Source organism: Streptomyces sp. NPDC002588, assembly GCF_040295925.1.
Taxonomy (GTDB): Bacteria; Actinomycetota; Actinomycetes; order Streptomycetales; family Streptomycetaceae; genus Streptomyces.
The window spans coordinates 1-57,671 of record NZ_JBEOWF010000013.1 but is presented as its reverse complement, the minus strand read 5'-3'; the positions used below and the strand labels follow the sequence as shown (position 1 = coordinate 57,671).

The following is a 57,671-nucleotide window of genomic DNA, read 5'->3' as shown; positions in this document are numbered from 1 at the left end:
AGGGCGTTCATCTTCTCCTGCTCCTCCTGCCGGCGCCGCTCGAGCAGCTTCGCCTGGAGGACGTTCATCGCGGTCGCCTTGTTCTGGATCTGGGACCGCTCGTTCTGACAGGACACGACGATGCCGGTGGGCAGGTGGGTGAGCCGCACCGCGGAGTCGGTGGTGTTCACGCCCTGACCGCCGGGGCCGGACGACCGGTACACGTCCACCCGCAGCTCGGACTCGTCGATCTCGATGTGGTCCGTCTGCTCGACCACGGGGAGAATCTCGACGCCCGCGAACGAGGTCTGCCGGCGGCCCTGGTTGTCGAAGGGCGAGATGCGCACGAGCCGGTGCGTGCCCTGCTCGACCGAGAGCGTGCCGTAGGCGTACGGCACCTGCACGGCGAAGGTGGTGGACTTGATGCCCGCCTCTTCCGCGTACGACGTCTCGTAGATCTCGGTCTTGTAGCCCTTCTGCTCCGCCCACCGCAGGTACATCCGCTGGAGCTTCTCTGCGAAGTCGGCGGCGTCGACGCCACCGGCCTCGGCGCGGATGTTGACGAGCGCCTCCCGGGAGTCGTACTCCCCGCTGAGGAGGGTGCGGACCTCCATCTCGTCCAGCGCCTTGCGGACGGCGGTGAGCTCGGACTCGGCCTCGGCGCGGGTGTCCGGGTCGTCCTCCTCCTCGGCCATCTCGAACAGCACGGCGAGATCGTCGATCCGGCCGCGCAGCGCGTCGGCCTTCCTGACCTCGGCCTGGAGGTGGGACAGCTTGCTGGTGATCTTCTGCGCCTCGTCCGGGTTGTCCCACAGGGACGGCGCGGCCGCCTGCTCCTCGAGCACGGCGATGTCTGCCCTCAGCTTGTCGAGGTCCAGAACGGCCTCGATCGACTCCATGGTCGAGGAGAGGGACTTGAGCTCTTCGGAAACATCGACGACTGCCACGCCCTCCAGCGTAACGGTTCCGCCATCCGGCCAACGCCGGTGCGTACGAGCAAGCCCGTCCGGCGCCCTCAGGAGGCCTCAGGGAGACGCCGGCGCGGTGCTCCCCGTGTCCTGCGGCGAGGCCCCCGCGTCGTCCCCCGAGGTCACCGCCCACGTGCCCACGCCGACCGCCGCGACCAGCGCCACCGCCGCCGCCCCCAGCGTGATCCGCCGCCGCCGCGTGGCCGCCCGGTTGCGCGCGGACCCCGGTCGCGGCGCCCCCGCGGCCCGCGGCACCCGCGCCGTCCCGTGCGCCCCGCCGGCCAGCTCGTCGGGCGCCGGCACCCGCATCGACGTGTGCGTGTCCCGGTTGGAGTCCGGCTTCGCGCCCGGGACCAGCGGCACCGACCCCCGCCGTGCCCGCCCGGATGCGGTCGTCGGCGCGGCCGAGGCCGGCCCCGCCTCGGCCGGCTCCGGGCCGCCGTCCTCCTCGGCCGGTTCCGTGTCCGGCTCGTCCACGTCCAGCGGCGGCATCCCCGCGAGGCCCGGCAGCTGCTCGCGCAGCCGCGCCGCCAGCTCGGAGGCCCGCAGCCGTGAGGCCGGCCCCTTGGCGAGGCACTGCACGATCAGCTGCCAGAGCTCGTCCGGGATGCCGGGGAGCGGCGCGACGCTCTCCGTGACGTGCCGGCGCAGCACCGCGCCGGGGTGTCCGCCGCCGAACGGCGTGAAACCGGCCAGCAGCTCGTACAGCACGGTGGCCAGCGCGTAGATGTCGACCGAGGCGCGCGGCGGCAGGCCCTCGACGATCTCGGGGGCGAGGTAGTCCGGGGTTCCGATGATCTTCGTGGCGCGGGTGCGCTTCGGGGTGTCGATGAGTTTCGCGATCCCGAAGTCGGTGAGCAGCGCGCGGTGCGAGCCGCCGGGACCCAGCGGTCCCTGCATGTCCAGCAGGACGTTCTCCGGCTTGACGTCCCGGTGGACGACGCCGGCCGCGTGGGCCGCGGCCAGTCCTTCGGCGATGTCCGCGACGATGGCCACCGCGGCCTCGGGCGCCAGCCGCCGGTCGCGGTCCAGGCGGGTGCGCAGGTCGGTGCCCCGGACCAGGTCCATGACCAGCGCCAGGTCGTTGCCGTCGACCACCAGGTCCCGTACGGAGACCACGTTCGGATGCTCGAGCCCGAGCAGGGCGGTGCGCTCCTGCACGAAGCGGCCCACGAGTTCCTCGTCGGAGGCGAGGTCCTCGCGCAGCAGCTTGATGGCGACGGGCCCCTCCGGTCCCTCGCCCAGCCACACCGTGCCGGCGCTGCCCCGTCCGAGGATCTGGTGGGCGGTGTACCGGCTGCCGATCTTCCGTGCCAAGACTGCTCCTACAGACGCGTGTTGCCGAACAAAGTACGCGCCCGAAGAGCCAACCTTCACCGTGGAGGCGGAAATCACCCGCCAGATGTCGACAAGTCCACAGACTCGGCCGCTCAGGGGGCCTTGGATCCCAGATTGCCGAAGAAGTCGGTGACCTCGTTGAACCAGTAGGTCAGCTCGCCCCACCAGCTGCGGCCGGTGCCGATCCAGCCCTGTAGCGGGCTGAACTCCCAGATCAGCCAGCCGGCCACGAAGAAGATGACGATCGTGAACAGGCAGCCCTTCAGGCAGCCGAGCCCGGGGATCTTCATCGGGTTGGCGCTGCGCTGCCTCGGCTCACGGGGCTCCCGCGGCTGCCGGGGTTCGGGGGCGGGCCGCTGCGGCTGCGGCTGGTGCCGCTGGGGCTGCTGCTGCGGCTGCCGGGGCGGTGCGGAGTACCGCTGGGGCTGCTGCTGCGGGGGCGCGTACTGCTGCTGGGGCTGCGGCTGGTAGCCGTATCCGCCCTGCCCCTGCGCGGGCCGCTCCGGCCGGCGCTGCGGCGGCTGCTGCGGGCGGGCGACCTGCCGCTGGGGGCGGCGGCGCAGCGGGTCCTCGCCGGGGTCGAGGTACTGCTGGACCTGGGTCTGTTCGTTGCGGGCGCGGGCGCCCTGCATCTGGGACTGCCACGGGTGCGGCTGCTCGGGCTGCTGCCCCTGCTGGCCGGGCTGGTGCGGCGGCACCGGCGGCAGCACGGCCGTCGGGTCGGCCGCGCCCTGCGGACCGCCCGTGTGCGGCAGGACGGCGGTGGGGTCGGCCGCGCCCGCGGGGCCGCCCGTGTGCGGCAGCACGGCGGTGGGGTCGGCGGCGCCGACGGGGCCGCCGGTGTGCGGGAGCACGCTGGTCGCCGCGTTCGGGTCGTACGCCCCGTCCGGGGAGCCCGGGACCTGCGCGGGAGCCGGGTCGGGCGCGAGCAGATGGGCGACGCCCTCGGCGGCGGCGATCTGCATCGAGTTGGCGTGCACCCCGATGCCCTCGGCGACGACCCTGAGGGCGCGCGCGAGGTTCTCGGCGCTGGGCCGGTGCTCGGGGTTCTTGCTCAGGCAGCGCTCGATGACCGTCCACAGCGGGTCGGGGACCGTGGAGGGACGGCGCGGCTCGGCGCTCAGGTGCTGGTGGAGGACCTCGAGGGCGGAGCCGCCGGAGAACGGCGGGCGACCGGTGATCAGTTCGTACAGCAGGATGCCGGCGCCGTAGATGTCGACGGCGGAGGTCTGCGGGCGGCCCTCGGCGGACTCCGGCGCCACGTACGCGGGCGTGCCGACGAACTCGCTGGTGCGGGTCAGTCCCGGGGAGTCGGCCAGACGGGCGATGCCGAAGTCGGTGAGCATCGGGTGCATCTGCCCGGCCTCCTGCTGCAGCAGGACGTTGGCCGGCTTCAGGTCGCGGTGCACCACGCCGTCGGTGTGGCTCGCGGCGAGCGCGTCGGCGACCTGGGCGGTGAGCAGCGCGGCTGCGACGGGCGTCAGCGGGCCGTTCTCGCGCAGGTAGCGGTGCAGGTCGGGGCCCTCGATGAGGTCCATGACCAGGGCGAGCAGGTCTCCCTCGACGACCAGGTCGCGGACCCGGACGATGTTCGGGTGGGTCAGCCGGAGCAGCACCGACCGCTCCCGCAGGAAGCGCATCACGATGTCGGGGTCGCTCGCGAGCTCTTCCTTCAGGACCTTGATCGCGACGGTCTCCCCGGGCTGGCCGGGCACGGCCGCCTCGGCGCCCGCGGTCTCGCGCTGGCGGGCTCGCCACACGGTGCCCGTGGCGCCGCGTCCGAGCGGCTCCTCGAGCAGGTACTTGCTGCCGACTGGCCGCACGTCACGCGCTCCCTGCTGCTTGCTTGGCTGCTTGCCTGGCTGTGCCGATCCTTGTTCCGAACCACTGTAGTGCCGGGTTCGCAGGACCGGGCTGTCGTCTTCCTCCCGTTCGTACGGTTCCCGTTCCTCTTTGGTTCGCACGGGTCCCGAGCTGTTTTCCCCCGGTCCCCGGGGTCCTGGGCGGTTCTGGGGCGGTTCTGGGGCGGTCGTGGGGCGGTCCCGGGAGGGGTCCTGGGGAAGACGCCCGTCCCGGCCGCTCCGGTTGCCCGGGCCGGACGTGACCGATCTCAACTGATCGCCGGCGAGGCAATGGTCAGGCACTTTTGCGGGCAGAGCCGACCAATCAAGATCACTTGGTCTCGGGTGGTGGGCACGTTGTCAGTGGCAGGTGCGAGGATGCCTGCAGTACTGGCCGATGTGCTCGTGGGGTGGGGGAAGTCCGCGCCCGCGCAGAAGGGACCACTGACGGCGATGCAGATCCGGCTGACCGTCGTAGACCCGCCGGCCCCGCATGCAGACGCGCGCGGGCCCGCCGCGACCTGCGACGTACTGGTCACGGCGCCCGCCGGCACGGCCCTGGCCTCGGTGGCGTCCGCCCTGGCCTCGGCGGTCTCCGGAGAGGGCGCCGGCGGCGCCTCCGTCGTCCTCTACGCGGGCGCGGAGCGGCTCGACACCCAGCGCTGCACCCTCGGCGAGCCCCCACTGATCGACGGCGCGGTCCTCGCCGTGGGCGCCCCGGCCGACCCCGAGCCGCATCCCGAGGTCGACGACGCCCCGGCCCGCCTCCACGTGGTCGCGGGGCCGGACGCGGGCGGGGTCCATCTGCTGCACGGCGGGCAGGTCCGCGTCGGCCGCTCCGCCGACGCCGACGTCCCGCTGGACGACCCGGACGTCTCGCGCATCCACTGCGCGGTGACGCTCTCCGCCGACGGCCGCGCCACGGTCACCGACCTGGGCTCCACCAACGGCACCACCCTGGACGGCACCCGCATCCAGGACCGTCCCGTCCGCCTCGCCCCCGGCGCGCTGCTCCGGATCGGCGAGTCGGCCCTCCGGCTGGCTCCCCCCGGCGGCCCGGGCGCCCGCGTGCCGACGACCCCGGACGGCGAGGGGCACGTACGCGTGCCGTGCGGCGATCCGGCGGACGGACAGCAGCCGCAGGACGGCACCCCCGGACCCAGGACAGCGCCCCGCGTGCCGCCCACCCCCGCCGAGCCCGCCGGCCCCACGGGCCACGCCTACGGCAAGGTCGACTGGACCGGCGCCGCGGACACGGGCGCCTCGGACACCGCCCCCAGGCCGCATGCCTCCCTGGTCCCGGGCCAGGGCGCCGCCCCCCGCATCGAGAGCCACCCCGGCCCCGCCGCACCCCGCCGCACCCCGCCCCCCGTCGCCGACACGGCCACCCACGCCGGCCGCTCCGGCCTCGGCTCGTTCACCCCGCCGTACGACGACGTCCGCGGCCCGCACACCGCCACCCCCGCTCCGTACGACGAAACCCCGGACCCCCACCGCTCCCCCGACGGCCCCCACCGCAAAGGCACCCCCCTGCGCGGCACCGACATACCCCCCGGCGTGCGCAAACGCGGTGGTCTGTCCGCGTGGGCGCGGCGGCTGGCCGGTGGCCGCGGCGCGCAGGACGGACCGGACACCGGGGTCTACGACGAGGACGCTCCCGGAGCGGAGGCGGAACCCGCCGCGTTCCCGGCCCCCGCGCCGGAGACCTGGCCGGATCCGGCGGCGCTGCTGCTGACGGCCCTGGCCCCGGGCCCCCGCCTGTGGGAGCGCGGCCCCGGTCACCCGGAGGCGCTCACGGTCCGGCTCGGCACGGCCGACCGGGCGGCGCCCGACGGCTCGGGCCTGCTGCCCGCCGTTCCGGTGACGGCGGGACTGCGCGAGGCAGGGGCGCTGGGCCTGGCCGGGCCGCGCCCGCGCCTCATGGGACTGGCACGCGCGGTGCTCGCCCAGCTCGCCGCGCTGCACTCCCCCGACACCCTGGAAATCGTCCTGATCAGCACGGACCGGGCGCGCGGCGAGCGGGAACGGACCGCCGAGTGGTCCTGGCTCGGCTGGCTGCCCCACCTGCGCCCGGGCCACGGCCAGGACTGCCGTCTCCTCGTCGCCTACGACCACGACCAGGCCGCCGCCCGCACCGGTGAACTGCTGCGCCGCCTCGCGGACCAGCTGCCCGACGGCACCGCCCCGGCCCCCCGCACCGCCCACCGCCCGTCCTGGGCCCGGGCCGACGCCACGGACGGCTTCCCCGGCCCCTACACGGTGGTCGTCGTGGACGGCGACCCGGGCGGCGCCGATCTGCGGGAGGCGGTGACCCGGCTGGCGGTGGCCGGCCCGCGGGCCGGGATACATGTGCTGTGCCTGGCCGAGACGTCCGCCGTGCCCTCGGGCTCCCCCGCCGCCCTCCCGGCCGCGGTGGCGAAGACGTACGAGGCGGCCTGCGGGGCGGCCCCCGCGTTCCGCTCGTGCGGGGCGGTCGCGCTGCTCAGCGGTGATGTGGCGACGGCCCTGAGGCTGCTGCGGGTCGCCCCGGAGGGCCCGGTGGGCCCGGGCACGGTCGCCGCGGTGGACGCGGTGTCCCCGGCGTGGGCCGAGCGCTTCGCGCGCGCCCTGGCGCCGCTGCGCCCGGACGGCGGCGGGGAGCGCCACACGCGCGTGTCCGCGCCGCTCCCCCAGTCGGCCCGCCTCCTGGACGAATTGGGCCTGGCCCGTGCCACCCCCGCCTCCCTGATGGCCCGCTGGGCGGACGCGGCCGACGACGCCGAGGCTTTGGGCGGCCGGGCCTGGGCGGTCCTGGGCGCCGGCCCGCGCGGACCGGTCTCCGTGGACCTGGCCGCCGAGGGCCCCCATCTGCTGATCGAGGGTCCGCCCGGCAGCGGGCGCACGGAACTGCTGCGGGCGGTCGTCGCCTCGCTGGCCGCTGCCGAGCGCCCGGACCGGCTGAGCGTCATCCTGCTGGACGGCCGCGACACCGTCGGCAAGGGCGCGGGCGGTCAGGGCGACGGCCTGCGCGTCTGTACGGACGTACCGCATGTGACCACGCATCTCACCGCCAACGACCCGGTCCGTATGCGGGAGTTCGCGCAGTCCCTGAGCGCCGAGCTGAAGCGGCGGGCCGAGCTGCTGGGCCGGGGCGACTTCGCCGAGTGGCACACGCACCGCGAGGTCTCCGGCCGTATCGTCCCGCAGCGCGGCGCCGCGCCCGGATCCGGCAGCGGCGACCTGGACGCCCCGCCCAGCACCACGCTGCGTCTGCGCCCCGCGGCGGCCGCCGCCCGGCAGCAGGCCGATGCGCCTCCCCCGCTGCCGCGGCTCGTCGTGGTCGTGGACGACCTCGACGCCCTGGTCTCCCCCGCGCTGGGCTCCCCGGGCCGGCCCGCCGCGGGTTCCGTCATGCGTGCGCTGGAGGCGGTGGCCCGCGAGGGCGAGCGGCTCGGTGTCCATCTGGTGGCGGCGACCGGCCCTGACGTCCGTACGGCGGAGTCCGAGCCGGCCCGCCGTTCCACCGTTCGGATCAGTCTGGACGCCTCGGGTTCGAACACCGACGAACCGGCCCCGGGCCGGGGCCGCCTCAAGGGCGCGGACGGCCGCGTCACCCCCTTCCAGGGCGGCCGTGTCACGGGCCGCATCCCCCGCACGGCGACCCAGCGCCCCACCGTCGTCCCGCTGGAATGGCACCGCATGGGCGACCCCCCGGCCCGCCGCCCGGTGCGGGAGCTGGGCAACGGCCCCACGGACCTGGCCTTGTTGGCCAGTGCACTCGAACGGGCGGCACGCCAGCTCAGCCCGGGCCACCCCAGCCCGTCCGGCGTTTGAGAACGGGGCCCCTCCAGGGCCGGAGCGGGGGCCTGGGGGTGGCGGCCCCCGGACGCCCGCGCCGACACCCCGTGCCGATCACGACGCGGTCACGATCCCCCGGTTGACAGCGTGGGCGCTCTTGCCGACCTCTCGCACCCGGCGTAGACCAGAGCCCACGGGACAGCGCTCAACGTTCGACGAGGAACGAAGAACGGGGCAGTGATGCGCAGGACGAGCAACACCATCCGGACACGCAGGACCGTGCACGTGGCCGCCGCGCTGCTGGCGGGAGCTCTCACGCTCTCGCTCACCGCGTGCAGCAGTGACGACGACAAGAGCAGCGGAAACGGCAGCGGAACCGGGACCGAGGATTCCGGCAGCTCGCTCACCCTCCCCAAGCTGGACGGCACCACTCTCGAGGTCGCCGCCGTGTGGACCGGAGCTGAACAGGCCAACTTCAAGAAGGTCCTGGCGGAGTTCGAGAAACGCACCGGCGCGAAGGTGACCTTCGTGCCCGCGCAGGACCCGATCATCAACTTCCTCGGGTCGAAGATCGCGGGCGGTCAGCCCCCGGACGTCGCGATGCTGCCGCAGCCGGGCGCGATCAAACAGGCCGTGGACAAGAAGTGGGCGAAGCCGCTCGGCGCCGAAGCCAAGGCCGAACTGGCGAAGAACTACTCCCAGGGCTGGCAGGACATCGGCGCGGTGAACGGCACTCGGTACGGCGTGTATTACAAGGCCGCCAACAAGTCGCTGATCTGGTACAACGCCAAGGTCTTCGAGAACGCGGGGGCAACCGAACCCGCCACCTGGGACGCGCTGCTGAAGACCGCTCAGACGGTCTACGACTCCGGCGTCACCCCGTTCTCGATCCCGGGCGCGGACGGCTGGCCGCTGACAGACTGGTTCGAGAACGTGTATCTCTCCCAGGCCGGCCCGGAGAAGTACGACCAGTTGGCGAAGCACGAGATCAAGTGGACGGACCCGTCCGTAGCCCAGGCCCTCACCACGCTCGCGCAGATCTGGGGCAAGAAGGACTACGTGGCGGGCGGCGCCGACGGAGCCCTCCAGACCCAGTTCCCGAACTCGGTCACCCAGACCTTCACCGGCGGCGACCAGCCCAAGGCCGCGATGGTCTACGAGGGCGACTTCGTGCAGGTCAACATCGCGCAGACGGACGCGAAGATCGGCACGGACGCCAAGGTGTTCCCGTTCCCGAAGGTCGGCGACACCGCGCCGGTCGTCTCCGGCGGTGACGCGGCGGTCATCCTGAAGGACTCCAAGGGCGCCCAGGCCCTGGCCACCTTCCTGGCCTCGCCGGACGCGGCGGAGATCCAGGCGAAGCTCGGCGGCTACCTCTCGCCGAACAAGAACGTCGACATCTCCGTGTATCCGAACGCGGTTCAGCAGAAGATCGCCAAGGCGCTGATCGCGGCGGGCGACGACTTCCGCTTCGACATGTCCGACCAGGCCCCGCAGGCCTTCGGCGGCACTCCCGGCAAGGGCGAGTGGAAGGATCTGCAGGACTTCCTGAAGAACCCGAAGGACGTCTCCGGCATCCAGAAGAAACTGGAGTCGGACGCGGCAGCGGCCTACGGGAACTGACGCATGTCGACGGTCACGGGGGCCGCGAAGGCGGCCCCCGCACGCGAGCGCAAGAGCGTGACCGGTACCCGCAGGACCGTGGCGGCGCTTTTCCTGCTGCCCGCCCTGCTGCTGCTCGGCGCGCTCGTGGTCTACCCGATCGGGTACTCGGTCGTGCGCAGTCTCTACGACCAGTCGGGCGACGGTTTCGCCGGCGCGGACAACTACAAGGCCCTCTTCACGGACGACGGCATCCGCACCGCGCTGAAGAACAACGTGATCTGGGTGGTGTTCGCGCCGACGGTCGCGACGGCGCTCGGTCTGATCTTCGCGGTGCTGACCGAACGGGTGCGCTGGGGCACCGCGTTCAAGCTGGTCGTCTTCATGCCGATGGCGATCTCGATGCTCGCCGCCGGCATCATCTTCCGGCTGGTCTACGACCAGGACCCGGACAAGGGCGTCGCGAACGCGGTGTGGGTGGGCGTGCACGACACGTTCGCCCAGTCGTCCGCGTTCCCCAAGGCGCACCCGGGCCGCGACTCGCCGCTCACCGCGCAGGACGGCGGCTTCGTCACCAAGGCGACCGTCCGCACCGGCGAGGCGGTCACCCTGCCCCTGGTGGGTGTCGCCCCCGACCAGATGCCCGACGACGCGAAGAAGGCCGTGGCCCCGCAGGCCGACCCGGGGAAGATCACCGGCACCACCTGGCAGGACTTCACCCGCGGCAAGGGCGTCGGCACCCTCGGCGCCCTCGACCCCACCGAGCTGGGCTACCCCGGGATGAGGATCGAGGCGGTGAAGGACGGCAAGGTGGTCGCGTCGGCGAAGGCCGCCGACGACGGCACCTTCACCCTCCCCGCCGAGGCCGACGGCGCCCGGCTCCGGCTGCCCGCGAGCAACTTCAAGGAGCCGTACAACGGCCTGGACTGGCTGGGTCCTTCGCTGGTCACGCCGTCGATCATCGGGTCGTACATCTGGATGTGGGCCGGTTTCGCGATGGTGCTGATCGCGGCCGGTCTGGCGGGCGTGCCGCGGGAACTGCTGGAAGCCGCCCGCGTCGACGGCGCGAACGAGTGGCAGGTCTTCCGGAGGGTCACCGTCCCGCTCCTCGCGCCCGTCCTCGCGGTCGTCACCGTCACCCTGATGATCAATGTGCTGAAGGTCTTCGACCTGGTGTTCATCATCGCGCCGGGCTCCTCGCAGGACGACGCGAACGTGCTCGCGCTGGAGCTGTACCGCAAGGGGTTCTCCGAGGACCAGCCGGGCATCGCCAGCGCGATCGCGGTGTTCCTGCTGCTGCTGGTGATCCCGGTGATGTGGTTCAACGTGCGCAGGCTGCGACGGGAGGTGCGGCGATGACGACGACGGCCAAGTGGCTGCTGGAGAAGCTCAACGGCGGTCTGGTCCGCACCTTTCTGATCGTCGTCGGGCTGTTCTGGATGGTCCCGACGATCGGACTGCTCCTGTCCTCCCTCCGCTCCCCGGAGGACATCAGCGCGAGCGGCTGGTGGAAGGTGTTCTCGCAGCCCTCCCAGCTGACCTTCGACAGCTATCAGAAACTGCTCGAGAACAGCGACATCACCAACTCGCTCGTCAACACGGTGCTGATCACCGTCCCGGCGACGGTCCTGGTCGTCGTCATCGGCTCGCTCGCCGGATACGCGTTCGCGTGGATGGAGTTCCCGGGCCGCGACTGGTGGTTCCTGGCCGTCGTGGGGCTGCTGGTGGTGCCGGTGCAGGTGGCGCTGATCCCGATCGCCGAACTCTTCGGCAAGATCGGGCTGTTCGGTTCCGTCCTCGGCGTGATCCTGTTCCACGTCGGCTTCGGGCTGCCCTTCGCGGTGTTCCTGCTGCGGAACTTCTTCGCGGAGATCCCCCGTGAACTGCTGGAGGCTGCCCGGCTGGACGGCGCCGGCGAACTGCGTCTGTTCGTACGGGTCGTGATGCCGCTGGGCGGTCCGGCGATCGCGAGCCTGGCCATCTTCCAGTTCCTGTGGGTGTGGAACGACATGCTGGTGGCGCTGGTGTTCACCGACGCCGACAGCCAGCCGATCACGGTCGCCCTGCAGACGCAGGTACGGCAGTTCGGCAACAACATCGACGTGCTCGCGCCCGGCGCGTTCATCTCGATGGTGATCCCGCTGGCCGTGTTCTTCGCGTTCCAGCGGCAGTTCGTGTCCGGGGTGATGGCGGGCGCCGTCAAGTAAGCGGCTCGAACAAGCGGCTGAGCAAGCGGCCAAGCAAGCAGCAACGACGACAGGGGCGGGCCGGACACCGGTCCGCCCCTTGTTGTTCACCCAGCATCCCCCGTATGCCACACGAACCGTAACCAAGTCACTCCATCGGCCGTTTCCGGGCAAGGCCCTGCTCGCGCCGACCCATGGATGTCCCTTGCCCAGGTTCAGTGTCATCGTCCCCGTGTACAAGGTTCAGGCGTACCTGCACGAGTGCCTCGAATCGGTGCTGTCCCAGTCGTGGACGGATCTCGAACTGATCGCCGTCGACGACCGTTCGCCGGACGCCTGCGGCGAGATCATCGACGAGTTCGCCGTCCGTGACCCGCGGGTGCGGGCGGTCCACCTGCCGCGGAACGGGGGCCTCGGGCGGGCCCGCAACGCGGGGATGGCGGTGGCGGCCGGCGACTACCTGCTGTTCCTGGACTCGGACGACACCCTCGCCCCGGGCGCGCTGCGCGCCATCGCCGGCCGGCTGAAGGACACCGGCGAGCCGGACGTCCTGGTCTACGACCACGAGCTCACCTTCTGGGACGGCCGGGCCGAACGCAACAAGTTCGCCGCCCAGTTGGCCGAGCAGGGCCCGGTGCCCTTCCGCCTCGAGGACCGCCCCGGTCTGCTGCGGGTCCTGATGGTGGCCTGGAACAAGGCGTGCAGGCGGGAGTTCGTCCAGCGCACCGGCCTGACCTTCCCGCCCGGCTTCTACGAGGACACACCGTGGACGTATCCGCTGCTGATGGCGGCGGACTCGATCGCGACGCTCGACCGGGTCTGTGTCCGCTACCGCCAGCGCCGCCGCGGCAACATCCTCTCCACCACCGGCCGGGGCCACTTCGACGTCTTCGAGCAGTACGACCGGGTCTTCGCGTTCGTCGAGCAGCGGCCCGAACTTGCCCGGTGGCGGCCGGTGTTGTTCCGCCGCATGATCGACCACTTCTCGACGATCTTCACGAAGGGCGACCGGCTCCCGCGCGGCACGCACGCCGAGTTCCTGCACACGGCCCGCGCCCACTACCGCCGTCACCGGGCCCCGGGCAGTCCCGTCCCGCTGCGCTCCCGGCTGCGGCACACCCTCGTCCATCTGGGCCTGCACCGCACGTACCGGGCGCTCCAGGCGGCCATGACCCTGCGCCGCCGCACTCTCAAGACCGGTGTGAAACTGGCGCGTTCCCTCAGGGCCGCCCTGCTCCAGGCGCACTACCGCGTCCAGCTCCGGCTTCCGTTGCGCGCCGACCGCGCGGTGTTCGGCGCGTACTGGGGGCGCGGGCACAGCTGCAATCCGGGTGCGCTGGAGACCGCGTTCCGCGCCCTCGCCCCGCAGGTGCGCACGGCGTGGATCGCCCGCCCGGAGCACCGGCAGGCGATCCCGCCCGGCCCCATGCACGTCGCCCCCGGCACGGCCGCGTACTGGACGGCACTGGCCCGCTCCAAGTACCTCGTCAACAACGTCAACTTCGACCGCAGGCTGGTCAAACGCCGCGGCCAGGTCTTCGTCCAGACCCAGCACGGCACCCCGCTCAAGCACATGGGCCTCGACCTCGTGGAACACCCGGCGGCCGCCCGGGACACGGACTTCGACGAGCTGCTGCGCGGCGTCGACAAGTGGGACTACGTCCTGTCCGCCAACCGCCACACCACCCTGACCTGGGAACGCGTCTACCCCGGCGGCTACGAGACCCTCGAGTACGGCTATCCCCGCAACGACGTCCTGCAGCGGGCGACCGTGGCCGACGTGGCCCGGCTGCGCGAGTCCCTCGGCATCCCCCGCGACACGGTCGCGATCCTCTACGCCCCCACCCACCGCGACTACCGCCGCACCCAGCGCCCCCTCCTCGACCTGGAGCACGTCCTGCGCCGGCTGGGCCCGCGCTTCGTGATCCTGGCCCGCGCCCACTACTGGCAGAGCCCCCTCCTCACGCGCCCCGTCCCCGGCGTCATCGACGTCTCCGGCCACCCTTGCGTCGAGTCGCTCTGTCTGGCCTCGGACGCCCTGGTCACCGACTACTCGTCGATCATGTTCGACTACGCCAACCTGGACCGCCCGATCGTCGTCCACACCGCCGACTGGGACGCGTACGAGGCGGCCCGCGGCACCTACTTCGACGTGCGCGCCTTCCCGCCGGGCGCGGTCGCGCGCAGCGAGGACGAGCTGATCGACATCTTCACGACCGGTCACTGGCGCGGCTCCCGCTCGGCCCAGCTGCGCGCCGCGTTCCGCGAACGGTTCTGCCCGTACGACGACGGGTGCGCGGCCGAGCGGGTCGTACGGCATGTCGTCCTGGGCGAGCGGGGCCGGCCGCCGGTCGTGCCGCTCGCCGACCGCCGGCCGGTGCCGTCGGCGGCGGCGCACCCCGCGTCCGCCGTACCGCAGCCTTCCGGTGCGCTGCCCGTCACCGACGGCAGCTGACCGGCACAGTCCGCACAAGAAGTGATCAAGGAAAGAGCAGTATGCCCCGCTTCAGCATCATCGTCCCGTCCCATGGGGTCGCGGGCCGGCTGTCCCTGGCGCTGGACTCCGTCCTCGCCCAGTCCTTCGGAGACTTCGAGCTGATCCCGGTCTGCGACGGGCCCGGCTCGTCGGCCGCCGCCGTCGCCGCCGGGTACGCGGAGCGGGACTCGCGGGTGACGCCGGTGCACTCGCCGCCGTCGGCGGGCCTGGCCGGGGCGCGCAACTCCGGGGCCCGGGTGGCGGACGGCGGGTACCTGCTGTTCCTCGACGGCGACGACACGCTGGTCCCGGGCGCGCTGGCGGCGCTGGACGCCCGCCTCACCGCGACCGGCGACGTGGACGTCCTGTACTTCGAGCACGAGCGCGCCCCCTGGTGGGAGGGCGAGCCGGGCAACCCGGCGGCCGCGCTGCTGGCGGACACCCCGCAGGGCGCCTTCGCCCCCGCCGAGGCACCCCGGCTGACCGGTGTGCGGCTGCCCGCGTGGAGCGCGGCCTACCGCCGTTCCTTTCTCGCCGAACACCGGCTCGCGTTCCCCGACGGCCACTTCACGGACGTCGCCTTCGGCGGCCTGGTCACCCTGCACGCCGACCGGATCGCCGCCCTGCGCCGGGTCGTCGTACGGCATCTGCTGCGCCGCCAGGGCAGCCGGCTCGATCTGCCGGGCGCGCACCACACCGAACTCCTGGACCGGACCGCGGAGGTGCTGGCGCGGGCGGCCGAACTCGGACTGTCCGCGGACCGGGCGGGGCCGCTCTTCGAGCAGCTGTTCTCCCTCGTCCTGAAGACGGCCGCGCATCCGGCACGGCTGACGGGCGGTCCGCGCCGGGAGTTCTTCCGCCGGGCGGCCGGACTGTACCGCCGCCACCGTCCGGCGGGGTTCCGCATGCCGGGCGGGAGTGTGGGGGTGCAGCACCGGCTGCTGGCGGCGGGGGCGTACACCGCGTTCCACGCGCTGCGGGGCGCCAACCGGAAGGTGTCGGCCGCCGCCCGCCGCGTTCCGCGACCCCGGGGGCTGCGCACCCGCCTGTACTACCGGCGCCAGCTGCGCCGCCGTATCGACCCCGACCTGGCGGTGTTCTGCGCCTACTGGGGCCGCGGGTACGCGTGCAGCCCGGCCGCGATCCACGCCAAGGCCGCCGAACTCGCCCCGCACATCCGGTCGGTGTTCCTCGTCGAGGCCGGCCAGGCGCACACGATGCCGGCGGGCGTCGACCACGCGGTGATCGGCAGCCGCCGAGGCTGGCGAGTGCTGGCCCGCGCCAAGTACCTGGTCAACAACGCCAACTTCGCGGACGGCGTGGTCAAGCGGGAGGGGAGTGTGCACGTGCAGACGCAGCACGGCACCCCGCTGAAGAAGATGGGCGTCGACCAGTCGACGTACCCGGTGGTGGCGGCGACGACCGGGTCCTTCACCAAGCTGCTCGGCCGTGTCGACCGCTGGGACTACAACCTGTCCTCCAACCCGCACTCCACCCAGATGTGGGAGCGCGCCTTCCCGGGCCGCTACGAGCACCTCGAGTACGGCTATCCGCGCAACGACGTCTTCTACACGACACCGGCGGAGGACGTGGCGCGCATCCGGCGGGAGCTGGGTGTGCCGGAGGGCGCGAGGGCCGTGCTGTACGCGCCCACCCACCGCGACTACCGGAGCGGTTTCGAGCCCGGGCTCGACCTCGAGGCGTTCTGCGAGGCGGCCGGCGAGGACGTCGTCGTCCTGCTGCGGGCGCACTACTTCTACGACCGGGGCCCGGCCAGGGGATCCGGCCGGATCATCGACGTCACCGGACACCGCTCGTCCGAGGACGTCTGCCTGGCCGCCGACGCGCTGGTCACCGACTACTCGTCGATCATGTTCGACTACGCCAACCTGGACCGCCCGATCGTGGTGTACGCCGACGACTGGGACGTCTACCGCGAGACGCGGGGCGTGTACTTCGACCTGATGGCGGCGCCGCCGGGACCGGTCGCGCGGACGCCTCAGGAACTGGCGCGGGTGTTCCGCGACGGCTCGTACGACTCCCCCAGGTCGACGGCGCTGCGGGCCGGGTTCCGGTCCCGTTTCTGCCGGTTCGACGACGGCCGGGCGGCCGAGCGCGTGGTGCGCCGGGTGCTGCTCGGCGAGTCCCCGGAGACCATCCCGCCCGTGAGACCCCTGGCGGAGCGCGTGCCCGCCCCCGCGACCCTCGTGAGGAGCTGACCGTGCCCCGCTTCAGCGTCATCGTGCCGTGTTTCAAGGTGCAGGGCTTCCTGCGCGAGTGCCTCGACTCGCTCCTCACCCAGTCGTACCGGGACTTCGAGGTGATCGCCGTCGACGACCGCTCCCCGGACGGCTGCGGCGCGATCCTCGACGAGTACGCCGCCCGTGACGAGCGCGTCCGGGCGCTGCACCTGCCGGAGAACGTGGGCCTCGGCCGCGCCCGCAACGCGGGGATGCCGCACGCCACCGGCGACTACCTGTTCTTCCTGGACAGCGACGACGCCCTCACGCCGGGCGCGCTGCGCGCGATCGCCGACCGGCTCGCGGAGTCCGGCGACCCGGACGTGCTGGTCTTCGACTACGCGCGCACCTACTGGTGGGGCGGCACCCGCCGCAACGCCCTCGCCCGCGTCCTCGCCGACATCGGCTCCGGCACCTTCACGGCCGCCGAACACCCGGAGATCCTCGACCTGTTGATGGTCGTGTGGAACAAGGTGTACCGCCACGACTTCGTGGAGAAGAACGGCTTCGCCTTCCCGCCCGGCTACTACGAGGACACCCCCTGGACGTTCCCGGTCATGCTCAGCGCGGAGCGGATCGCCACGCTGGACCGGATCTGCCTGAACTACCGCCAGCGCCGCCAGGGCAACATCCTGTCCACCACCAGCCGCAGGCACTTCGACATCCACGACCAGTACGAGCGGGTCTTCGACTTCGTCGACTCCCGTCCGGAGCTCACCGGCTGGCGGCCGTACCTGCACCGCAAGATGGGCGAGCACTGTCTGGACATCCTGGCCAAGCCGGACCGGCTGCCGCCCTCGGACAAGGCCGAGTTCTTCCGCCGTACGGCCGAGATGTCGGCCCGGTACCGGCCGGCCGGCGAACCGCTTCCCGCCGGACTGCGCGTCCTGGAAGGCGGTTACACGGCCTACCGGATCGGACGGCAGGCCGGGCGCGCGGGCCGGGAGCTGGCGCGGCGCGGGCGGCAGACGCGCGGGGCGGTCGCGGGGCGCGTACGGCGGATGGCGGAGGACGTGCAGGCCCGCCGCCCCCTCGACCCGCGGCTCGTCGTGTACTCGGCGTTCTCGCACCGGGGTGTGCTCGGCGACCCCGGCGCGGTCTACCGCAAGGCCCTGGAGATCGCTCCGCAACTGCGCGGGGTGTGGGTCGTGCGCGACGAGGAGACGGCCGCGCGGCTGCCCGAGGGCGTCGAGCACGTGCTTGTGGACTCCCCCGAGTACCGCAGGGTGACCGCACGGGCCGGATTCTTCGTCAACAACGTCAACTGGCCCGGCGCGCTGGTCAAACGCCCCGGCAGTGTGCACATCCACACCCACCAGGGCACCCCGCTGAAGTACATGGCCGCCGATCTGCTCGACCGGCCCGGCGGCCGGTTCGGCGTGGACGTGCCGCAGATGCTGCGCCGCGCCGACCGCTGGGACCACAGCCTGGTCGCCAACCGGCACTCGGAGCTGGTGTGGGAGCGGGCCTACCCGTGCCACTTCGCCTCGGCACGGACCGGCAGCCCGCGCAACGACGTGCTGGTGGGCGCGGGCGCGCAGGCGGGGGCGGCGGTCCGGGAGCGGCTGGGCATCCCGGCCGGGCACACCGTCGTGCTGTACGCGCCGACCCGGCGCGAGTACGTGCGCGGCGGGCACGTCGACCGGATCGACCTGGCCCGGTTCGCCGCCGACCTCGGCGCGGAGCACACCCTCGTGGTGCGTCTGCATCCGTCGCTGGCGGCCGGGCCCGCACGCGGGACGGGTCTGTCGGACCTGCACCGGCGGGGGCTGCTGATCGACGCGACCGACGAGCCGCACGTCGAGGACGTCATGCTCGCCTCCGACGTCCTGGTCACCGACTACTCGGCCCTGATGTTCGACTACGCCAACCTGGACCGTCCGATCGTCGTCCACGCCGACGACCTCGGCGCGTACACGGCCAGCCGCGGCACCTACTTCGACATCACCGCCGAACCCCCGGGGCACGTCTCGCGCACCTACCGCGAACTGGCCTGGCTGCTGGCCTCCGGAAGTTGGCGCGACGAGGACTCCACGGCGCTGCGGGCCGGCTTCCGGGCCCGGTTCTGCGCGTACGACGACGGCCGCGCCGCCGAGCGGGTCGTCCGGCGGCTGCTGCTGGGCGAGGAGTTCCCGGACGCGGCGGAGGCCGAGTCGGACCGGCAGCAGGGAGTTCCGGTGCAGGAGCGGTGCGCCCCCTCCGATCGGGCTCACTCGATGGGGTGACGATCGGCAAGGCCGTTGAACCGGGCGGGAACGTACAACCAATGCCCCTCATGTGCGACTCCTCTCCCGCCTGCCGTTTTCCGGTCTCCGCCCGGTGAGCGCCGGTGTCCTGATCCGGCGCCCGGTGCGCGGTGCCACGGCGCTGCGCGGCGGCCGGGTGTGGCGGCCGAGCCCGTACCAGGTCTTCGGTTTCCTGTTCTGGCTGGTGATGTCGCTGGCGTACTGGCGGGTGCCGCTGTGCTGCGACGCGGGGGTGCACGCGGCGGTGGTCGAACGGCTCAAGGACAACCTGTCGCACCCGCGGCACCCGATGGCCGACCTGCCGGGCGCGGGCAGCCCGTACTACTCGCCGTACGCGCTGGCCGAGGGCGTGTTCGCCCGGCGGACGGGCCTCACGGGGTGGGACGTGCTGCGGGTGGCCGGGCCGGTGAACCTGCTGGTGCTGCTGACCGGCATCGGCCGTTTCGTACGGCTGCTGACGCCGAGGCCCTGGGCGCCGGTGCTGGCGCTGACCGCGATGACCCTGCTGTGGGGCACGGAACGCGCGTGGTGGAGCGGCTATCTGGGCCTGATGTCGATGACCGGCAACCTCGGCTATCCGTCCACCTTCGCGATCGGCCTCGCCTTCTGGGCGTGGGCCGCGGCGGGCGCACGCGCGCGTGACGAGCGCCGGGTGCGGTACGTCGGCCCTCGGGGGCTGCGCGGCTTCACCGGGTACGCGGGGACCGGTGTGCTGTTCGGGGTGATCCTGCTGGTGCATCCGATCACCGCGGTGGCGGCGGTGACGGGGGCCGTCGCCGTGGTCCTGGGCCGGCAGCGCGGCTGGTGTCCCGCGGTCGCGGCCCGGTGGGCGCTGACGGGGGCGGTGGCGCTGCTGGTCGCGGGGGGCTGGCCGTACTTCGACGTGTTCGCGCTGGCCGGGGACGGCAGCGTGGACGGGATGCACCGGCGGCTGTACGCCGGTCTGCCCGGTCACTTCTGGCTGGTGTTGCCGGGGCTGCCGGTGCTGTGGGGGCGGGCGCGGCGCTCGGCGCGCGACCCGCTGGTGCTGATGTTCGCCCTGGACTGCCTGGTGGTGGCGTACGGGTGGGTCAGCGGCCACTACACCTACGGGCGGATCCTCGGACTCGCCCTGGTCCCGCCGCAGTTCGCGCTGGCGGTGGAGCTGGCGGCGCCCGGGCCGTGGGGCGTGCGCCGGCGGCTGCTCGGCGCGGTCGCGGCCGCCGCGGCCTGTACCGGGCTGCTGACCGTGCAGGCGGGGGCGGTGGTGCCGCGCTCACTGGATCCGGTGGGGTTCGACCAGCCGCCCCGCTGGGAGTCGTACGCATGGGCCGCGCGGCACATCGGGCGGGGCGAGGTGGTCATCACCGACGGGTACTTCGCGGCCCACGCGATCGCCGGGTACGGGCCGAACCTCGTCGCGCCGCCCTGGCCGGACGCGGCTCTGGACGAGCGGGCGCGGCTGCGGCGGGAGGCCGACGTGCGCGCCTTCCTCGCCCCCGGGGCGAGCCGTGCCGCGCGCGCGGCGATCGTCCGCCGCTACCACGTCCGCTGGCTGCTGCTGACGCGCTGGCACCCGGTGCCGGCGGAGGCGGTGGTGGTGACGTGGAGCCGGCGGACCGGGGAGGTGCTGGCGCGGGTGGGACACCCCTGAAAGCGGCCTGTTGGGGGAGCGACCGCTCTCAGGGGCAGTTCGGGGGACCGGGGAGACGGGGACCGGGGGACTACTCGATGACGAGGTCGACCTCGATGTTGCCGCGGGTGGCGTTGGAGTACGGGCAGACCTGGTGGGCGGTCTCGACCAGCTTGCGGCCGGTCGCCTCGTCCAGGGTGTCGGGGAGCTCGACGCGCAGCGTCACCTTCAGGCCGAAGCCCTCGCCCTGCTTGCCTATGCCGACCTCGGCGGTCACGGCGGCGTCGGAGACGTCGACCTTGGCCTGACGGCCGACCAGACCGAGCGCGCTGCCGAAACAGGCCGCGTAGCCGGCGGCGAACAGCTGCTCCGGGTTGGTGCCCTGACCGTTGCCGCCCATCTCCACCGGCAGGGCGAGCGCGAGGTCGATCTTTCCGTCGTTGGAGACGGCGCGGCCCTCGCGGCCGTGGGTGGCGGTGGCGACTGCGGTGTAGAGCGCGTCCATGGATGAACCATCCCTCTCAGAAGTCTGTCTCCGTGACGGTCTGTCCCGGTGACGTAAGTAGAGCACACAATTCAATTGTGCACAACTAAATGGCTCGCTGGAGCTACTCTGGAGTCATGAGCTCGACGTCGACCCCCGCCGCCACCCCAGCCCCTTCGGAGAACTGGCTGCTTCTGGACCGCCAGATCTGCTTCTCCCTGCACGCCGCGTCGCGTGCGTTCAACGGCGTCTACCGCGTGATCCTCAAGGAACTCGGACTGACCTACCCCCAGTACCTGGTGATGCTGGTCCTGTGGGAGCACGGCGAACTGCCCGTGAAGAAGCTCGGCGAACATCTGCGCCTGGACTCCGGCACACTCTCCCCGCTGCTCAAGCGGCTGGAGGGGGCGGGCCTGGTACGCCGTGAGCGCAGCGCGCGCGACGAGCGCTCGGTGGAGGTCCGGCTCACCGACGAGGGCGCCGAACTGCGGGAGCGGGCGCTCCAGGTGCCCCGCCGGATCGTGTCGGCGACCGGGTTCGACCTGGCGGAGATCGGCGAGCTGCGAGATCGGCTCGACCAGCTCACCGGTGCGCTGGACGCGGCCGCCCTGCAGGAGGAGCCGGGAAGCCGGTAGAGGCGGGCGGGAAGCGGGCCGGGGCGGCCGGGCGGCGGGTGTAGAGGCGCAGCGAGACGCCGTCCCGCACGAACTCCCGCCGGGGCTCGCTCGGCACGAACTCCTCCGTCACGACGGTCAGCTTGACCCGCTCGGTCGGGTTGCGCGGGTACCAGGCGGACTCCAGGGCGTACGGCTCGGCGGCCACCCAGAGCCGGTCCAGCGCGAGCAGGTCACGGCGCAGTTCAGCGGCGCCCCGCTCCCGGCCGTACAGCGTCCCGGAGACCGGACCGGGGGCCTTCAACGCCACGTCCCGCACCCCCCGGAAGCTCCGCGGGTAGGTCACCGCGGCCCGCCGCCCGATGGTCGGCAGGAACACCACGGCGTCTCCCGGCCGCAGCTCGCGGGCGGCGAACGCGGAGACGGCGGCCAGGGTGGCGGGCCGGGCGAGGGTGCGGTCCCGGCGGTGGAGGGGCAGCTGATGGACGAACGCGAGAGCGACGACGAGAGTTCCCGCGAGCGGGACGAGGACACCCGCCCGCCTCACCCCGGGCGCCGGCCGCGCGACGCCCCCCAGCACCCGGTCCGCGCCCGCCGCCACCAGCAGGGGCGCGCCCGCCAGGGCGTACAGCACGTACCGGTCGTCATACATCGGCCGGAACTGGGAGACGGCCAGCAGGATCAGCGGGGGCACCACCGCCCACGGGAGGGCGACCGCGGCGGGCGTCAGCCGGCGCGGACCGGGCAGGGCCAGGAGCGCGAGGACCAGACAGGTCCAGAAGACCGGCGCGGTGGGCCCGAGGAACGCGTGCAGCAGCCGCTCCGCACTGTCCGCCCCCGGCCGCGGCAGCCACGCCACCTGCCCGGCCTGGCCCTTGGACACCACCGCGAGCGGCATCAGGGCGAGCACGGCCCCGCCCGCCGAAGCGGCCCAGCGCGGCCACGCGCTCCGCTCCACGCGCGCGTACAGGAGCGTCAGCGCGTGGGCGAGGACCAGCAGCACCGCCAGTTCGTGCAGCAGACAGGTGAGGGCGAGCGTGACGCCGTACGGCCACCAGGAGCGCCCCCGGAGCGCCCGCAGGAGCAGCAGGGTCGCCCCGGCCGTGCCCGCGGCGACCATGGCGTACGAGCGGCCCTCCTGGGCGTAGTGGCCCACGAGCGGGGTCACCGCGTACAGCAGCCCCGCCCACAGGCCGACGCGCGGCCGGACCAGCCGCGCCCCCAGGGCCGCGACCAGGCCCGCCGCGACGGCCGCCGCGCACACCGACGGCAGCCGCAGCACGGCCTCGCCCGGCCGGAGCGCGAGGACGGCGTGCATGAGGAAGTAGTACAGGCCGTGCACGGCGTCCACCCTGTGCAGCAACAGCCAGATCTGCGGCACCGAGCGCCGCGCGACCTGGAAGGTGACCGCCTCGTCGCGCCACATGCCGCCGCGGTCGAGCCCCCAGAGCCCGAGCAGGAGCATGACCCCGGCGGGGACGGCGACCGCCACGGCCGTCCGCCACGGCGTTCCGAGCCCCGCGCTCCCCCTGCCCCCACACTTATTCATGTGCACCATTTTGTGCGAATAAGCGCCGTTTCTTGGCTATTGACGGAGTATCTGAACTAAAGAGGCATTCGGGCGGCTTACGATCCGCCGTCATGGAACGTCGTCGCCTTCTCCTCGTCCTCGCCGCCGCCTGGCTGGCCACCCGCGTCCTGATGCTGTGGCTGCTCGCCCACGACTCCCTGGGCATCCTGGGCGGCCGGGTGGGCCGCGAGGTCTGGCGCCTCTACCACCACTGGTACGGCGTCCTGGCGCACGGCGCCTTCCCCGCGCACGACACGCTGTGGCAGTACCCGCCGGGCGCCGGCCTCGTCCTGCTGTCACCGGGAGTCCTGCCGTGGTGGACGTACTTCGAGTCGTTCGTCGCCCTCACGGTCCTCTCGGACTCCGTGATCGCGTACGTGCTGGCCCGCGCGGGCACCCGCCCCGGCCGCACCCTGGCCGGGGCGGCGGTCTGGGTGGGCGGCCTGCCCCTGCTGGTCCGCGTGCCGTTCGCGCGCTACGACGTCCAGGTCACGGCGCTGGCCGTGGTCTCCTTGCTCGCGCTGTCGCGCTCCACACGCGCGTGCGGGGCGTTCGCGGCCCTGGGGGCGCTGGTGAAGGTGTGGCCCGCCCTGGTGCTGGTGGGCGTGCCCAGAGGGCGCGACAGCCGGTCGGTGTGGGCGTCGGCGGCGCTGGGCGGGACCTCGCTGCTGCTGCTCCTGGTTTTCGCGTTCCGCAATCCGCTCGCCTTCCTGCGCCAGCAGGGCGGCAGAGGCGTGCAGATCGAGTCCCTGGGCGGCACCCTGCTCTCCCTCGCGAGACACGTCGGATGGCGGGGCAGGGTCCGCTACCAGTACGGCGCGATGGAGTTCACCGGCCCGTACGTCCCGAGCGTCGCGCACGCCTCGCTCGCCCTGACCGTCGTCGCCTTCGGCGTGCTGCTGCTGTGGCGGATCCGCGCCCGCCGCTGGACCGAGGCCGTGCCCTACGACGCCGCGCTGAGCGCCGTCCTGCTGTTCACCGTGACCAGCCGGGTGATCAGCCCGCAGTACATGATCTGGCTGCTGGGCCTGGTGGCCGTCTGCCTGACCTCCCGGCACACCACCCAGCGCCCGGTGGCCGCGCTGATCCTGGCGTCGACCGCGCTCAGCGCCGTCATCTACCCGGTCCTGTACGCCGAGGTCATCGCGTGCACCTGGACCGGCACCGGTCTGATGGTCCTGCGCAACGGCATGCTGCTCGCGGCCGCCGCGCTGTCCTTCGTGCGCCTGTGGCGCGCGAGCACGGTGCGTGCGCCGGAGAGCGCGGGGAGTTGTCCACAGACTCTGCGGGAGAGTCCGACGCCTGCTTCACTGTGAGACGACTTCCGAGTGACCGAGAGACGAGGGGGAAGGCCGAGCGATGACCTGGCTGATCACCGGCGGTGCCGGCTACATCGGGGCGCACGTGGTGCGGGCGATGACGGAGGCGGGCGAGCGGGCGGTGGTGTACGACGACCTGTCGACCGGCGTCGCCGCGCGCGTGCCGGACGGCGTGCCCCTGGTGGAGGGCTCGACGCTGGACGGCGAGCTGCTGGCCCGTACCCTGACCGGACACGCGGTCACCGGTGTCGTCCATCTCGCGGCGAAGAAGCAGGTCGGCGAGTCGGTGGAGCGGCCCCTGCACTACTACCGGGAGAACGTGGAAGGGCTCCGCGTCCTCCTCGACGCGGTCACCGCGGCCGGGGTGGCGTCCTTCGTGTTCTCCTCCTCGGCGGCCGTGTACGGCATGCCCGACGTCGGCCTGGTCACCGAGGACACCCCCTGCGTGCCGATGTCGCCCTACGGCGAGACGAAACTGGCCGGCGAGTGGCTGGTCCGCGCGACCGGCCGGGCCACGGGACTGTCCACGGCCTGTCTGCGCTACTTCAACGTGGCGGGCGCGGCCACCCCGGAGCTCGCCGACACCGGTGTCTCCAACCTGATCCCCATGGTCTTCGAGAAGCTCACGGAGGGCGCGCCGCCGCGCGTCTTCGGCGACGACTACCCGACCCCGGACGGCACCTGCGTACGGGACTACATCCACGTGGCCGACCTGGCCGAGGCCCATGTGGCCGCAGCGCACGCCCTGACGGCGTCCCCCGGCCGCGACCTCACCCTCAACATCGGCCGCGGGGAGGGCGTCTCGGTCCGCGAGATGATCGACCGCATCAACACCGTCACCGGCCACGACCGCCCGCCCGCCGTCGCCCCCCGCCGCCCCGGCGACCCCGCCCGGGTCGTCGCCTCCGCCGACCGCGTCACCGCGGAACTGGGCTGGAAGGCCCGACACGACGTCCAGGACATGATCACTTCCGCCTGGGCGGGCTGGATCCGCCTGCATCCGGAGGCGGCCCGGAGCCGGTCCAGCTAGTGCCCTTCTGCTGCGACATCCCGCGCCCGCTAGGCGTTGGCATTGTTCAGGTACGCCAGTACCGCCAGGACCCTGCGGTGGCCGCTGTCGCTCGGGGGCAGGCCCAGCTTCAGGAACACGTTGCCGATGTGCTTGCTGACCGACCGTTCGGTGATGACGAGCGTCGTGGCGATGGTGGCGTTGTCGCGGCCCTCGGCCATGAGCCCCAGCACCTCGCGTTCGCGCGCCGTGAGCAGATCCAGCGGGGAGTCCCTGCGGCGCGTCATCAGCTCGGTGACGACCTCGGGATCCAGCGCCGTACCACCGCCGGCGACCCGTTCGAGGGCGTCGAGGAACTCGTCGACCCGGCCGACGCGGTCCTTCAGCAGATAGCCGACGCCGCTCGCGCCCCCGCCGAGCAGTTCGGCCGCGTAGGACTCCTCGACGTACTGGGAGAGCACCAGCACCGGCAGACCGGGGATCTTCTCCCGGGCCTCCAGCGCCGCCCGCAGCCCCTCGTCGCGAAAGCCCGGCGGCATCCGCACGTCGAGCACGGCCACGTCGGGGCGGTGCTCCAGCAGCGCCGGCAGGATCTCGGGACCGGTGGCGACGACGGACACCACCTCGTGCCCCGCCGACGTCAGCAACAGGACGAGCCCCTCTCTGAGCAGGGCGTTGTCCTCGGCCATCACGACTCTCATGACACCTCGACTCCCGTCGGCACCGCGGATTCCCGTCCGGCACCGGCACCCGGAGCCTCGTGCTCAGAGTGCCTTGATCGCCTCGGCGGTCGCCCGCGCCAGTGCGCCCAGGTATCCCTTGGGCAGCTTCGGGCTGCGGATCACCACCGCACGCCAGTAAAGCGGACCCGAGATCAGATCGAGCACCAGCTCCGTGTCCAGCCCCGCCCGGACCTCGCCGCGCCGCTCCGCCGCCGCCACGATCTTCAGCGAGACCCCCTCCTGGCCCTCCCGCAGCGCCTTCTGCATGGCCTCGGCGATCTCCGGGTTGCGGGCCGCCTCCGCCTGGAGGTCCGGGATGACCTGCGAGGCGACGGGGTGCCTGAGCGCCCGGGACGTCACCTCGTACAGCATCCGCAGATCGCCCTCCAGGCTGCCCGTCTCCGGGACCGGCAGGCCCTGCACGGCGAGCGCCGAGACCAGGTCGAGGACGAGGTGCAGCTTGGAGCGCCAGCGCCGGTACACCGCGGTCTTGCCGACGCCGGCGCGCCGGGCGATGCCCTCGATGGACATCCGCGCGTAGCCGACGGTCGCGAGCTCCTCGAACACGGCCGCGCGAATGGCTTCCGTCACATCCTCGCGGAGCACGGCCGCGCCCGCGGGAGCCCGGCGGCGCGGCTTCGCCCTGGATGCGTCGGCGTTCGTCGCGTTCGTCGTCATGCGAACCAGCATAGGGCGTTACGACGAAACGGTTGCGTTCCGACGTCGAGAAGGCCTACGCTCACGTTGCGACGATACGGTCCCGTTCCGACGTAAGAAAACGTGAAGAGAAGCGTAAGAGAACACAGGGTGACGGGAGCGAGGCCGGACGCGCGCACCCCCACCCCCCGAGTGAAAGCAGCGGATGTGAGCCAGGTACTCCACACACCGCCCACGACAGAGGCCGGACCCCCCGACGACCTCGCGGCTCTCGCGGCCCGCCACGGCCTCTCCGTCAGCGGCGCCCGCCCCTCCCTGCCCGAGTACGTCCGCCAGCTGTGGGCACGCCGCCACTTCATCACCGCGTTCGCCACCGCCAAGCTCACCTCGCAGTACAGCCAGGCGAAGCTCGGCCAGGTCTGGCAGGTGATGACCCCCCTGCTCAACGCGGCGGTCTACTACTTCATCTTCGGCGTGCTGCTGCAGACCAAGAAGGGCGTGCCGGACTACATCCCCTTCCTCGTCACGGGCGTGTTCGTGTGGACGTTCACGCAGAGCTCGATCATGTCGGGCACCCGCGCCATCGCCGGCAACCTCGGCCTGGTGCGCGCCCTGCACTTCCCGCGGGCCGCGCTGCCGATCTCGTACTGCCTCCAGCAGCTCCAGCAGCTGCTGTTCTCGATGGCCGCGCTGCTGATCATCCTGTTCATCATGGGCGTGCCGCCGGCGCTCTCCTGGGTGCTGGTGATCCCGGCGCTGACCCTGCAGTTCCTCTTCAACGCGGGCGTGTCGATGATCCTGGCCCGGGCGGGCGCGAAGACCCCGGACATCGCCCAGCTGATGCCGTTCGTCCTGCGCACCTGGATGTACATCTCGGGCGTGATGTGGAGCATCGACAACCTGCTCAGCAAGCACAGCGACCTGCCGGCCTGGGTGGCCGACGTACTGCGCGCCAACCCGGCCGCCGTCTACATCGACCTGATGCGCTTCGCACTGATCGACACCTTCCACGCCGGCCAGCTGCCGCCCCACGTGTGGGCGTGGGCGGCCGGCTGGGCGCTGGCCGCGGGCGTCGGCGGTTTCATCTACTTCTGGAAGGCTGAGGAGACGTACGGCCGTGGCTGACATCGCACCCCGCACCACCCCCTTCGACCTCGCCGACGAGCGGGCCCCCACCGTCATCTGCGACAACGTCGACATCGTCTACCGCGTCAACGGCACCGGCGGCGGCCGCGGCTCCGCGACCGCCGCCCTCAACCGCATCCTGCGCCGCAAGGCGGCCGAGAAAGCGGCCGGCACCCGGCTGGTGCACGCGGTGAAGAAGGTCTCCTTCATCGCCTACAAGGGCGAGGCCATCGGTCTGATCGGCACCAACGGCTCCGGCAAGTCCACCCTGCTCAAGGCGGTCGCGGGCCTGCTGCCGGTGGAGAGCGGCCGGATCTACACCGACGGCCAGCCCTCCCTCCTCGGCGTCAACGCGGCCCTCATGGGCGATCTGACCGGCGAGCGCAACGTCTACCTCGGCGGCCTCGCCATGGGCATGTCCCGCGAGCAGATCAAGGAGCGCTACCAGCAGATCGTCGACTTCTCCGGCATCAACGACAAGGGCGACTTCATCTCCCTGCCGATGCGCACCTACTCCTCCGGCATGGGCTCCCGGCTGCGCTTCTCCATCGCCGCCGCCAAGGACCACGACGTCCTCCTCATCGACGAGGCCCTGGCCACCGGTGACGCGCTGTTCCGCAAGCGTTCGGCGGACCGCATCCGCGAGATGCGCGAGCACGCCGGAACCGTCTTCCTGGTCAGCCACAGCAACAGCTCGATCCGCGAGACCTGCGAACGGGTGCTGTGGCTGGAGCGCGGCGAGCTGCGCATGGACGGTCCGACGGAGGAGGTCATGGACGCCTACGAGGCGTTCAGCGGCGACGGCAAGGCCAGGAAGAAGCCGCCGGCCAAGCCGAAGCCGGTCGCGACGGTCACCGCCTGACCAGCGCACCCACACGACGAGGGCGCCCCCCGAGGACCGGGAGGCGCCCTTGTCGTCACTGCGTCACGAGTGCGTCCGCAGCAGCGTCCGCATGGTGCGCATCGCCACCGACAGGTTCGCCAGGTCGAACGTCTCCGACCCCTGGATCTCCTCCAGCGTCGTCCGCGCCCGGCCCAGGATCGCCGCGTTCTTCTCCTCCCACGCCTTGAACCGCTGCTCGGGCGTCGAGGTGCCGTTGCCCACGCTCAGGATGTCCGAGGTCAGCGCCGCATGGGCCGCGTACAGGTCCTCACGGATGGAGGCGCGGGCCATGGACTGCCAGCGGTCGGCGCGCGGCAGCTCGATGATGCGGTCCATGAGCTGGGTGATGTGCAGCCGGTCCGCGAGGTCGTAGTACACCTCGGCGACGGCCAGCGGATCCTTGCCCGTGCGGTCGGCCACCGAGACGATGTCCAGCGCCGGGAACGCCGAGGAGAACCCGGCGACCCTCGTCGCGACCTCGTCCGGAACACCGGCGCCGGTCAGCTCGTCGTAGATCTTCTGCCACCACTCCAGGTCGGCGCCGCGCAGCAGCTTCGTCAGCTGCGACCAGACCTGCTCGACCCGCTCGGCGAAGAAGTCCACCGTCTCGGCGAGCTGGAGCGGCTGCGGACGGTTGTTGAGCAGCCAGCGCGTACCGCGCTCGACGAGCCGCCGCGAGTGCAGCCGGATCCGGGTCTGCACGGCCGCCTCGACCGTGTTGTCGAGTTCCTCCACCGCGTCCCACACGGGCGCCGACCTGAAGATCGCCCGGGCCGCGGTCTGCGCCCGCACGATCTCCTCAAGGGAGGCGCCGGTCTCCTCGCGCAGCCGGTGCAGATACGTCGTACCGCCGGTGTTGACCGTGTCGTTGACCAGCACCGTCGTGGTGATCTCACGGCGCAGCGGATGCTTGTCGATGTACTCGGGGAACTGCTCGCGCAGCGCCGTCGGGAAGTACGCGTACAGCAGGCCGCGCAGGTAGGGGTCGTCGGGCAGCGAGGTGTGCAGCAGTTCGTCCGACACGGTGATCTTCGTGTACGCCAGCAGGACGGCCGTCTCCGGACTGGTCAGACCATGGCCGGCGCCGAGCCGCTCGCGGATCTGCCGGTCGGTGGGCAGGAACTCCAGGGCCCGGTCCAGGTGGCCTTCCCTGACCAGGTGGCGCATGAAGCGCTGCTGGGCGTGCAGCATGTCCTGGGACTGGAACAGGGCGTTGGCGATGGCCGTGTTCTGCGCGTAGTTGTTGCGCAGGACGAGCCGGCCGACCTCGTCGGTCATCTCCGCGAGCAGCTTGTTGCGCTGCTTGACGGTCATGTCGCCGTCCGTGACCAGCCCGTTGAGCAGGATCTTGATGTTCACCTCGTGGTCGGAGGTGTCCACGCCGGCGCTGTTGTCGATGGCGTCCGTGTTGATCTTGCCGCCGCCGCGGGCGAACTCGATCCGGCCGAGCTGGGTCAGCCCCAGGTTGCCGCCCTCGCCGACGACCCTGACCCGCAGGTCCTGGCCGTCGACGCGGATCGGGTCGTTGGCCTTGTCACCGACGTCGGCGTTCGACTCCGTGCTCGCCTTGACGTAGGTGCCGATGCCGCCGTTCCACAGCAGGTCCACCGGAGCCGACAGGATCGCCTTCATCAGGTCGGCCGGGGTCATCTTGGTGACGCCGGACTCGATGCCGAGGGCCTCGCGAACGTGCGCGCCCACCGGGATGGCCTTGGCGGTGCGCGGGAAGATCCCGCCGCCCGCCGAGAGCAGCGCGGTGTCGTAGTCGGCCCAGCTGGAGCGGGGCAGCTCGAACAGGCGGCGGCGCTCGGCGTACGAGGTCGCGGCGTCCGGCTTGGGGTCGATGAAGATGTGTCGGTGGTCGAAGGCGGCGACCAGCCGGATGTGCTCGCTGAGCAGCATGCCGTTGCCGAACACGTCACCGGACATGTCACCGATGCCGACCACCGTGAAGTCCTCGGCCTGCGTGTCCACACCCAGCTCGCGGAAGTGCCGCTTCACGGACTCCCAGGCGCCGCGGGCGGTGATGCCCATGCCCTTGTGGTCGTAGCCGGCCGAGCCGCCGGAGGCGAAGGCGTCCCCGAGCCAGAAGTCGTACGACTGCGCGACCTCGTTGGCGATGTCGGAGAACGTCGCCGTGCCCTTGTCGGCCGCGACCACCAGATAGGTGTCGTCCTCGTCGTGCCGTACGACGTCGGCCGGCGGCACGACCTCCCCGGCCACCATGTTGTCGGTGATGTCGAGCAGCGCCGAGATGAACGTCTTGTAGCTGGCGATGCCCTCGGCGAGCCAGGCGTCCCGGTCCACGCCCGGGTCCGGCAGCTGCTTGGCGACGAACCCGCCCTTCGCGCCGACCGGCACGATCACGGTGTTCTTCACCATCTGCGCCTTGACCAGGCCGAGGATCTCGGTCCGGAAGTCCTCCCTGCGGTCCGACCACCTCAGGCCGCCGCGGGCGACCTTCCCGAACCGCAGATGGACACCCTCCACCCGGGGCGAGTACACCCAGATCTCGAAGGCCGGCCGGGGCGCGGGCAGATCCGGGATCGCCTGCGGGTCGAACTTCATCGACACGTACGTGTGCGGTGTGCCGGCCTCGGTCTTCTGGAAGAAGTTGGTCCGCAGGGTCGCCTTGATGACGGTGAGGAAGGACCGCAGGATCCGGTCCTCGTCGAGCGAGGCCACCTGGTCGAGCGCGGCGTCCAGCTCCTCCAGCAACGCGTCCACGATCTCGTGTCCGGCACGCTGCCGGTCCGGCGACATCCGCGCCTCGAACAGGGAGACGAGCAGCCGCGTGGTGTGCACGTTCGTCCGGAGGGTGTCCTCCATGTAGTCCTGGCTGAACGTGGCCCCGGCCTGCCGCAGGTACTTGGCGTACGCGCGCAGCACCATCGCCTGCCGCCAGTTCAGCCCGGCACCCAGCACCAGCGCGTTGAACCCGTCGTTCTCCGCCTTGCCGGTCCAGGACGCCGCGAACGCCTGCTGGAACCGCTCGCGCCCGTCGTCCCCGAGCAGGTCGGCGCCCGCGGCACCGCCCAGCGCCCGCGGGATCCGCAGCCCGAAGTCATAGATCCAGGCCACCGACCGGTCCGCGCAGCGCAGCTCGTACGGCCGCTCGTCGATCACCTCGACACCCAGCCGGTTCAGCACCGGCAGCACCGCCGACAGGGAGATCGCGTCACCCTTGCGGTAGATCTTGAAACGGCGCTCGTCGGGCGCGGCGCCCACCGGCTCGTACAGGCTGAGCGAGAAGCTCTGCTCCTCGGTCAGCCGCTCCAGATGCACGAGGTCGGCGACCGCGGCCCGCGGCGTGTGGTCGGCCTTGTAGCCCTCGGTGAACGCGTTGTTGTAGCTGCGCAGCAGCTCGGAGGCCCGCTCCTCGCCGAGTTCCGCGTTGAGTGCCTCACCGAAGGCGTCGGCCCAGGACCGCGCCGCCTCCACGAGCCGCGCCTCGATGCGGTCCTTGTCCGCCTCGGACAACTCGGACAGCTCGGTGCCCTGCGGCACCCGCACGACGAAGTGCAGCCGGGACAGGATCGACTCGGTGTTCCAGGCGGTGAAGTCGACACTGATGCCGCCGAGCTCCTCCTTCAGGATGTCGATGATCCGCAGCCGCACCCCGGTGGTGTAGCGGTCACGGGGCAGGTAGACGAGCGCGGAGTAGTAGCGCCCGTACTCGTCCTGCCGCAGGTAGAGCCGGAGCCGCCGCCGCTCCTGCAGATACAGCACCGAGGTGACGATGGACCGCAGCTCGTCCTCGGGGGTCTGGAACAGCTCGTCCCGCGGGTACGTCTCCATGATCTGGAGCAGATCGCGCCCGTCGTGGCTGTGGGGCGAGAACCCGGCGCCCTTCAGTACGGCGTCGACCTTGCGCCGCACGACGGGAACCCGCAGCACGGACTCGGTGTAGGCGGCCGACGAGAACAGCCCGAGGAACCGCCGCTCCCCGACGACGTTCCCCTCGGCGTCGAACTTCTTGACGCCCACATAGTCGAGATACGACGGCCGGTGCACGGTGGCCCGGCTGTTGGCCTTGGTGAGGACGAGCAGCTTGTGCTCACGGGCCTTGGCGCGGGCGTCGGCGGGCAGCCGCTCGAACGAAGGGCTGACGGGATGCGCGTCGCCCTCGGCGTGATGCGGATCGGCCCGCAGGATCCCGAGCCCGGTCCCCGCGACGGCGCCGAGGGAGTCGTCGCCCCGCAGCTCGTACTCCCGGTACCCCAGGAACGTGAAGTGATCGGCGGCGAGCCAGCGCAGCAGCTCACGGGCCTCCTCGACCTCCGGCGAGGGCAGATCACCGGGCATGGCCTCCTGGGGCAGTCCGTCGGCGATCCGCAGCGCCGCGTCCCGCATCTTCTCCCAGTCCTCGACGGCCTCCCGCACATCGGACAGCACCCGCAGCAGCTCGCCCGTGACCTGCTTCAGGTCCGCGCGGTCGGTCTCCCGGTCCATCTCCACATGGATCCAGGACTCGATGTGCGCGTCATGCGGCAGGTCACCGGCGGCGGGCGGCGCCCCGAGCACCTCGATGAGCTGCCCGGCGACATCGCGCCGCACCGCGATCTGCGGATGGACGACGAGATGGATGCCCCGCCCCTGCCGGCTCAGCTCGTTGGTGACCGAGTCGACGAGGAAGGGCATGTCGTCGGTGACGACCTCGACGACGGAGTGACTGCAGGTCCACCCGTTCTCCTCGACGGTCGGGGTGTGGACCCGGACATTCGCGGTCCCCTGCGGCCTGCTCTGGGCGAGCCGGTAGTGGGACAGCGCGGCTCCGAAGACATCGACCGGATCGCGGTCGGTGAGGTCCTCCGCGGCGGTGTGCAGGTAGTAGCGCTGGAGGAACGCGAGGAGGGCGTCATGGTCCGGGGTTCCCGACGTGCCCGGCGTGCCCGACGTGCCCTCGCCCGTCGTCCCAGTCGGTAGGTGCCCCCCGACCGGGCTGTTCTCAGCGACCCGGGCCGCCCTCTCGAGCAGCTCGGCCTTGGCTTCGTCCAGCTTGGTCTGCATTGTCCTCTGGCTCCTGTCGCGCGCCGTTGCGTGACGTAGAAGGAAGTACGGTCTCTTCCCCTGCGGCTCGACGCCACGGCCCGGGTTCTCCGGTCTGCTCCGACGCTATGCCGCAAGGTGAGATGAGCGGGGGGTAATCGGCCATTCTCGACACCGCTCCGGGGTGTGACGCTGCTCTCCGAGCCACGCGCTCCCCGGGTGTGTACGACGCCCAGGGGCCCCTTGCGCCCCGGTCCCGCCCGCGAAGACCAGCGGCCGCCGCCCGGTAGCGGGGTCGATCCGCACACACCGGGCGCAGGGCAGGGGCGACAGTGCCCCCGCGACATATCGCGCTGATCACGCCACCAGGCTATCGCCACTCACCCGGGGCCCGTCATGAGCCGTATGTGTACAAAACAGGGGCCGGAACTTTGACGTTCTGCACAGAGCCAACCGCCCCGGCCCGGCCCGGGAGCCCGAGGGCGGCAGCCCCTGGGGACGGGACAGGCAAGTGCGGCGGGGGAGACAAGTCGACGCCGACCCCCACCCGGAGGGACCCTGAAATCACCCCACCTCTTGGCAAGGCCACCCCCGAGAGGCACGTTGCCAAGGAAGGCGCCCATCCGAGAGGAGCCCGAGCGGAGCCCGAGAGGAGCCCCCCATGCCCGCCAAGATCCTCGTCGTCACCGGCGACGCGGCAGAATCCCTGGAAGTCCTCTACCCCTACCAGCGCCTCCGCGAGGAAGGCTACGAGGTCCACATCGCCGCCCCCACCCGCAAGAAGCTCCAGTTCGTCGTCCACGACTTCGAACCCGGCTTCGACACCTACACCGAGAAGCCCGGCTACACCTGGCCCGCCGACCTCGCCTTCTCCGAGGTCGATCCCGGCCAGTACGCCGCCGTCGTCGTCCCCGGCGGCCGCGCCCCCGAGTACCTCCGCAACGACCCCGAACTCCGCAAGATCCTCAAGTCGTTCTTCGACGCGGACAAACCCGTCGCCCAGATCTGCCACGGCCCTCTGCTCGCCGCCGCCGCGGACGCCCTCCGCGGCCGCCGCGTCACGGCGTACCCCGCCCTGGAGCCGGACATGCAGTCCGCCGGCGCCACTTTCCAGGACACCGAGGCGGTGGTGGACGGCACCCTGGTCTCCTCCCGGGCCTGGCCCGACCATCCCGCCTGGATGCGCGAGTTCCTCACGGTGCTGCGCGCCAAGGCCCCGGCCACCTGACCGCTCCCGCCCCCGACCCCTGTCAGGCGGCCAGCTGCCCCGCGACCTCCACCGCCTCCGCCAGCGAGTCCACGACCGGCACCCCCGCCCCTTCCAGGCTGGCCCGGCTGTGCGACCCGCCGGTGTACAGCACGGCCTGCGCCCCCGCGTGCAGCGCGGCCACCGCGTCGTCCGCCGCGTCCCCGATCACCACGGTCCGCCCCGGTTCCACCTTCCCCAGCGCGGCCAGGTGCCGCACCATGTGCTCCGCCTTGCTCCCTCCGGACGGCCCGACCCGCCCGTCCACCCGCAGGAAGTGCGGCTCGATCCCGAACCCCCGCACCAGCGGCACCAGTTCCTCATGCACGTACATGCTCAGCAGCGACTGGCTGTGTCCCGCCGACCGCCACCCCGCGAGCAGTTCCACCACCCCGTCGGTGAGGGCGCACCGCGCCCGGTGCTCCGCGTAGTACCGGTGGAAGACCTCGTCCATGGCCTCCCATTCGGCCTCGGTCGGCAACCGGCCCATCAGCCGCTCGTAGAACTTCGGCACCGGCACGCAGTACAGCTCCCGGTACCGCTCCAGGGTGAGCGGCTCCAGCCCCAGCTCGGCGAAGGCCGCGTTCGTCGCCCCGATGATCGCGTCGTTGTCGTTGAGCAGCGTGCCGTTCCAGTCCCAGACGATGTGCGCTGCTTCGTGCTGCTTCCCCATACCTGAAAAAGTACCCGCCGCCACTGACAATCAAGAGCCGCCGCGGATCTCCCGGCGGCCGCACCGGCCCCGGCCGGCACTCAGTCCCCGGCCCCCACCAGATTCGCGATCTCCTGCGGGGCGAACCACAGCAGCTCGTGGTCCTCGGCCCCGTCCACCACGAACTGCGCGTCGTCGTCCCCGCCGTCCGCCGCCGCGAGCGCCTCCGCGGCCGCCGACACATCCGCCTCGGCGTCCCCCGCGTCGACGTGCACCGCGGCCGCCTTGGCCAGCGGCACGGCCACCGACACCCGCACCTCACCGAGCGCCGCCGGATCGAGCCCCCGGTCCGGGTCGACCGCGGCCGCACGGTCGGGTACGTCCGCCGCGACCACGACCCGCCGCCGCGGCGCACCGGGGTCCGCCGCGAGGAGCCGCAGCGAGGCGAGCGCGGCCCGGCTCAGCGCCGCGTACTCGAGCTCCTCGATGTCGTCGGACAGGTACCACTCGCGCAACGCGGGCGTGACGGCGTACGCGACGAGCGGCCCGGACCCCAGCTCCCCCGTCTTGTGCGCCTCGGCGAGGCCGGGGAGGGTCAGGGGGACGTAGACGCGCATGGCTGGCCGCTCTCTCGTGTCGGAAACGTACTCGGAGAACTCCGCTCGGAGAAACCCGCTCGGAGCCTTCAGGATACGTGCGGGTGTCCCCTTTCGGGCCCCTGCCCACCACTCGCGACGCGTCAACTCTCTGCCTTGAATTTCACCCCCCACACCGCCGCCATCGGCCCTTTCACCATCCAGAACCACCCTGATAGGTGAAACAGCCCGCACCCCCGTCATCACTGTCCGATCACTTGCCGTCACCCACCGCAACCCCGTACAAGATCGACGACAGGAAGTTACCGCCCGGTAGAAGTGCGGGCCCGCCCACCGTCCAGCCGATCGAACGGGGACACGATGAACAAGGTCATGACCAGGACGCAGCACACCCCCGGCACCCGCCCACCGGGCCGCCGCGACCCCCGCCGCCCCGCCGGCACCCCACCCCGCACCCGCCAGACCCGCACCACCACCCCCTCCACCCCCACGCCCCCGCCGCAGCCCCGCCCCACCGACCTCTTCGCCGACCGTCTCCTCGCCGTCCTCAGCGGCCGGCGCCCCGTCCACTTCATGCTCCGCCACACCCTCGGCCGCGCCTACGACGACCTCGCCCACCTCGCCGAAAGCGGCCCCCTGCGCGCCACCCGCGGCACCAACCCCACCATCAGCGACATCGGCTACTACGTCCCCCGCGCCGGCGCCATCGAGGCCTTCGCCCGCATCGGCACCGGCGACCGCCTCCGCGCCATGGCCTTCCGCCTGGAACTCGGCACCGACCGCCGCTGGCGCTGCACCGCCGTAGAACTCGGCGGCCCCCGCCCACCCCGCCAGGACGACTGACCCGGCCCGCCACACCCCCTCACGCCGAGAGGCCGGGCCACCCCAGGTGACCCGGCCCCTCAGACCGCCATGCCCGTCTCCGAGCCCGCGTCACTTCTTACGGCGACGCCCGGCCTTCGCCTGCTTCCGGCGCTCCGCGCGCGTCAGACCATCCGCCTCGGAACGCACCGGCTCGTCGTCGTCACTGTCGAAGTCACCCTCGATGGTGCCGCCCTCGCCGTCCACCGTCGGCGCCGAGAAATGCAGGTTCCTCCGCTGCGGAGCGTCCAGCCCCTTGGCGCGGATCTCCGGACGCGAACCCGCCTGCGCCGGCACCGCGTCCTGCTTCTCCAGGTCCACCGGCTCGGCATCCTCCACCGGAACCTCCTCGACCTGCTGCTCCACCTGGACCTCCAGGTTGAACAGGTAGCCGACGGACTCCTCCTTGATGCCGTCCATCATCGCGGAGAACATGTCGAAGCCCTCACGCTGGTACTCGACCAGCGGGTCCTTCTGCGCCATCGCCCGCAGGCCGATGCCCTCCTGCAGGTAGTCCATCTCGTAGAGGTGCTCACGCCACTTGCGGTCCAGGACCGACAGCACGACCCGGCGCTCCAGCTCACGCATGATCTCGGAGCCGAGCTGCGACTCACGCCCCTCGTACTGCTCGTGGATGTCGTCCTTGATGGACTCGGAGATGAACTCGGCGGTCAGACCGGCCCGGTCACCCGCCGCCTCCTCCAGCTCGTCCACCGTGATCTTCACCGGGTAAAGCTGCTTGAACGCACCCCACAGCCGGTCCAGGTCCCAGTCCTCCGGGAAGCCCTCGGCGGTCTCCGCGGACACGTACGCGTCGATCGTGTCGTCCATGAAGTGGTGGATCTGCTCCTGCAGGTCCTCACCCTCAAGGACACGACGCCGCTCGCCGTAGATGACCTCACGCTGACGGTTGAGGACCTCGTCGTACTTCAGGACGTTCTTACGCGTCTCGAAGTTCTGCTGCTCCACCTGCGACTGCGCGGACGCGATCGCACGCGTGACCATCTTGTTCTCGATCGGCACGTCGTCCGGGACGTTCGCCATCGACATCACACGCTCGACCATCTGCGCCTTGAACAGCCGCATCAGGTCATCGCCCAGCGACAGATAGAACCGCGACTCGCCCGGGTCACCCTGACGGCCGGAACGACCACGCAACTGGTTGTCGATGCGCCGCGACTCGTGCCGCTCCGTACCGAGGACATAGAGGCCGCCGAGATCCTTGACCTCCTCGAACTCGGCCTTGACCGCCTGCTCGGCCTTCTCCAGGGCGGCGGGCAGAGCCTGCGCCCACTCCTCGATGTGCTCCTCCGGGTCCAGACCCCGCTGACGCAGCTCCGCCTCGGCGAGATCGTCGGGGTTGCCGCCGAGCTTGATGTCCGTACCACGGCCCGCCATGTTCGTGGCGACGGTCACCGCGCCCTTGCGGCCGGCCTGGGCGACGATCGACGCCTCACGCTCGTGGTGCTTCGCGTTCAGCACCTCGTGCTGGATGCCACGCTTGCTGAGCTGCTGCGACAGGTACTCGGACTTCTCGACCGACGTCGTACCGACGAGGATCGGCTGCCCCTTCTCGTGCTTCTCCGCGATGTCGTCGACGACCGCCTCGAACTTCGCCACCTCGGTGCGGTAGATCAGGTCCGACTGGTCCTTGCGGACCATCGGCTTGTTCGTCGGGATCGGCACCACACCGAGCTTGTAGATCTGGTGGAACTCGGCGGCCTCGGTCATCGCCGTACCGGTCATGCCCGACAGACCCGGCACTTCCTTGCCGTCCTGGTCCTGACGCTTGTAGAGGCGGAAGAAGTTCTGCAGGGTGATCGTCGCGAGCGTCTGGTTCTCGTCCTTGATGTCCACCCCTTCCTTCGCCTCGATCGCCTGGTGCATGCCCTCGTTGTAACGGCGGCCGGCGAGGATACGACCGGTGTGCTCGTCGACGATCATGACTTCGCCGTCCATGACGACGTAGTCCTTGTCCTTCTTGAAGAGCTCCTTCGCCTTGATGGCGTTGTTCAGGTAGCCCACCAGCGGCGTGTTCACCGACTCGTACAGATTGTCGATGCCCAGCCAGTCCTCGACCTTGCTGACCCCGGCCTCGTGAATGGCGACCGTGCGCTTCTTCTCGTCGACCTCGTAGTCGCCGGTCTCCTCGATGCCCTTGAGCGGGTTGCCCGCCTCGCCCTTCTTCAGACGGGTCACCAGCTTGGCGAAATCGCCGTACCACTTCGTCGCCTGGTCAGCCGGACCGGAGATGATCAGCGGCGTACGGGCCTCGTCGACCAGGATCGAGTCGACCTCGTCGACGATGGCGAAGTTGTGGCCCCGCTGGACCAGCTCGTCCTTCGCCCACGCCATGTTGTCGCGCAGGTAGTCGAAGCCGAACTCGTTGTTCGTGCCGTACGTGATGTCGCACGCGTACTGCTCGCGCCGCTGGGCCGGCGTCATGTTGGCCAGGATGCAGCCCACGTTCAGGCCCAGGAACTTGTGGACGCGGCCCATCATCTCGGAGTCGCGCTCGGCCAGGTAGTCGTTGACCGTGATCAGGTGAACGCCCTTGCCGGACAACGCGTTCAGATACGCGGGCAGCGTGCCGACGAGGGTCTTGCCCTCACCCGTCTTCATCTCGGCCACATAACCGAGATGCAGGGCCGCGCCACCCATGATCTGCACGTCGTAGTGACGCTGACCGAGGACACGCTTGGCGGCCTCACGCACGGTGGCGAACGCCTCGGGCAACAGGTCGTCCAGACTCTCACCATCGGTGTACCGCTGCTTGTACTCGTCGGTGAGGGCCCGCAGCTCGGCGTCGGAGAGGTCGACAAAGTCCTCTTCGATGGAGTTGACCTGGTCCGCGATGCGGTGCAGCTTGCGCAGGATCTTGCCTTCGCCTGCACGCATGATCTTCGAGAGGACGGACACGGGGGTTGGTCTCCTTGCCGGTCGGGCCTGGGACGGTCGGTTTCCTTTTGACTTACTGAGCAACGGACATCGTATGCGAGGACCCCGCCACGCCGGGAGGCCTGCCGTGACGAGGACCGCACACAGCCGCGTACACGCGCCAAAATCTTCTTCAAACACACAACGCCCGGCCCCCGCCGATAGTGCCGCCCCCACCCCACGAATTGCGCGAATCGTGATCACCCGCTCACCCCCCGCAAACACCTGGCGCCCACCCCCCGCACCCAGCAGAATCGCCCGATGGAGCCCGTCACCCTCACCACCGACCGCCTCGTCCTGCGCCCCGTCGGCCCCCAGGACACCGACGCCGTGTACACCGCCGTCCAGGACCCCGACATCCAGCGGTGGACCACCGTCCCCTCCCCCTACCTCCCCGAACACGCCCGCAGCTTCACCGAGGAACTCTCCCCCGACGGCTGGGCCGACAGCTCGATGTTCACCTTCGGCGTCTTCCTCCCCGACGGCACCCTCACCGGCATGGTCGGCCTCACCCCGCGCTCCCTCGGCACCGCCGAGGTCGGCTTCTGGGCCACCAAAGAACACCGCGGCCACGGCTACACCACCGAAGCCACCCTCACCGCCGCCCGCTGGGCCTTCACCCACCTTGCCGTCGACCGCGTCGAATGGCGCGCCGAAGTCGGCAACACCGCCTCCCGCGCGGTCGCCGAACACGCCGGCTTCACCTTCGAAGGCACCCTCCGCTCCGCCGCCAACAACAAGGGCGTCCGCCGGGACTGCTGGCTCGCCTCCCTGCTCCCCTCGGACCTGAACCTCCCCTCGACGGCCCCCTACCTCCCGGCCCCCGCCCGCCCGTCCGAGAACACCTGACGCACCCCGCTCCACCACCCCACCGCTCCGCCACCCCCACTGTCAGTGCCACCCCCTATCGTGCCCAGCATGACGACCCCGCGCCCCGCCACCGAGCTCTCCGCGATAGAAGCCCGCCGTCTGGCCCTCCGGGCACAGGGCTTCCTCGGCACCCCCGACCGCAGGGCCGGTGTCCGCGGCATCCTCCGCCACCTCGGCGCGGTACAACTCGACACCATCTCCGTCCTGGCCCGCTCCCACGAGCTGATCCCCTACGCCCGCCTGGGCGCCGTAGGCCGCAAGACCGTCGAGCACGCGTACTGGACGACCGCCCCCTCCGGCACCCCGCGCCCCCACGCCTTCGAGTACTGGTCCCACGCCGCCTGCATCCTCCCCATCGAGGAATGGCCCCACTTCGCCTTCCGCCGCCGCGCCTACCGGGCCCGCCCCCACTGGAACCACGACCTCCCCGACGGCACCTACGAGCAGGTCGTCAAACAGCTCCGCACCGAGGGCCCCCTCACCGCCACCGAACTGGGCGGCGCGAAGAAGACCAGCGAATGGTGGGACTGGTCCGGCACCAAGGTCGCCGTGGAACGCGCCCTGATGTACGGCGAGGTGGTCTGCGTGCAGCGCCGCGGCTGGAAGCGCGTGTACGACCTCGCCGAGCGCGCCGTCCCCGCCGACCTGCTGCACGACGAACTCGACGACACCGAATGCCTGCGCCGTCTGGTCCGCCTCGCCGGCCGCTCCCTGGGCGTCGGCACGCGCGCGGACATCGCCGACTACCACCGCCTCAAGGGCGAACAGGTCGACGCGGTGATCGCCGACTCCGGCCTGGTCCCGGTCACCGTCGAAGGCTGGGGAAAGCCCGCCTGGGCCGACCCCGAGGCGCTGGACACGCCCCCGCGCGGCCGCCACCGCACCACTCTCCTGTCGCCCTTCGACTCCCTCATCTGGGAACGGGCGCGCACCGAGCGGATCTTCGGCTTCACCCACCGGCTGGAGGCCTACGTCCCCAAACCCAAGCGGATCCACGGCTACTTCGCGATGCCGGTACTGGCCGGCGGCCACCTCGTCGGCCGGGTGGACCCGGCCAGGGAGGGCAGCACCCTCGTCGCCCGACAGGTCACTCTGGACGGCCCGAAGGCGGTCCCGGCGGTCGCCCAGGCCCTCCTCGAGGCCGCGACCTGGGTCGACTGCACCGCCGTACGTGTCGAACGCGTCGACGCCCCGGAACTGCGCGAGCCCCTCACCCGAGAGCTCACGCGCGCACTCGCCTGACCCGAACCCCTCCGAACCCCTCCGAGCGCGTCAGCGGATCTCGAGGATCTTCTCCCGCATCGCGTACACCACCGCCTCCATCCTGGAGTGCAGCTGCAGCTTCTCCAGGATGTTGCGCACATGGTTCTTCACGGTGTTCTCGGAGATGAACAACTCCTTGGCGATGTCACGGTTGTTCATCCCCGTCGCCACCAGCTTGAGCACCTCGAGCTCACGGTCCGTCAGCCGCGGCGCGGGCACCAGCCGACGCTCGTCGGTCCGCTGGATCATCGACTTGAACTCGGTGAGCAGCTTCGACGCCATCGAAGGGCTGATCTGCGACTGCCCGTCGGCGACCGCACGGATCGCGGTGGCCACCTCGTCCGTGGAGATCTCCTTCAGGAGATAACCGGTCGCCCCCGCCTTGATCGCGTCGTAGAGGTCGGCCTCCTCGTCGCTGATCGTCAACATGATGATCTTCGCGCTGGGAGCCACCTCCTTGATGGAGGTGCACGCCTCGATACCGCCGCGCTTGGGCATCCGCACATCCATCAGCACGATGTCCGGCAGCAGATCCGCCGCCTTGTCGACGGCCTCCGCACCATCCCCAGCCTCGCCGACGACCTGGATGTCCTCCTCGGCGGCGAGCACGATCTCCAGGCCACGGCGGAACAGGGCGTGATCGTCCACGACAAGGACTCTGATCGGCTCCTTGCGTGCAGTGCCGTCGTCGCCCGCGTCCGGGCCCATGGCGACGACGCCGTCGTGGGCGTCCCCGTCACGCATCGGTCCGAAGCTGTCCGCCATCGTTCCTCCCCCTGAAGGCCGTGGCCGTGGTCGTGAGCCATCGCCAACCCAAGGCAACGGCCCACCGATTGGACCGCCCTCGCCATGATTCCATGCCCGGACGACAACGAGGTGACAGAGCGATGCCCCAAGGGGTCGCACACGGGTGCCCCTGGGGGCGCACATCGCGCTCCAGGGGCACACCGTCAGCTGTCACCGGCCGGGTTCAGCCGCCCAGCGCCCCACCCGCCTCGGGAGCGTGCGCCTGCGCGACCATCGGGTCCGTGTCGAGGTGGATCACGCCGTAGTCGTAGGCGTGGCGCCGGTAGACGACGCTCGGCTGCTTGGTCTCGGAGTCGACGAAAAGATAGAAGTCGTGGCCGACCAGTTCCATCTCGTAAAGGGCCTGGTCGAGAGTCATCGGAGCGGCGACATGGGTCTTCTCACGGACCACGAGCGGTCCGTCGCCCTGCACCTCCAGCGAGCCGATCCTCTTGGTCGGCACACTGTCCGACGTGTCGGAGGAAACGGGGTGGCCGTTGCCGTTGAGCGTCGCCACACCCGGGACATGGTCGGGAACCTCCGCCGCGCTGAGCCGACGGGAACCACGGCGCGTGTACCGCTTGTCGTGCTGCTTGCGCAGCTGGGCATCCAGCTTCTCCGCCGCCAGGTCGAGAGCCGCGTACGGGTCGCTGGCCGACGCCTCCGCCCGGATCACAGGGCCACGGGAGTGAAGCGTGATCTCCACTCGGTCGCACCGGTCTGCCTGTCGGGGGTTGGGCTCCTTGGACACCTCGACGTCGAGGCTGATCACCTTGCCGTCGAGCTTCTGGATCTTCTCCAGCTTCAGCTTCTCGGCCACGTGCTTGCGGAACCGCTCGGGCACCTCGGTCTTGCGGCCCTTGACGACGATGTCCACGCAGAACTCCGTTCCCGGATCACTCCGCCTCAGTGCGGAGCGTCTCCCTTTTGCACCAAGCTCCGGTGAGCACCGGAACCTCGGACTCGGTGACTTCCACCTCCTCCTCCCCCATGGGCAAGATCTACACCCCAGGTGCTGCGCAGGATTACCGAAACCGCAGCACGGCATTCGGATATGGGAGGTGTGGCCTGCGGCTTTCCCTCACAACCGAACATATCTCGCCCGGACGGATGTCGTCACCCTCTACTGCGGCGTACCTCCGTTCAGGTGAATTGCCCCTGTCATTACCTGCAACGACGCAAGATCTCAGTCAGTTCCGGTTTATTGCGAAGGAATCCGGTGCCGCCGCGACCACGGCCGCGCACAGCACACCCCCCACGCCACCCGGACCCGCCACCCGCGCCGACACCTCGCCCGCGCCTCCTTCCCTCGCACCGGACGGCTGTACCTCTCTGCCTTCCCGAGCGACACCGCCGTACACCGCCACTTCACCTTCCGGACCCACGACATCTCGACCCGGCCACCCCACCCACCCCACACCCTCCGCCCGCCGGCCACCCCCACCCGCCGCACCCGCGGACTCCGCCGCCATCGCCACCCGCACGGCACGCGCCGCCTCCGCGAGCGAGGCCCCCGTCGTCACCAGGTCGTCGACCAGCACCACCGGCCCGCCCCGCAACACCCGCACCCCACCGGGCACCACCGCCAGCGCGCCCACCAGGTTCTCCAGCCGCTGCCGCGGGTTGAGCCCCGCCTGATCGGCCACCCACCGCCGCTGCCGCAACACCGCCGCCACCCGCACGGACAACCCCACACGCCGCAACTCCCCGGCCGCGGCAAAAGCGATACGCCGTACAGGATCGTGCCCGCGGGCACGAGTGACGGAGGGGGCGGAGGGGACGGGGACGAGGAGGAGGGGGGTGGTGGGGGGCATGGGGGTGGGGGTGGTGGGGGGCGTGGGGATGGGGGTGGGGGTGGGGGTGGGGGTTGTGGTGGGGATGGAGTCTCCCGGAATCGGTCCGTTCCGTGGGGGTGGGGGGCCCTCCCCCTCCCCCCACCCTCCCTCCCCCAGCCCCGCCCGCACAGCCCCCGCCACCGCCACTCCCAGCGCGCCCGTCAGCGCCAGTCCGCCGCGTTCCTTGTGCGCCAGCAGTACCGCCCGGACCTCGTCCGCGTAGCGTGCGGCCGCGTGCACGGCGGGCAGTCCGGCCGGCTGCGGCTCCGGCCGTACTCTGCGGGGCGGGTTCCCGCTGAGCGCGGCGCGGCAGGGCGGGCAGAGCACGTCACGGGCCCGCCCGCACCCCGCGCACTCGGCCGGCAGCACCAGTCCCGCGAGTTCCTGCCACCACCTGCGAACGCCTTCCACGGACACCACTGTGCCGGGGTGGGAAGCGCTGGACCACCCCTGTGGACAACTCCCTGGGTGCCCTGTGGAAAACCCGGAAAGTCCTCATCCGCGGTGTCGTCCTGCCGTGACCCGCCGCGCAAGCGGACCGCCCCCACGGTCACCCGCCTACGAATGGAAAGCCGAAAGCCCTTCGCTTAGCGAAAGAAAGAAGATTCCTCGGGAGACCTCGTCGGGAGACCTCCTCGGAGACCCGGAAAGGCTCGCTGGGTGGCCCTCCGAGAGATCCCCCTACAGGCCCCCGAAGATCATTCCAGAAGGCTCTCCAGAAGGTCCCTCCAGAAGATCACCCCGGATAGAACGCCACCGATGCGGTTTCCTTCAGCGTCCGCCACCCGCTCCCCCCGGGCAGCCACAGCAGCCCGTCCTTGGAGGTCGCGAAGAGGGGGGCCTCGCTGTCCTCGGAGGCGGCGATGCTCGTGACCTCGGTGAGGCCCGGCAGGGTGCCGGCCTCCGGGATGGAGCCGTCGCACTGCACGTACTGCACCTGTTCGACACCGCCGGATTCCTGGCCGACCACCACGAGCCGGCTGTCACCGGCCCAGGACATGGCCCTGACCTGTTCCAACTCCGGTGTCGCGGAGCGCAGTTCCTGGACGGACACGGAGGGCTTGTCGTCGCTGCCCGCCGCCCGCTCGATCCGTCCGATGAGCAGGGACTGCTTGCCGTCCTTGTCCACGACGAGCGCGATCCGGGCCCCGTCGGCGGCGACCCGTACGGCGTTGATACGGCCGTCCAGTCGCGGTGTGAGCACCTTGACCGGCTCGCCCCGGCCCTTCTGCAGCAGGAGCAGTCGCGGGTCGGCGGGGTTGCGGTCGGCCACCCACAGGTCGCCCTGGGCGTCCCAGGTGGGGGTGGTCAGCCGGTCGTCCTCGGTCTTGCCCGCGCTCTGCAGGACGGGGTCGCCGAGCGGACTGCCCGCCACGGTCGAGGTGACGTAGAGGTTCTTGCCGTCGACGGTGACTCCGGCGGCCTGGTGCTCGTCGAGGGCCACGGCGACCGACCGCACCGGCTTGGTGCCGTCACCCAGGGCGCCGGGCACGGGCTCGGCCTTGGCGTCTCCGCCGGCGCTGCTCGCCATACGGACTAGCTGGTGGTGGCCGTCGATGAAGTACAGGTTGTCGGGGTGGGTCTCCGAGCCGCGCGCGGCGACGGCGGAGGACTCTTCCTCGGCGAGCGAGCACAGTTGTCTACCGTCCGCCCGCAGGGCGATCTCCTGCACGGTCGGGGTGAGGCCCTGGACGGTGAACAGCAGTTGGGCGGCCATCTCGTCGCACTTGTCCTGCCCGATGCGGGCGGCCTTGTCGTTGAGCGGAACGGTGAGTTTGTTCTGGTCGTCCGGCGTCAGCGCGGTGACGCCCTTCTGCAGTGCCGTGCCGGTGGGGAAGCTGGATCTGACGACGGGGCGCAGCCAGCTGGTGGGCCCGTTGATCAGGGAGCGCACCATCTGTGTCATGGGGTCGACGCGTTCACGCACGTAGACGGGATCGGCGACGGTCATGGGCTGCCCGGACACGGCGGAGGTGGTGTTGGAGGCGAAGTAGTACTTGTTGACGGACATGTAGTTGCGCTGGAAGTCCGACTTGCCCATGACGACGCCCTGGGGGAGGACGTCGATGCGCCACTGTTCGGTCTTCTTGTCGCGGGTGAGGTGCACCGGCTGGCTGTAGTCGCCGCTCGCGGGGGTGTACGACTGCTGGTCGTCCACGGTGGCGACCTTCGTGCCGGTCAGGGTGAACGCGTAGTCCTCGCCCTCCTCGCGGCCGCCGGCCGGGACTGCTTCGGAGCCGGGGCCGTCGGCGAGGACGGTCGTGGACTTCTCCGGCTCCCAGGTCCGGGCGGCGTTGACGGTGAGGTACTGCCGTGCGGTCGAGTAGCTCGGGTCGTCGCTGGTGAGTGCCTCGAGGAAGCCCTGGACTATTTCCGAGGGCGGCGCGTCGTCGCGGGGCGGCATCGCGAACACGCGTACCTGGGTGTCCTGGCCTGGTGTGGAGTCGACGCCCCGCAGGTCTCCGCTGTCGGGCATGGAGGCGCATCCTGCCAGCAGTACGACTCCACAGGCGGCGTACGCCACCGCGCGCGCCGGTGTGCGCCGGTCGCCTCGCTCGCGGTCAGCGCCCACGGAATGCCTCCCCTTGCTCGTCCAGGCCCTGCGGTCCGGCGCCCGGCCGGTCAGGAGTGTCGCTCTGTGCTGCCCGCGTCGGTGTTGGTTCCGTCGGCTCTGCTTCCGCCTGTGCTGCTGGTGCCGGCTCCGGTGTGGTGCCGTGGGCGGGTTCGTCGTCGGGCCGCCGGGTGCCGCCGGCGGGGCGGGAGACCACGCGTGCGCCGTTGCCGGGCAGTGCGGTCGGGTCGGCCGTGGGGGTCGCCGCGGCCAGCCGGGGTGCGAGCGGGGCCCGGCCGGACGACAGCTGTTCGTCGGCGGGCCGGACCGGTACGGTGGCGCTCTTCTCGCCGCCCCGGCCGGACTGTGCGGTGTCGTCGAGTCCGCGGTTGCGCCGCGAGTCCTTGGGCTCCAGGGGTATCGGTGAGCCCCGCAGCGGCTCGTCGGCGGTCCTGGGCAGCGTCAGCCGGAACTGCGAGCCACCGCCCGGCTCGCCCCACGCCTGCAGCCAGCCGCCGTGCAGCCGTGCGTCCTCCAGGGCGATGGACAGCCCGAGCCCCGTGCCACCGGTGGTACGCGCGCGTGCCGGGTCGGCGCGCCAGAAGCGGCTGAACACGCGCGTGGCCTCGCCGGGCTTGAGTCCGACGCCGTAGTCGCGCACCGCGATCGCGACCGCGCCGCCCGCGGCGGCCAGCTTGACCACGACGTCCTTGCCCTCGCCGTGTTCGACGGCGTTGACGACGAGGTTGCGCAGCACCCGCTCGACGCGCCGGGCGTCGGCCTCGGCGACGACGGGCTGCTGGTCGCCGAGGACGCGGATGGTCGTGCCCTTGCGGTCGGCGAGGGGGGCCGCGCCGCTGACGACGCGCCGTACGACCTCTCTGAGGTCTATCGGCTCCGCTTCCAGTGCGGCCGCGCCGGCGTCGAAGCGGCTGATCTCCAGCAGGTCCGCGAGCAGCAGTTCGAACCGGTCGAGCTGGTCGGCGAGCAGTTCCGCCGACCGCGCGGTCACCGGATCGAAGTCCTCGCGTGCCTCGTGGATGACGTCGGCGGCCATTCGCACGGTCGTCAGCGGTGTCCGCAACTCGTGCGACACGTCCGACACGAACCGCCGCTGCATCCGCGAGAGGTCCTCCAACTGCTGGATCTTCAGTTGCAGATTCTGCGCCATCTTGTTGAAGGCCTCGCCGAGCCGGGCGATGTCGTCCTCGCCGGTGACCTTCATCCGTTCCTGCAGCCGTCCGGCGGACAGCCGCTCCGCGATCCCGGCCGCCATCCGCACCGGTGTGACGACCTGCCGCACCACGAGCCAGGCGATCGCGCCGAGGAGGACGACGACGAAGAGTCCGGCGGTCGCGAGGGTGCCCTTGACGAGGCTGAGGGACTTCTCCTCCTGGGTGAGCGGGAAGAGGTAGTACAGCTCGTAGGGGTCGCCGTTGGGGTCGCTGACCTGTTTGCCGATGACGAGGGCGGGCTGGGAGTCCTTGTCGTTGAGGTAGACGACGCGGGAGTAGCTCTGGGCGGCGCCGGTGGTGCTGTTGACGCGTTCGCGCAGGTCCTCGGGGACGCTCTTGCTGGGGTCGACGTAGCCGGAGGCGCGGGGTCCGCGGCCGCCGCCGCTGTCGTCGCCGGGGGGCAGGGTGACCACGTTGAAGGCGCCCTGGCCGCCGCTGGACAGCGACAGCACGAGTTCGCTCATCCATTCGATGACGTTGTGGGAGGGGGAGGACCCGCCGTCCACCGCGGTGCCGTCGTCGGCGGCCGCGGCGGCGGCTTCGTACGCTTTCTGCTCGGCCACGGCGAAGCCGCCCGTGGCCTGGCTCTGGGAGGCCTTGACCTTGGCGTCGAGCAGCCCGTTGCGTACCTGCCCGATGACGACGAAGCCCAGCAGCAGCACGACGCCCAGCGACATCAGCAGCGTGGTGACGACCACCTTGAGCTGGATGTTGCGCCGCCACAGCCGCATGACGGGCAGCAGCGGCCGCCGTACCCAGCGCAGCAGCAGCCGCAGTACGGGGCTGCCCTGTATCCCGCCGTGCAGCAGCCCGCCCTCGAGCAGCCGCCCGAAACGTGAACTCATCGTCTTACGGGCCTCCCGGCCGACAGGCCGCTCCGGACGGGCCCCGGACCGGCCGGGGGCCGAAGCGGCACTGTCCCCGGACATGTCAGCTCGGTCCCGCCTTGTAGCCGACGCCACGGACGGTGACCACGATCTCGGGCCGCTCGGGGTCCTTCTCGACCTTGGAGCGCAGCCGCTGCACATGCACGTTCACCAGGCGGGTGTCGGCGGCGTGCCGGTAGCCCCAGACCTGCTCGAGGAGCACCTCGCGCGTGAACACCTGCCATGGTTTGCGCGCGAGCGCGACGAGCAGGTCGAACTCGAGCGGTGTGAGCGCTATCGACTGCCCGTCCCGCTTCACGGAGTGGCCGGCCACGTCGATGACCAGGTCACCGATGGTCAGCTGCTCCGGCGCCGGCTCCTCGGACCTCCTCAGACGCGCCCGGATCCGCGCGACCAGTTCCTTCGGCTTGAACGGCTTGACGATGTAGTCGTCGGCGCCGGACTCCAGGCCCACCACGACATCGACGGTGTCGCTCTTCGCCGTGAGCATCACGATCGGCACCCCGGACTCCGCCCTGATCAGACGGCACACCTCGATGCCGTCCCGTCCGGGAAGCATCAGGTCCAGCAGCACAAGATCGGGCTTCGCCTCCCGGAAAGCGGCCAGCGCCTTGTCGCCGTCAGCTACGAAAGACGGCTCAAAACCTTCACCACGCAGCACGATACCGAGCATCTCGGCCAGTGCGGTGTCGTCGTCGACGACAAGGACTCGTCCCTTCATAAACGACATCATCCCATTCTCATAACAGTGAAGGTGACGCAGGTGAGCAGGGTCACCGGCCAGTGACCTTAGTCGTACCGGACCGTCACTGTCTGCCCCCGCCCGCCGCCGTTGATGTCAGCACCGATGTCAGCCCCGGCCACCGAAAGGATCGTTCCCTCCTGACCGAGTCTGCCCGGAGAAGGGATCACCGGCGAGCACGGCGCCGGGCAGCTCGGGGAGTACGACCGTGCAGCGGTCGGCAAGCCGGTCGCGTGCAGGGCGCAGTCGTCGGCCGCCCGGCAACCGATCACCGGCTGCTCTGACCTCCGGCCGCCTCCCGCCCCTGCCCGGACGCGGCCGGTCCGTCACTCACTCATTCGCCATCAGGTGTGACCGGTCGTGCCTGCGCGCAGAGTTCGGCGAGCCCCTCGGCCGTCACTGGCGACACCACGCCCTCCTCCGTGACGATCGCCGTCACCAGCTCGGGCGGCGTCACGTCGAACGCCGGGTTGTACGCCTGGGTCCCCAGGGGTGCCACCGGCATTCCTCCTCCCGCTCCCGTCACCGGCATCTGCGGTGCCATGACCTCGGTCACCTCGAACCCGGGGCGCTGCTCGACCTCGATCGACGACCCGTTCGGCGTGTCCGGATCCACCGTCGTCAGCGGCGCGACCACGATGAACGGCACATGGTGGTACCGGGCGAGCACGGCGAGCGGATAGCTCCCCACCTTGTTCGCCACCGAACCGTCGGCCGCGATGCGGTCCGCCCCGATGATCACCGCGTCGACCTCCCCCGCGGCGAACAGCGAACCCGCCGCGTTGTCGGTGAGCAGGGTGTACGCCATGCCGCTGCGCGCCGCCTCGTACGCCGTGAGCCGGGCGCCCTGCAGCAGCGGACGCGTCTCGTCCACCCACAGCCGCCGAAGCCGCCCCACCCGATGCGCCGCCAGCGCCACGGCGAACGCCGTCCCCTCCCCTCCGGACACCAGCGCGCCGGTGTTGCAGTGGGTGAGGACCCGGTGCCCGCCGCCGGGCAGCAGCTCGTCGAGGAGCGCCAGCCCGTGCCCCGCCATCCGGGCACTGGCCTCTGCGTCCTCCCGGTGCAGCTGCCGCGCGGAGGCCAGCGCGGCCCGCGCCCCCTGCTCGGGACCGCCTCCCTGCGCGAGCTCGGCCCGGTACGCGGCCCGGGCCCGGCGCACCCCGACGGACAGGTTCACCGCCGTGGGCCTGGCACCGGCCAGCGCGTTGGCGGCCTCGTCCACGTCGAAGCCCCGCGCGGCCGCGAGCGCCACCCCGTACGCCCCGGCGATGCCGAGCAGCGGCGCACCACGCACGGCGAGCGAACGGATCGCCTCCACCAGCGCCGACGCGTCCGTACAGACCAGTTCGACCTCCTCCGCCGGCAGTCTTGTCTGGTCCAGAAGCACCAGCACAGGGCCTTCGGGCGGTTCCTCCCAACGGATCGCCGGTGTCCCCGCCGGCGGCTTGTCCTCGCCGGATTGCGCGTACTGATCAGCCATACCGTCAGTCTGCCCGGTGTCCGCCGGACAATTGAAGGTGCCAAGCCCATACCGCGGCCGGTCTCCCCAAGACCACCCCATGGCACGATGGCAGCCGAACTGCCGCCGCGACCGCGGACGGGCACCGTGAAGGAGCGACGATGAAAGACACTCCGGGCTGGGCCTCGCCCGGATCCGCACCGTCCGACGGACAGGAAGCCGACTCGTCCGGGCCCGCCGACCGTCCCGTCTCCGACCGTCCCGCACCGTCCGCCGGCAGTCCCGCCGCTCCACCGCCCCCAGCCCCGCAGTCCGGGGGTCAGCCGGGCGGCAACCCACCGGACCCCGGCACCAAATGGTCCAAGGAGCAACCGCCACGGGCACAGTGGTCCGCGCCCGCGGGCCCTCGGACGCCCGGCCAGGCCCCACCACCCCCACCCCCGCCTCCGCCGCCCGGCGCGGGCTGGGGCGGCCCCCCACCCGCCGGCCCCGGCCCCTACGGCGGCCCTCCCCAGGGTCCCGTCGGCTACGGCGGTCACCCCGGCTGGGGCGCCGGCTGGGGCGGTCCCCCGCCCGCGGCCAAGCCCGGCGTGATCCCGCTCCGTCCCCTCGGCGTGGGCGAGATCCTCGACGGCGCGGTCTCCACCATGCGCACCTACTGGCGCACGGTCCTGGGCATCTCGCTGACCGTCGCCATCGTCACCCAGCTCATCGTCGTCCTGCTCGAAGGGCTGGTGCTGAACAGCACCACCGACACCTCCGCCCTCAACGACCCGAGCGCCACCCTCGACGAGCAGACCCGCGCCATGGGCGACCTCCTGCTCGAATCCGGGATCGTCCTGCTGGTCACCCTGGTCGGCACGATCATCGCGACCGCGCTGCTCACGACCGTCACCAGCCGCGCGGTCCTCGGCCGGCCGGTCACCCTCCAGGACGCCTGGCGCGACGCCCGCCCCCGCATTCCCAGGCTGTTCGGTCTGCTCTTCCTGCTGCTGCTCATCGCCGCCGCCGTGAGCGCCGCGGGCGCACTGCCCGGTGTCCTCGTGAGTGCCGCCGGGGCACAGGACGCCGGGGCGGCGCTCTCGCTCCTGGGCACCCTCGGCGCCGTCCTCGTCACCCTGTGGCTGCTGGTCCGCTTCTCCCTCGCCTCGCCCGCGCTGATGCTGGAGAAGCAGGGCATCAAGAAGGCCCTCGGCCGTTCCGCGAAGCTCGTCCGCGGCTCCTGGTGGCGGACCTTCGGCATCCAGCTGCTCGCCCTGATCATCACCAACATCGTCGCCGCGATCGTCGTCGTCCCCTTCGCCCTCGCCGGCGCCGCGGCAAGCGACAGCGGCGTCAGCGGCTTCCTCGACGGCACCGGCAACCACGGCTGGACCTACCTGATCATCAGCGGCATCGGCTCGGTGATCGGCTCCATGATCACCCTCCCGATCGTGGCAGGCGTCGTCGTCCTCCTCTACATCGACCAGCGCATCCGCCGCGAGGCCCTCGACCTCGACCTGGCCCGCGCCGCAGGTCTCCAGGGCTACGACAACCGCACCCCCGGCGCCACCCCCGGGAGATGATGCGGTGAGTCCGACGGGGGGAATGCTCACAGCCGCACCGCTCCCGGGCGTCACAGCCACCCCTGGGCCGCCCGCGGCGGCCGGCGCGGCCCCGGACACCACCGCCTGGTCACGCGCCGTCGGCAGAGCCGTGCACACCCTGCTGCGGACCGCGGACGGCCACACACTCTCACCGGCCCGGTCGGGCGACGAGCCACCGGTGACCGTCCCCCGCGACCCCGCACGGGAAGCGGCCCGCCGCGAACTGTCCAAACGCCTGTACCACGAGAACGACCCCAGCCTGCTCCAGCGCGCGCTGAACGCCTTCTGGCACTGGATCGGCGACCTGTTCGGCGCCGCCTCCACCGCCACGCCCGGAGGCACCGTCGGCCTGCTCGTCGTCATCGTGGCCGTCGCCGCCGTCATCGGCGCCCTGTGGTGGCGCATGGGAACACCCGGCCGCCGCCCCGCCTCCACCGCCACCCTGTTCGACGACCGCCCGCGCAGCGCCGCCGAACACCGCGCGGCCGCCGAGGCACACGCCGCCCAGGGCCACTGGAGCCAAGCCGTCCAGGAACGCATGCGCGGCATCGTCCGCTCGCTGGAGGAACGCGCCCTCCTCGACACCCGCCCGGGCCGCACCGCCGACGAGGCCGCCGCGGAAGCCGGCCGTACCCTGCCCGCCCACTCCGACCGACTGCGCGCCGCCGCCCGCGACTTCGACGACGTGACGTACGGCGGCCGCCAGGCGACCGGGCAGACGTACCAACGCGTCGCCGAACTCGACCGCGACCTGGAGCGCACCAAGCCCCGACTCGCCGCGAGCACCCCGCACAACGCCCGCCAGGGAGCCGCCGGATGACCGCGGAGGCCACGCTTCCCGCCACGTCGACCTCGCCCTCCGCCCGACAGGTGTGGACCCGCACGCGAGGCATCGCTCTCGCCGTCGTCCTGCTCCTCGCCGGGGCCGTCGCGCTCGCCACCCTCCAGTCCGACGCCCGGCGCGGCGCCCTCGACCCCCGCTCCGCCGCCCCGTACGGCAGCCGCGCCCTCGCCGAACTCCTCGCCGACCGAGGCGTGTCCACCCGCGTGGTCACCACACTCACCGACGCCCGCACCGCCACCGGCCCCGACACCACCCTCCTGGTCACCGCCCCCGACCTCCTGACGAAACGCCAGCAGACGCAACTGCACGCGGCGACCGCCGACTCCGGCGGCCGCACCGTCCTCATCGCCCCCGGCAACCGGTCCGTCGGCACCCTCGCCCCCGGCGTCACCGCGGACCCGGCCACCAGCCGCGGCTCCGCCCTCGCCCCCGACTGCGCCCTCCCCGACGCCCGACGCGCCGGCACCGCCGAAACCGGCGGCCTCCGCTACACCACCCGCCACCTCGACACCGACGAGTGCTACCCCAGCAAGCGCCTGGCCACCCTGCTCCGCATCCCGGACACCAGCGAAGGCGGCGACACCGTCGTCCTCGGCGCACCCGACATCCTCTACAACACCCGCCTCGACCAGCAGGGCAACGCCTCGCTCGCCCTCCAACTCCTCGGCTCCCGCCCCCATCTGACCTGGTACCTCCCCTCGCTCTCCGACACCTCCACCACCGACAGCGGCGACGAGAAGACCTTCTTCGACCTGCTGCCCTCCGGCTGGCTCTGGGGCACCCTGCAACTCTTCGTCGCAGCAGCCCTCGCCGCCCTGTGGAGGGCACGCCGACTCGGCCCCCTCGTGCCCGAAAAACTCCCCGTCGCGATCCGCGCCTCCGAAACCACCGAAGGCCGCGCCCGCCTCTACCGCAAGGCGAACGCCCGCGACCGCGCGGCCGCCGCTCTTCGCTCCACCACCCGCACCCGCCTCGCCCCTCTCGTAGGCATCCCCGTCACCCTGGCGCACACGCCCGAAGCACTCGTCCCCGCCCTGTCCGCCCACCTCCACGGCGACGGACAGACCCTGCGCTCCCTCCTCTTCGGCCCGCCGCCCAGCGACGACACAGCCCTCATCGCACTCGCCGACCAACTCGACACCCTCGAAAGAGAGGTACGCCGTCCATGATGGACCCGACCACTGACAACGCCGGGATCACCGGGGACCCGGGCCGCGCCCGCGCCTCCCTGGAAGCCCTGCGCGCCGAGATCTCCAAGGCCGTGGTCGGCCAGGACCCCGCCGTCACCGGCCTCGTCGTCGCCCTCCTCTGCCGCGGACACGTCCTCCTCGAAGGAGTCCCCGGAGTCGCCAAGACCCTCCTCGTCCGCACCCTCGCCGCCGCCCTCGAACTCGACACCAAACGCGTCCAGTTCACCCCCGACCTCATGCCGAGCGACGTCACCGGCTCCCTCGTCTACGACGCCCGCACCGCCGAGTTCTCCTTCCAGCCCGGCCCCGTCTTCACCCACCTCCTCCTCGCCGACGAGATCAACCGCACCCCACCCAAGACCCAGTCCTCCCTCCTCGAAGCCATGGAGGAACGCCAGGTCACCGTCGACGGCACACCCCGCCCCCTCCCCGACCCGTTCCTCGTCGCCGCGACCCAGAACCCCGTCGAGTACGAGGGCACCTACCCCCTCCCCGAAGCCCAACTGGACCGCTTCCTCCTCAAACTGACGATCCCTCTCCCCTCCCGGCAGGAAGAGATCGACGTCCTCACCCGCCACGCCGAAGGCTTCAACCCGCGCGACCTGCACGCCGCCGGCGTACGCCCCGTGGCAGGCCCCACCGACCTCGAAGCCGCCCGCGCCGCCGTCGCCAAGACCACCATCTCCCCCGAGATCACCGCCTACGTCGTCGACATCTGCCGCGCCACCAGGGAATCCCCCTCCCTCACCCTCGGCGCCTCCCCGCGCGGCGCGACCGCCCTCCTCGCCACCTCCCGCGCCTGGGCCTGGCTCACCGGCCGCGACTACGTCATCCCCGACGACGTCAAAGCCCTCGCCCTCCCCACCCTCCGCCACCGCGTACAACTCCGCCCGGAGGCCGAAATGGAAGGCGTGACGGCCGACTCCGTCATCAACGCGATCCTCGCCCACGTCCCCGTCCCCCGCTGATGGCACCCACCGGACGCGCCGCACTCCTCGCGGCCCTCGGCTCCCTCCCCGTCGGTATCTGGGACCCCGGCTGGACGGGCCTCCTCGCCGTCAACGCGCCCCTGGCCCTGGTCTGCGCCTGCGACTACGCCCTGGCGGCCCCCGTACGCCGCCTGCGCCTCACCCGGTCCGGCGACACCACGGCCCGCCTCGGCGAGCCCGCAGACGTCACCCTCACCCTCACCAACCCCTCCAGCCGCCCCCTGCGCGCCCATCTCCGCGACGCCTGGCCCCCCAGCAGCTGGCAGCCCGGCACGGAGACCGACGGTTCCCGCCACCGCCTCACCGTCCCCGCCGGAGAACGCCGCCGCCTCACCACCCGCCTACGCCCCACCCGCCGCGGCGACCGCCAGGCCGACCGCGTCACCATCCGCTCCTACGGCCCTCTCGGCCTCTTCTCCCGCCAAGGCACCCACAGGGTCCCCTGGACGGTCCGTGTCCTGCCCCCTTTCACCAGCCGCAAGCATCTCCCCGCGAAGCTGGCCCGCCTGCGCGAACTCGACGGCCGCACCAGCGTCCTGACCCGCGGCGAAGGCACCGAATTCGACAGCCTGCGTGAATACGTCCCCGGCGACGACACCCGCTCCATCGACTGGCGCGCCACAGCCCGCCACTCCACGGTCGCGGTCCGCACCTGGCGTCCCGAACGCGACCGCCACATCCTCCTCGTCCTCGACACCGGCCGCACCTCCGCGGCCCGCGTAGGCGACATCCCTCGCCTCGACGCCGCCATGGACGCGGCACTCCTCCTGGCTGCCCTCGCCTCCCGTGCCGGTGACCGTGTGGACCTCCTCGCCCACGACCGCCGGGTACGCGCCCTCGTCCAGGGCCGCACAGCCCGCGACGTCCTGCCCTCCCTGGTCAACGCGATGGCCACTGTCGAACCGGAACTCGTCGAAACGGACGCCCGCACCCTCACCGCCACAGCACTCCGTACGGCCCCCCGCCGATCCCTGGTCGTCCTGCTGACGACTCTCGACGCGGCCCCGGTCGAAGAGGGACTCCTCCCCGTCCTCCCTCAACTCACCCAGCGCCACACCGTCCTGGTGGCCTCGGTCGCCGACCCGCACATCAGCCGCATGGCGACCGCCCGGGGCAACACCGAGGCGGTCTACGACGCCGCAGCCGCCGCCCAGGCCCAGAGCGAACGCCATCACACAGCCGAACAGCTCCGCCGGCACGGCGTCACCGTGGTCGACGCACCCCCCGACGAACTCGCCCCCGCACTGGCGGACGCGTACCTGGCATTGAAGGCAGCGGGACGCCTTTGAGAACACACCACACCCGTGAAACGTAAAAAGGGCTCTCGAGTGAGAGCCCATGAAATCCTGCACGGTCACTGAACGCAGAAAACCCCCGGGCCGAAGGGCCCGGGGGTTTTCTGGAATAATTGTTCGGCGGTGTCCTACTCTCCCACAGGGTCCCCCCTGCAGTACCATCGGCGCTGTAAGGCTTAGCTTCCGGGTTCGGAATGTAACCGGGCG

At 71.7% G+C, this 57,671-nt stretch carries 40 protein-coding genes and 1 rRNA gene (1 of these 41 running past the window's edge); 22 read left to right on the top strand and 19 right to left on the bottom strand.

Annotation, left to right across the window (positions count from 1 at the left end; translation table 11 throughout):
* The 3 genes from prfB to ABT057_RS16750 form a co-directional block, all read right to left on the bottom strand.
* Positions 1-926, bottom strand: partial view of a peptide chain release factor 2 gene (gene prfB / locus ABT057_RS16760; RefSeq protein ID WP_352343768.1) — the 5' portion only. It extends 181 nt beyond the left edge of the window; the window shows 926 of its 1,107 coding nt (coding positions 1-926); it begins with the start codon at positions 924-926; its stop codon lies off the left edge, out of view.
* 78 nt (positions 927-1,004) lie between these two features.
* Positions 1,005-2,264: a serine/threonine-protein kinase gene (locus ABT057_RS16755; RefSeq protein WP_352343767.1), complete on the bottom strand. Its 1,260-nt coding sequence runs from the start codon at positions 2,262-2,264 to the stop codon at positions 1,005-1,007.
* A 113-nt stretch (positions 2,265-2,377) separates the two neighbouring features.
* Positions 2,378-4,108 (bottom strand): serine/threonine-protein kinase, encoded by a 1,731-nt coding sequence (locus ABT057_RS16750; protein WP_352343766.1) that lies wholly within the window; start codon positions 4,106-4,108, stop codon positions 2,378-2,380.
* 471 nt (positions 4,109-4,579) lie between these two features.
* Between ABT057_RS16750 and ABT057_RS16745 the strand changes: the two genes are divergently transcribed.
* The 8 genes from ABT057_RS16745 to ABT057_RS16710 all read left to right on the top strand — a co-directional run bounded on the left by ABT057_RS16745 (position 4,580) and on the right by ABT057_RS16710 (position 20,286).
* Positions 4,580-7,939: an FHA domain-containing protein gene (locus tag ABT057_RS16745; protein ID WP_352343944.1), complete on the top strand. Its 3,360-nt coding sequence runs from the start codon at positions 4,580-4,582 to the stop codon at positions 7,937-7,939.
* Between the two features lie 204 nt (positions 7,940-8,143).
* On the top strand, positions 8,144-9,526 hold the full coding sequence (locus ABT057_RS16740) for an ABC transporter substrate-binding protein (RefSeq protein WP_352343765.1): 1,383 nt from the start codon (positions 8,144-8,146) through the stop codon (positions 9,524-9,526).
* A 3-nt stretch (positions 9,527-9,529) separates the two neighbouring features.
* Positions 9,530-10,864 (top strand): carbohydrate ABC transporter permease, encoded by a 1,335-nt coding sequence (locus tag ABT057_RS16735; RefSeq protein ID WP_352343763.1) that lies wholly within the window; start codon positions 9,530-9,532, stop codon positions 10,862-10,864.
* Positions 10,861-11,712 (top strand): carbohydrate ABC transporter permease, encoded by an 852-nt coding sequence (locus ABT057_RS16730; protein WP_352343762.1) that lies wholly within the window; start codon positions 10,861-10,863, stop codon positions 11,710-11,712. The genes ABT057_RS16735 and ABT057_RS16730 overlap by 4 nt, the downstream gene beginning before the upstream one ends.
* A 184-nt stretch (positions 11,713-11,896) precedes the next feature.
* Positions 11,897-14,146 (top strand): bifunctional glycosyltransferase/CDP-glycerol:glycerophosphate glycerophosphotransferase, encoded by a 2,250-nt coding sequence (locus ABT057_RS16725; RefSeq protein ID WP_352343760.1) that lies wholly within the window; start codon positions 11,897-11,899, stop codon positions 14,144-14,146.
* Between the two features lie 41 nt (positions 14,147-14,187).
* On the top strand, positions 14,188-16,386 hold the full coding sequence (locus tag ABT057_RS16720) for a CDP-glycerol glycerophosphotransferase family protein (RefSeq protein WP_352343758.1): 2,199 nt from the start codon (positions 14,188-14,190) through the stop codon (positions 16,384-16,386).
* Positions 16,387-16,388: 2 nt separating this feature from the next.
* Complete coding sequence (locus ABT057_RS16715; protein ID WP_352343757.1) at positions 16,389-18,632, top strand: bifunctional glycosyltransferase/CDP-glycerol:glycerophosphate glycerophosphotransferase; 2,244 nt, start codon at positions 16,389-16,391, stop codon at positions 18,630-18,632.
* A gap of 94 nt (positions 18,633-18,726) precedes the next feature.
* A complete protein-coding gene (locus tag ABT057_RS16710; protein WP_352343756.1) occupies positions 18,727-20,286 on the top strand; it encodes a hypothetical protein in 1,560 nt (519 codons plus the stop codon).
* Positions 20,287-20,356: 70 nt separating this feature from the next.
* Here the strand turns inward: ABT057_RS16710 and ABT057_RS16705 are convergent, their stop codons facing one another.
* Positions 20,357-20,770 carry an organic hydroperoxide resistance protein gene (locus ABT057_RS16705; protein ID WP_352343754.1) on the bottom strand — a complete coding sequence of 138 codons (414 nt, stop codon included), beginning with the start codon at positions 20,768-20,770 and terminating at the stop codon, positions 20,357-20,359.
* Between the two features lie 116 nt (positions 20,771-20,886).
* Here ABT057_RS16705 and ABT057_RS16700 point away from each other — a divergent pair, with 116 nt between their 5' ends.
* A complete protein-coding gene (locus ABT057_RS16700) occupies positions 20,887-21,384 on the top strand; it encodes a MarR family winged helix-turn-helix transcriptional regulator (RefSeq protein WP_352343753.1) in 498 nt (165 codons plus the stop codon).
* On the opposite strand, the gene ABT057_RS16695 is transcribed toward ABT057_RS16700, so the two are convergent.
* Positions 21,332-22,912 (bottom strand): glycosyltransferase family 39 protein, encoded by a 1,581-nt coding sequence (locus ABT057_RS16695; RefSeq protein WP_352343752.1) that lies wholly within the window; start codon positions 22,910-22,912, stop codon positions 21,332-21,334. The two genes, ABT057_RS16700 and ABT057_RS16695, sit on opposite strands and share 53 nt — an antisense overlap.
* 92 nt (positions 22,913-23,004) lie before the next feature.
* Here ABT057_RS16695 and ABT057_RS16690 point away from each other — a divergent pair, with 92 nt between their 5' ends.
* Together ABT057_RS16690 and galE are read left to right on the top strand one after the other, a co-directional pair.
* Positions 23,005-24,249 (top strand): glycosyltransferase 87 family protein, encoded by a 1,245-nt coding sequence (locus tag ABT057_RS16690; protein WP_352343751.1) that lies wholly within the window; start codon positions 23,005-23,007, stop codon positions 24,247-24,249.
* A gap of 43 nt (positions 24,250-24,292) precedes the next feature.
* Positions 24,293-25,282 carry a UDP-glucose 4-epimerase GalE gene (gene galE, locus ABT057_RS16685; RefSeq protein ID WP_352343750.1) on the top strand — a complete coding sequence of 330 codons (990 nt, stop codon included), beginning with the start codon at positions 24,293-24,295 and terminating at the stop codon, positions 25,280-25,282.
* Positions 25,283-25,311: 29 nt separating this feature from the next.
* On the opposite strand, the gene ABT057_RS16680 is transcribed toward galE, so the two are convergent.
* Positions 25,312-25,962 (bottom strand): response regulator, encoded by a 651-nt coding sequence (locus ABT057_RS16680; RefSeq protein ID WP_352343749.1) that lies wholly within the window; start codon positions 25,960-25,962, stop codon positions 25,312-25,314.
* 63 nt (positions 25,963-26,025) lie between these two features.
* Positions 26,026-26,673, bottom strand: coding sequence for a TetR/AcrR family transcriptional regulator (locus tag ABT057_RS16675; RefSeq protein WP_352343748.1), 648 nt, complete (start codon positions 26,671-26,673; stop codon positions 26,026-26,028).
* Between the two features lie 174 nt (positions 26,674-26,847).
* On the opposite strand from ABT057_RS16675, the gene ABT057_RS16670 reads away from it, so the two are divergent.
* Both ABT057_RS16670 and ABT057_RS16665 read left to right on the top strand, forming a co-directional pair.
* Entirely contained in the window at positions 26,848-27,765 is a 918-nt protein-coding gene (locus ABT057_RS16670; protein WP_352343747.1) for an ABC transporter permease, read from the top strand.
* On the top strand, positions 27,758-28,627 hold the full coding sequence (locus ABT057_RS16665) for an ABC transporter ATP-binding protein (protein ID WP_352343746.1): 870 nt from the start codon (positions 27,758-27,760) through the stop codon (positions 28,625-28,627). Before ABT057_RS16670 ends, ABT057_RS16665 begins: the two co-directional genes overlap by 8 nt.
* A gap of 63 nt (positions 28,628-28,690) precedes the next feature.
* On the opposite strand, the gene ABT057_RS16660 is transcribed toward ABT057_RS16665, so the two are convergent.
* Positions 28,691-33,658 (bottom strand): NAD-glutamate dehydrogenase, encoded by a 4,968-nt coding sequence (locus ABT057_RS16660; protein ID WP_352343744.1) that lies wholly within the window; start codon positions 33,656-33,658, stop codon positions 28,691-28,693.
* 640 nt (positions 33,659-34,298) lie between these two features.
* Between ABT057_RS16660 and ABT057_RS16655 the strand changes: the two genes are divergently transcribed.
* The gene (locus tag ABT057_RS16655) at positions 34,299-34,865 is read left to right on the top strand and encodes a DJ-1/PfpI family protein (RefSeq protein WP_352343743.1); all 567 of its coding nucleotides are present in this window, start codon (positions 34,299-34,301) and stop codon (positions 34,863-34,865) included.
* 22 nt (positions 34,866-34,887) lie between these two features.
* Here ABT057_RS16655 and ABT057_RS16650 read toward each other — a convergent pair whose 3' ends face one another.
* Positions 34,888-35,556 (bottom strand): HAD family hydrolase, encoded by a 669-nt coding sequence (locus tag ABT057_RS16650; protein WP_352343742.1) that lies wholly within the window; start codon positions 35,554-35,556, stop codon positions 34,888-34,890.
* Positions 35,557-35,636: 80 nt separating this feature from the next.
* On the bottom strand, positions 35,637-36,152 hold the full coding sequence (locus ABT057_RS16645; protein WP_352343741.1) for a DUF6912 family protein: 516 nt from the start codon (positions 36,150-36,152) through the stop codon (positions 35,637-35,639).
* A gap of 339 nt (positions 36,153-36,491) precedes the next feature.
* Between ABT057_RS16645 and ABT057_RS16640 the strand changes: the two genes are divergently transcribed.
* On the top strand, positions 36,492-36,974 hold the full coding sequence (locus ABT057_RS16640; RefSeq protein ID WP_352343739.1) for an Rv3235 family protein: 483 nt from the start codon (positions 36,492-36,494) through the stop codon (positions 36,972-36,974).
* 90 nt (positions 36,975-37,064) lie between these two features.
* Here ABT057_RS16640 and secA read toward each other — a convergent pair whose 3' ends face one another.
* Positions 37,065-39,911, bottom strand: a complete 2,847-nt coding sequence (gene secA, locus ABT057_RS16635) for a preprotein translocase subunit SecA (protein WP_352343738.1) — start codon at positions 39,909-39,911, stop codon at positions 37,065-37,067.
* Positions 39,912-40,190: 279 nt separating this feature from the next.
* On the opposite strand from secA, the gene ABT057_RS16630 reads away from it, so the two are divergent.
* Together ABT057_RS16630 and ABT057_RS16625 are read left to right on the top strand one after the other, a co-directional pair.
* Complete coding sequence (locus tag ABT057_RS16630; RefSeq protein WP_352343736.1) at positions 40,191-40,778, top strand: GNAT family N-acetyltransferase; 588 nt, start codon at positions 40,191-40,193, stop codon at positions 40,776-40,778.
* Between the two features lie 69 nt (positions 40,779-40,847).
* The gene (locus tag ABT057_RS16625) at positions 40,848-42,041 is read left to right on the top strand and encodes a winged helix-turn-helix domain-containing protein (RefSeq protein WP_352343734.1); all 1,194 of its coding nucleotides are present in this window, start codon (positions 40,848-40,850) and stop codon (positions 42,039-42,041) included.
* A 30-nt stretch (positions 42,042-42,071) separates the two neighbouring features.
* Here ABT057_RS16625 and ABT057_RS16620 read toward each other — a convergent pair whose 3' ends face one another.
* From ABT057_RS16620 to mtnA, 7 genes are all read right to left on the bottom strand, one after another.
* Entirely contained in the window at positions 42,072-42,827 is a 756-nt protein-coding gene (locus tag ABT057_RS16620; RefSeq protein WP_352343732.1) for a response regulator, read from the bottom strand.
* Positions 42,828-43,032: 205 nt separating this feature from the next.
* On the bottom strand, positions 43,033-43,725 hold the full coding sequence (gene hpf, locus ABT057_RS16615; protein WP_502973928.1) for a ribosome hibernation-promoting factor, HPF/YfiA family: 693 nt from the start codon (positions 43,723-43,725) through the stop codon (positions 43,033-43,035).
* A 313-nt stretch (positions 43,726-44,038) separates the two neighbouring features.
* A complete protein-coding gene (locus tag ABT057_RS16610) occupies positions 44,039-45,094 on the bottom strand; it encodes a ComF family protein (RefSeq protein WP_352343731.1) in 1,056 nt (351 codons plus the stop codon).
* 325 nt (positions 45,095-45,419) lie between these two features.
* Positions 45,420-47,255, bottom strand: a complete 1,836-nt coding sequence (locus ABT057_RS16605) for an LpqB family beta-propeller domain-containing protein (RefSeq protein WP_352343729.1) — start codon at positions 47,253-47,255, stop codon at positions 45,420-45,422.
* On the bottom strand, positions 47,245-49,398 hold the full coding sequence (mtrB, locus tag ABT057_RS16600) for an MtrAB system histidine kinase MtrB (protein ID WP_352343728.1): 2,154 nt from the start codon (positions 49,396-49,398) through the stop codon (positions 47,245-47,247). Before mtrB ends, ABT057_RS16605 begins: the two co-directional genes overlap by 11 nt.
* A 1-nt stretch (position 49,399) precedes the next feature.
* Positions 49,400-50,089 (bottom strand): two-component system response regulator MtrA, encoded by a 690-nt coding sequence (gene mtrA / locus ABT057_RS16595; protein ID WP_005316841.1) that lies wholly within the window; start codon positions 50,087-50,089, stop codon positions 49,400-49,402.
* A gap of 343 nt (positions 50,090-50,432) precedes the next feature.
* Positions 50,433-51,581 (bottom strand): S-methyl-5-thioribose-1-phosphate isomerase, encoded by a 1,149-nt coding sequence (gene mtnA, locus ABT057_RS16590; RefSeq protein WP_352343727.1) that lies wholly within the window; start codon positions 51,579-51,581, stop codon positions 50,433-50,435.
* Positions 51,582-51,721: 140 nt separating this feature from the next.
* Here mtnA and ABT057_RS16585 point away from each other — a divergent pair, with 140 nt between their 5' ends.
* From ABT057_RS16585 to ABT057_RS16565, 5 genes are read left to right on the top strand one after another with little or no spacing between them, the layout of a single operon-like run.
* Complete coding sequence (locus tag ABT057_RS16585) at positions 51,722-53,125, top strand: DUF7847 domain-containing protein (protein WP_352343726.1); 1,404 nt, start codon at positions 51,722-51,724, stop codon at positions 53,123-53,125.
* 4 nt (positions 53,126-53,129) lie between these two features.
* The gene (locus tag ABT057_RS16580; protein WP_352343725.1) at positions 53,130-53,966 is read left to right on the top strand and encodes a DUF4129 domain-containing protein; all 837 of its coding nucleotides are present in this window, start codon (positions 53,130-53,132) and stop codon (positions 53,964-53,966) included.
* Entirely contained in the window at positions 53,963-55,159 is a 1,197-nt protein-coding gene (locus ABT057_RS16575) for a DUF4350 domain-containing protein (RefSeq protein WP_352343723.1), read from the top strand. Before ABT057_RS16580 ends, ABT057_RS16575 begins: the two co-directional genes overlap by 4 nt.
* Positions 55,159-56,148, top strand: coding sequence for an AAA family ATPase (locus ABT057_RS16570; RefSeq protein ID WP_352343942.1), 990 nt, complete (start codon positions 55,159-55,161; stop codon positions 56,146-56,148). The genes ABT057_RS16575 and ABT057_RS16570 overlap by 1 nt, the downstream gene beginning before the upstream one ends.
* Entirely contained in the window at positions 56,148-57,458 is a 1,311-nt protein-coding gene (locus tag ABT057_RS16565; RefSeq protein WP_352343722.1) for a DUF58 domain-containing protein, read from the top strand. Before ABT057_RS16570 ends, ABT057_RS16565 begins: the two co-directional genes overlap by 1 nt.
* A gap of 121 nt (positions 57,459-57,579) precedes the next feature.
* On the opposite strand, the gene rrf is transcribed toward ABT057_RS16565, so the two are convergent.
* Positions 57,580-57,671, bottom strand: a 5S ribosomal RNA gene (gene rrf, locus ABT057_RS16560); the annotation flags it as partial.

What these genes read in the sequence shown, in the direction of transcription:
- ABT057_RS16745 (WP_352343944.1), top strand. Translation starts at nt 4,580, where the DNA reads ATGCAGATCCGGCTGACCGTCGTAGACCCGCCGGCCCCGCATGCAGAC.
- ABT057_RS16740 (WP_352343765.1), top strand. Translation starts at nt 8,144, where the DNA reads ATGCGCAGGACGAGCAACACCATCCGGACACGCAGGACCGTGCACGTG.
- ABT057_RS16735 (WP_352343763.1), top strand. Translation starts at nt 9,530, where the DNA reads ATGTCGACGGTCACGGGGGCCGCGAAGGCGGCCCCCGCACGCGAGCGC.
- ABT057_RS16730 (WP_352343762.1), top strand. Translation starts at nt 10,861, where the DNA reads ATGACGACGACGGCCAAGTGGCTGCTGGAGAAGCTCAACGGCGGTCTG.
- ABT057_RS16720 (WP_352343758.1), top strand. Translation starts at nt 14,188, where the DNA reads ATGCCCCGCTTCAGCATCATCGTCCCGTCCCATGGGGTCGCGGGCCGG.
- ABT057_RS16705 (WP_352343754.1), bottom strand. Translation starts at nt 20,770, where the DNA reads ATGGACGCGCTCTACACCGCAGTCGCCACCGCCACCCACGGCCGCGAG.
- ABT057_RS16700 (WP_352343753.1), top strand. Translation starts at nt 20,887, where the DNA reads ATGAGCTCGACGTCGACCCCCGCCGCCACCCCAGCCCCTTCGGAGAAC.
- ABT057_RS16695 (WP_352343752.1), bottom strand. Translation starts at nt 22,912, where the DNA reads ATGAATAAGTGTGGGGGCAGGGGGAGCGCGGGGCTCGGAACGCCGTGG.
- ABT057_RS16690 (WP_352343751.1), top strand. Translation starts at nt 23,005, where the DNA reads ATGGAACGTCGTCGCCTTCTCCTCGTCCTCGCCGCCGCCTGGCTGGCC.
- galE (WP_352343750.1), top strand. Translation starts at nt 24,293, where the DNA reads ATGACCTGGCTGATCACCGGCGGTGCCGGCTACATCGGGGCGCACGTG.
- ABT057_RS16680 (WP_352343749.1), bottom strand. Translation starts at nt 25,962, where the DNA reads ATGAGAGTCGTGATGGCCGAGGACAACGCCCTGCTCAGAGAGGGGCTC.
- ABT057_RS16675 (WP_352343748.1), bottom strand. Translation starts at nt 26,673, where the DNA reads ATGCTGGTTCGCATGACGACGAACGCGACGAACGCCGACGCATCCAGG.
- ABT057_RS16660 (WP_352343744.1), bottom strand. Translation starts at nt 33,658, where the DNA reads ATGCAGACCAAGCTGGACGAAGCCAAGGCCGAGCTGCTCGAGAGGGCG.
- ABT057_RS16655 (WP_352343743.1), top strand. Translation starts at nt 34,299, where the DNA reads ATGCCCGCCAAGATCCTCGTCGTCACCGGCGACGCGGCAGAATCCCTG.
- ABT057_RS16650 (WP_352343742.1), bottom strand. Translation starts at nt 35,556, where the DNA reads ATGGGGAAGCAGCACGAAGCAGCGCACATCGTCTGGGACTGGAACGGC.
- ABT057_RS16645 (WP_352343741.1), bottom strand. Translation starts at nt 36,152, where the DNA reads ATGCGCGTCTACGTCCCCCTGACCCTCCCCGGCCTCGCCGAGGCGCAC.
- ABT057_RS16640 (WP_352343739.1), top strand. Translation starts at nt 36,492, where the DNA reads ATGAACAAGGTCATGACCAGGACGCAGCACACCCCCGGCACCCGCCCA.
- ABT057_RS16630 (WP_352343736.1), top strand. Translation starts at nt 40,191, where the DNA reads ATGGAGCCCGTCACCCTCACCACCGACCGCCTCGTCCTGCGCCCCGTC.
- ABT057_RS16625 (WP_352343734.1), top strand. Translation starts at nt 40,848, where the DNA reads ATGACGACCCCGCGCCCCGCCACCGAGCTCTCCGCGATAGAAGCCCGC.
- ABT057_RS16620 (WP_352343732.1), bottom strand. Translation starts at nt 42,827, where the DNA reads ATGGCGGACAGCTTCGGACCGATGCGTGACGGGGACGCCCACGACGGC.
- mtrB (WP_352343728.1), bottom strand. Translation starts at nt 49,398, where the DNA reads ATGTCCGGGGACAGTGCCGCTTCGGCCCCCGGCCGGTCCGGGGCCCGT.
- mtrA (WP_005316841.1), bottom strand. Translation starts at nt 50,089, where the DNA reads ATGATGTCGTTTATGAAGGGACGAGTCCTTGTCGTCGACGACGACACC.
- mtnA (WP_352343727.1), bottom strand. Translation starts at nt 51,581, where the DNA reads ATGGCTGATCAGTACGCGCAATCCGGCGAGGACAAGCCGCCGGCGGGG.
- ABT057_RS16585 (WP_352343726.1), top strand. Translation starts at nt 51,722, where the DNA reads ATGAAAGACACTCCGGGCTGGGCCTCGCCCGGATCCGCACCGTCCGAC.
- ABT057_RS16575 (WP_352343723.1), top strand. Translation starts at nt 53,963, where the DNA reads ATGACCGCGGAGGCCACGCTTCCCGCCACGTCGACCTCGCCCTCCGCC.
- ABT057_RS16570 (WP_352343942.1), top strand. Translation starts at nt 55,159, where the DNA reads ATGGACCCGACCACTGACAACGCCGGGATCACCGGGGACCCGGGCCGC.
- ABT057_RS16565 (WP_352343722.1), top strand. Translation starts at nt 56,148, where the DNA reads ATGGCACCCACCGGACGCGCCGCACTCCTCGCGGCCCTCGGCTCCCTC.